48 protein-coding genes and 2 tRNA genes (1 of these 50 running past the window's edge) are annotated in these 57,671 nt (G+C 70.5%); 23 read left to right on the plus strand and 27 right to left on the minus strand.

Translation table 11 applies throughout. The features are described 5' to 3' along the window. Nucleotides 1-96 precede the first annotated feature (96 nt). Genes ACZ7CH_RS36155 through ACZ7CH_RS36165 form a run of 3 tightly spaced genes read right to left on the minus strand, consistent with a single transcriptional unit; the run spans nucleotide 97 to nucleotide 2,428 of the window. Entirely contained in the window at nucleotides 97-894 is a 798-nt protein-coding gene (locus ACZ7CH_RS36155) for an ABC transporter permease (RefSeq protein ID WP_458433972.1), read from the minus strand. A gap of 9 nt (nucleotides 895-903) precedes the next feature. After that, nucleotides 904-1,827: an ATP-binding cassette domain-containing protein gene (locus ACZ7CH_RS36160; protein ID WP_360401889.1), complete on the minus strand. Its 924-nt coding sequence runs from the start codon at nucleotides 1,825-1,827 to the stop codon at nucleotides 904-906. Beyond that, nucleotides 1,820-2,428, minus strand: a complete 609-nt coding sequence (locus ACZ7CH_RS36165) for a TetR/AcrR family transcriptional regulator (protein WP_360401892.1) — start codon at nucleotides 2,426-2,428, stop codon at nucleotides 1,820-1,822. Before ACZ7CH_RS36165 ends, ACZ7CH_RS36160 begins: the two co-directional genes overlap by 8 nt. A 253-nt stretch (nucleotides 2,429-2,681) precedes the next feature. Here ACZ7CH_RS36165 and ACZ7CH_RS36170 point away from each other — a divergent pair, with 253 nt between their 5' ends. The 6 genes from ACZ7CH_RS36170 (at nucleotide 2,682) to ACZ7CH_RS36195 (ending at nucleotide 15,871) form a co-directional block, all read left to right on the plus strand. Continuing rightward, on the plus strand, nucleotides 2,682-3,089 hold the full coding sequence (locus ACZ7CH_RS36170; RefSeq protein ID WP_470372138.1) for a single-stranded DNA-binding protein: 408 nt from the start codon (nucleotides 2,682-2,684) through the stop codon (nucleotides 3,087-3,089). A gap of 262 nt (nucleotides 3,090-3,351) precedes the next feature. Beyond that, nucleotides 3,352-5,028 carry an energy-dependent translational throttle protein EttA gene (gene ettA / locus ACZ7CH_RS36175; protein ID WP_360401898.1) on the plus strand — a complete coding sequence of 559 codons (1,677 nt, stop codon included), beginning with the start codon at nucleotides 3,352-3,354 and terminating at the stop codon, nucleotides 5,026-5,028. Nucleotides 5,029-5,046: 18 nt separating this feature from the next. Continuing rightward, nucleotides 5,047-9,426 (plus strand): hypothetical protein, encoded by a 4,380-nt coding sequence (locus ACZ7CH_RS36180; protein ID WP_470375998.1) that lies wholly within the window; start codon nucleotides 5,047-5,049, stop codon nucleotides 9,424-9,426. Nucleotides 9,427-9,760: 334 nt separating this feature from the next. Continuing rightward, nucleotides 9,761-14,701 carry an NAD-glutamate dehydrogenase gene (locus tag ACZ7CH_RS36185; protein WP_470375999.1) on the plus strand — a complete coding sequence of 1,647 codons (4,941 nt, stop codon included), beginning with the start codon at nucleotides 9,761-9,763 and terminating at the stop codon, nucleotides 14,699-14,701. Between the two features lie 119 nt (nucleotides 14,702-14,820). Next, nucleotides 14,821-15,252 (plus strand): acyl-CoA thioesterase, encoded by a 432-nt coding sequence (locus tag ACZ7CH_RS36190; protein ID WP_360401907.1) that lies wholly within the window; start codon nucleotides 14,821-14,823, stop codon nucleotides 15,250-15,252. Continuing rightward, the gene (locus ACZ7CH_RS36195) at nucleotides 15,245-15,871 is read left to right on the plus strand and encodes a DUF8010 domain-containing protein (protein WP_360401910.1); all 627 of its coding nucleotides are present in this window, start codon (nucleotides 15,245-15,247) and stop codon (nucleotides 15,869-15,871) included. The genes ACZ7CH_RS36190 and ACZ7CH_RS36195 overlap by 8 nt, the downstream gene beginning before the upstream one ends. Before the next feature lie 4 nt (nucleotides 15,872-15,875). On the opposite strand, the gene ACZ7CH_RS36200 is transcribed toward ACZ7CH_RS36195, so the two are convergent. From ACZ7CH_RS36200 to ACZ7CH_RS36220, 5 genes are all read right to left on the minus strand, one after another. Next, nucleotides 15,876-16,751, minus strand: a complete 876-nt coding sequence (locus ACZ7CH_RS36200) for a DMT family transporter (protein ID WP_470376000.1) — start codon at nucleotides 16,749-16,751, stop codon at nucleotides 15,876-15,878. Nucleotides 16,752-16,800: 49 nt separating this feature from the next. After that, nucleotides 16,801-18,393: a glycoside hydrolase family 13 protein gene (locus tag ACZ7CH_RS36205; RefSeq protein WP_360401916.1), complete on the minus strand. Its 1,593-nt coding sequence runs from the start codon at nucleotides 18,391-18,393 to the stop codon at nucleotides 16,801-16,803. Nucleotides 18,394-18,450: 57 nt separating this feature from the next. Then, nucleotides 18,451-18,834 (minus strand): globin, encoded by a 384-nt coding sequence (locus ACZ7CH_RS36210; RefSeq protein ID WP_360401919.1) that lies wholly within the window; start codon nucleotides 18,832-18,834, stop codon nucleotides 18,451-18,453. Between the two features lie 151 nt (nucleotides 18,835-18,985). Beyond that, on the minus strand, nucleotides 18,986-19,816 hold the full coding sequence (locus ACZ7CH_RS36215; protein WP_360401931.1) for a mechanosensitive ion channel family protein: 831 nt from the start codon (nucleotides 19,814-19,816) through the stop codon (nucleotides 18,986-18,988). A gap of 95 nt (nucleotides 19,817-19,911) precedes the next feature. After that, nucleotides 19,912-22,008 (minus strand): prolyl oligopeptidase family serine peptidase, encoded by a 2,097-nt coding sequence (locus ACZ7CH_RS36220; RefSeq protein WP_360401922.1) that lies wholly within the window; start codon nucleotides 22,006-22,008, stop codon nucleotides 19,912-19,914. 151 nt (nucleotides 22,009-22,159) lie between these two features. Between ACZ7CH_RS36220 and ACZ7CH_RS36225 the strand changes: the two genes are divergently transcribed. Next, nucleotides 22,160-22,828 carry an HNH endonuclease gene (locus tag ACZ7CH_RS36225; RefSeq protein WP_458433966.1) on the plus strand — a complete coding sequence of 223 codons (669 nt, stop codon included), beginning with the start codon at nucleotides 22,160-22,162 and terminating at the stop codon, nucleotides 22,826-22,828. A gap of 19 nt (nucleotides 22,829-22,847) precedes the next feature. Here the strand turns inward: ACZ7CH_RS36225 and ACZ7CH_RS36230 are convergent, their stop codons facing one another. Next, nucleotides 22,848-23,438 (minus strand): DUF2345 domain-containing protein, encoded by a 591-nt coding sequence (locus tag ACZ7CH_RS36230; protein WP_470376001.1) that lies wholly within the window; start codon nucleotides 23,436-23,438, stop codon nucleotides 22,848-22,850. A 460-nt stretch (nucleotides 23,439-23,898) separates the two neighbouring features. On the opposite strand from ACZ7CH_RS36230, the gene ctaJ reads away from it, so the two are divergent. Both ctaJ and ACZ7CH_RS36240 read left to right on the plus strand, forming a co-directional pair. Next, entirely contained in the window at nucleotides 23,899-24,144 is a 246-nt protein-coding gene (gene ctaJ, locus ACZ7CH_RS36235) for an aa3-type cytochrome oxidase subunit CtaJ (RefSeq protein ID WP_360399583.1), read from the plus strand. Beyond that, complete coding sequence (locus ACZ7CH_RS36240) at nucleotides 24,131-24,610, plus strand: DUF5130 family protein (RefSeq protein WP_458433965.1); 480 nt, start codon at nucleotides 24,131-24,133, stop codon at nucleotides 24,608-24,610. Before ctaJ ends, ACZ7CH_RS36240 begins: the two co-directional genes overlap by 14 nt. Nucleotides 24,611-24,661: 51 nt before the next feature. Here the strand turns inward: ACZ7CH_RS36240 and ACZ7CH_RS36245 are convergent, their stop codons facing one another. Both ACZ7CH_RS36245 and pepN read right to left on the minus strand, forming a co-directional pair. Next, nucleotides 24,662-26,749: a barstar family protein gene (locus tag ACZ7CH_RS36245; RefSeq protein WP_470376002.1), complete on the minus strand. Its 2,088-nt coding sequence runs from the start codon at nucleotides 26,747-26,749 to the stop codon at nucleotides 24,662-24,664. A gap of 84 nt (nucleotides 26,750-26,833) precedes the next feature. Then, the gene (gene pepN / locus ACZ7CH_RS36250; RefSeq protein WP_360399574.1) at nucleotides 26,834-29,395 is read right to left on the minus strand and encodes an aminopeptidase N; all 2,562 of its coding nucleotides are present in this window, start codon (nucleotides 29,393-29,395) and stop codon (nucleotides 26,834-26,836) included. A 163-nt stretch (nucleotides 29,396-29,558) separates the two neighbouring features. Here pepN and ACZ7CH_RS36255 point away from each other — a divergent pair, with 163 nt between their 5' ends. The 4 genes from ACZ7CH_RS36255 to ACZ7CH_RS36270 all read left to right on the plus strand — a co-directional run bounded on the left by ACZ7CH_RS36255 (nucleotide 29,559) and on the right by ACZ7CH_RS36270 (nucleotide 33,800). Next, nucleotides 29,559-30,167 carry a mycothiol-dependent nitroreductase Rv2466c family protein gene (locus tag ACZ7CH_RS36255; protein WP_470372145.1) on the plus strand — a complete coding sequence of 203 codons (609 nt, stop codon included), beginning with the start codon at nucleotides 29,559-29,561 and terminating at the stop codon, nucleotides 30,165-30,167. A gap of 224 nt (nucleotides 30,168-30,391) precedes the next feature. Then, nucleotides 30,392-31,744 carry an aldehyde dehydrogenase family protein gene (locus tag ACZ7CH_RS36260; RefSeq protein WP_470376003.1) on the plus strand — a complete coding sequence of 451 codons (1,353 nt, stop codon included), beginning with the start codon at nucleotides 30,392-30,394 and terminating at the stop codon, nucleotides 31,742-31,744. Between the two features lie 41 nt (nucleotides 31,745-31,785). Next, on the plus strand, nucleotides 31,786-33,000 hold the full coding sequence (locus ACZ7CH_RS36265; RefSeq protein ID WP_360399565.1) for a GNAT family N-acetyltransferase: 1,215 nt from the start codon (nucleotides 31,786-31,788) through the stop codon (nucleotides 32,998-33,000). 56 nt (nucleotides 33,001-33,056) lie between these two features. Continuing rightward, nucleotides 33,057-33,800, plus strand: coding sequence for a hypothetical protein (locus ACZ7CH_RS36270; RefSeq protein ID WP_470376004.1), 744 nt, complete (start codon nucleotides 33,057-33,059; stop codon nucleotides 33,798-33,800). A gap of 67 nt (nucleotides 33,801-33,867) precedes the next feature. On the opposite strand, the gene ACZ7CH_RS36275 is transcribed toward ACZ7CH_RS36270, so the two are convergent. Both ACZ7CH_RS36275 and ACZ7CH_RS36280 read right to left on the minus strand, forming a co-directional pair. Beyond that, nucleotides 33,868-34,668 (minus strand): Fpg/Nei family DNA glycosylase, encoded by an 801-nt coding sequence (locus tag ACZ7CH_RS36275; protein WP_458433960.1) that lies wholly within the window; start codon nucleotides 34,666-34,668, stop codon nucleotides 33,868-33,870. A gap of 3 nt (nucleotides 34,669-34,671) precedes the next feature. Then, complete coding sequence (locus tag ACZ7CH_RS36280) at nucleotides 34,672-35,130, minus strand: ribose-5-phosphate isomerase (RefSeq protein ID WP_360399556.1); 459 nt, start codon at nucleotides 35,128-35,130, stop codon at nucleotides 34,672-34,674. Between the two features lie 27 nt (nucleotides 35,131-35,157). Between ACZ7CH_RS36280 and ACZ7CH_RS36285 the strand changes: the two genes are divergently transcribed. Both ACZ7CH_RS36285 and ACZ7CH_RS36290 read left to right on the plus strand, forming a co-directional pair. Next, nucleotides 35,158-35,838, plus strand: coding sequence for a 2-phosphosulfolactate phosphatase (locus ACZ7CH_RS36285; protein WP_470376005.1), 681 nt, complete (start codon nucleotides 35,158-35,160; stop codon nucleotides 35,836-35,838). Continuing rightward, entirely contained in the window at nucleotides 35,835-36,443 is a 609-nt protein-coding gene (locus ACZ7CH_RS36290) for an MBL fold metallo-hydrolase (protein WP_470372149.1), read from the plus strand. The genes ACZ7CH_RS36285 and ACZ7CH_RS36290 overlap by 4 nt, the downstream gene beginning before the upstream one ends. On the opposite strand, the gene ACZ7CH_RS36295 is transcribed toward ACZ7CH_RS36290, so the two are convergent. From ACZ7CH_RS36295 to ACZ7CH_RS36305, 3 genes are all read right to left on the minus strand, one after another. Beyond that, entirely contained in the window at nucleotides 36,424-36,759 is a 336-nt protein-coding gene (locus tag ACZ7CH_RS36295) for a histidine triad nucleotide-binding protein (RefSeq protein WP_360399547.1), read from the minus strand. The two genes, ACZ7CH_RS36290 and ACZ7CH_RS36295, sit on opposite strands and share 20 nt — an antisense overlap. Before the next feature lie 206 nt (nucleotides 36,760-36,965). Beyond that, entirely contained in the window at nucleotides 36,966-37,304 is a 339-nt protein-coding gene (locus ACZ7CH_RS36300) for a VOC family protein (RefSeq protein ID WP_470372150.1), read from the minus strand. Nucleotides 37,305-37,500: 196 nt separating this feature from the next. Then, nucleotides 37,501-37,571 (minus strand) — tRNA-Gly (locus tag ACZ7CH_RS36305). Between the two features lie 62 nt (nucleotides 37,572-37,633). Between ACZ7CH_RS36305 and ACZ7CH_RS36310 the strand changes: the two genes are divergently transcribed. Together ACZ7CH_RS36310 and ACZ7CH_RS36315 are read left to right on the plus strand one after the other, a co-directional pair. Beyond that, nucleotides 37,634-37,707: transfer RNA gene (locus ACZ7CH_RS36310), tRNA-Pro, on the plus strand. A gap of 150 nt (nucleotides 37,708-37,857) precedes the next feature. Further along, complete coding sequence (locus ACZ7CH_RS36315) at nucleotides 37,858-38,379, plus strand: hypothetical protein (protein WP_470376006.1); 522 nt, start codon at nucleotides 37,858-37,860, stop codon at nucleotides 38,377-38,379. 42 nt (nucleotides 38,380-38,421) lie between these two features. Here ACZ7CH_RS36315 and ACZ7CH_RS36320 read toward each other — a convergent pair whose 3' ends face one another. Continuing rightward, nucleotides 38,422-38,565 carry a hypothetical protein gene (locus ACZ7CH_RS36320; RefSeq protein WP_470376007.1) on the minus strand — a complete coding sequence of 48 codons (144 nt, stop codon included), beginning with the start codon at nucleotides 38,563-38,565 and terminating at the stop codon, nucleotides 38,422-38,424. A gap of 18 nt (nucleotides 38,566-38,583) precedes the next feature. On the opposite strand from ACZ7CH_RS36320, the gene ACZ7CH_RS36325 reads away from it, so the two are divergent. Beyond that, a complete protein-coding gene (locus ACZ7CH_RS36325) occupies nucleotides 38,584-40,374 on the plus strand; it encodes a hypothetical protein (RefSeq protein ID WP_470376008.1) in 1,791 nt (596 codons plus the stop codon). A gap of 63 nt (nucleotides 40,375-40,437) precedes the next feature. On the opposite strand, the gene ACZ7CH_RS36330 is transcribed toward ACZ7CH_RS36325, so the two are convergent. The 8 genes from ACZ7CH_RS36330 to ACZ7CH_RS36365 all read right to left on the minus strand — a co-directional run bounded on the left by ACZ7CH_RS36330 (nucleotide 40,438) and on the right by ACZ7CH_RS36365 (nucleotide 50,867). Further along, nucleotides 40,438-40,614, minus strand: a complete 177-nt coding sequence (locus ACZ7CH_RS36330) for a hypothetical protein (protein ID WP_470372152.1) — start codon at nucleotides 40,612-40,614, stop codon at nucleotides 40,438-40,440. Nucleotides 40,615-40,771: 157 nt separating this feature from the next. Continuing rightward, nucleotides 40,772-42,241 carry a PKD domain-containing protein gene (locus ACZ7CH_RS36335; RefSeq protein ID WP_470376009.1) on the minus strand — a complete coding sequence of 490 codons (1,470 nt, stop codon included), beginning with the start codon at nucleotides 42,239-42,241 and terminating at the stop codon, nucleotides 40,772-40,774. A 12-nt stretch (nucleotides 42,242-42,253) separates the two neighbouring features. After that, nucleotides 42,254-43,756 carry a PKD domain-containing protein gene (locus ACZ7CH_RS36340; protein ID WP_360399518.1) on the minus strand — a complete coding sequence of 501 codons (1,503 nt, stop codon included), beginning with the start codon at nucleotides 43,754-43,756 and terminating at the stop codon, nucleotides 42,254-42,256. Nucleotides 43,757-43,882: 126 nt separating this feature from the next. Continuing rightward, the gene (locus tag ACZ7CH_RS36345; protein ID WP_470376010.1) at nucleotides 43,883-46,789 is read right to left on the minus strand and encodes an alpha-mannosidase; all 2,907 of its coding nucleotides are present in this window, start codon (nucleotides 46,787-46,789) and stop codon (nucleotides 43,883-43,885) included. A 1-nt stretch (nucleotide 46,790) separates the two neighbouring features. Continuing rightward, complete coding sequence (locus ACZ7CH_RS36350; RefSeq protein WP_470376011.1) at nucleotides 46,791-47,912, minus strand: glycoside hydrolase 5 family protein; 1,122 nt, start codon at nucleotides 47,910-47,912, stop codon at nucleotides 46,791-46,793. Between the two features lie 17 nt (nucleotides 47,913-47,929). Further along, the gene (locus ACZ7CH_RS36355) at nucleotides 47,930-48,751 is read right to left on the minus strand and encodes a carbohydrate ABC transporter permease (RefSeq protein ID WP_470376012.1); all 822 of its coding nucleotides are present in this window, start codon (nucleotides 48,749-48,751) and stop codon (nucleotides 47,930-47,932) included. After that, complete coding sequence (locus ACZ7CH_RS36360) at nucleotides 48,748-49,617, minus strand: carbohydrate ABC transporter permease (protein ID WP_470372156.1); 870 nt, start codon at nucleotides 49,615-49,617, stop codon at nucleotides 48,748-48,750. The genes ACZ7CH_RS36355 and ACZ7CH_RS36360 overlap by 4 nt, the downstream gene beginning before the upstream one ends. After that, a complete protein-coding gene (locus tag ACZ7CH_RS36365; RefSeq protein ID WP_458433945.1) occupies nucleotides 49,614-50,867 on the minus strand; it encodes an ABC transporter substrate-binding protein in 1,254 nt (417 codons plus the stop codon). The genes ACZ7CH_RS36360 and ACZ7CH_RS36365 overlap by 4 nt, the downstream gene beginning before the upstream one ends. Before the next feature lie 99 nt (nucleotides 50,868-50,966). On the opposite strand from ACZ7CH_RS36365, the gene ACZ7CH_RS36370 reads away from it, so the two are divergent. Next, a complete protein-coding gene (locus ACZ7CH_RS36370; RefSeq protein ID WP_360399505.1) occupies nucleotides 50,967-51,959 on the plus strand; it encodes a LacI family DNA-binding transcriptional regulator in 993 nt (330 codons plus the stop codon). Between the two features lie 63 nt (nucleotides 51,960-52,022). Here the strand turns inward: ACZ7CH_RS36370 and ACZ7CH_RS36375 are convergent, their stop codons facing one another. Further along, on the minus strand, nucleotides 52,023-52,922 hold the full coding sequence (locus ACZ7CH_RS36375; RefSeq protein WP_360399502.1) for a LysR family transcriptional regulator: 900 nt from the start codon (nucleotides 52,920-52,922) through the stop codon (nucleotides 52,023-52,025). Nucleotides 52,923-53,215: 293 nt separating this feature from the next. Next, complete coding sequence (locus tag ACZ7CH_RS36380) at nucleotides 53,216-53,986, minus strand: hypothetical protein (protein WP_470376013.1); 771 nt, start codon at nucleotides 53,984-53,986, stop codon at nucleotides 53,216-53,218. A gap of 215 nt (nucleotides 53,987-54,201) precedes the next feature. On the opposite strand from ACZ7CH_RS36380, the gene tig reads away from it, so the two are divergent. From tig to clpX, 4 genes are all read left to right on the plus strand, one after another. Then, entirely contained in the window at nucleotides 54,202-55,545 is a 1,344-nt protein-coding gene (gene tig, locus ACZ7CH_RS36385; protein ID WP_360399496.1) for a trigger factor, read from the plus strand. 187 nt (nucleotides 55,546-55,732) lie between these two features. Continuing rightward, the gene (locus ACZ7CH_RS36390; protein WP_053735683.1) at nucleotides 55,733-56,320 is read left to right on the plus strand and encodes an ATP-dependent Clp protease proteolytic subunit; all 588 of its coding nucleotides are present in this window, start codon (nucleotides 55,733-55,735) and stop codon (nucleotides 56,318-56,320) included. Nucleotides 56,321-56,355: 35 nt separating this feature from the next. Next, entirely contained in the window at nucleotides 56,356-56,970 is a 615-nt protein-coding gene (locus ACZ7CH_RS36395; protein ID WP_089957693.1) for an ATP-dependent Clp protease proteolytic subunit, read from the plus strand. Nucleotides 56,971-57,204: 234 nt separating this feature from the next. Then, nucleotides 57,205-57,671: the start of an ATP-dependent Clp protease ATP-binding subunit ClpX gene (gene clpX, locus ACZ7CH_RS36400; protein WP_360399493.1), read on the plus strand. The gene runs 814 nt beyond the window's last position; only the first 467 of its 1,281 coding nucleotides appear in the window; the start codon lies at nucleotides 57,205-57,207; its stop codon lies beyond the right edge, outside the window.

A 57,671-nucleotide genomic window follows, 5' to 3' on the forward strand; every position in this document is an offset into this window, starting at 1 on the left:
GTGTGCCGATGGGATGCGTCAGACACATCCACTCCGCCCGGAGGTCCTCCCATGTTCAACCCGACACGCCGTCAACAACCTGATTAGTCACTACAACTAGAGCGACAACGGCCTGCGGAAGCCGCGGACCGCGAAGAACGCTCCGATGGCGGCGATCACGCCGCTCGTTACCAGTGCTCCGGCCACGCCCGTGACGGGGTGGGCGAGTGCGAGGCTGCGGGCGGCGTCGACCGCGTAGGTCAGCGGGTTGACCTTGGCGACCGCCTGCAACCAGCCCGGCAGGCCGTTGATCGGCACGAACGCGCTGGACGCGAACATCAGCGGGAACATCGCGAGGAAGCCGACGGTCTGCATCAGCTCGGCCTTGCGCACCCACGCCGCGATCGCGATGAACACCCAGCTCAGCGCCCACCCCACGACCAGCGCGAGTCCCAGCGCCGCGAGCGTGCCGAGCACACCGCCGTCGGGCCGGAACCCGAACACCAGCACGCCGAACGCGATCATCAGCACGAGCTGGAACGCGGTCCGCACGGCGTCGGAGAGGTTGCGTGCCAACAGAACCGTGCTGGGCCTGATGGGCAGCGAACGGAACCGTGCGAGCACACCGTTCGACATGTCCTGCACGAGCCCGATGCCGGACGCGAGAGAGGACTGCATCGCGGTGTTCACGAGGATCGCGGGCAGCAGGAAGTTGATGTAGCTCATGCCCGGCGGGAAGTTCGCCGTTGAGGTGATGCTGCTGAAGATCTGGCTGAACAGCGTCAGCATGATCAACGGCTGCAGGATGCTGAAGAACACCAGCGCGGGCGTGCGCAGCAGTGCGCGCAGCGAACGGCCGGTCAGCACGAGAACCTGTGTCGGGTAGCTGCTGCCGTGCCAGGTCAATGTCGCCATGATTTCCCCCTAGTTCGCGGCGAGCGTGAGGTAGACGTCGTCCAAAGTGGGCTCTTTGAGGCCGATCTCGTGTGCCTCCAAGCCGTTGTCGTCCAACGCGCGCACGACCGTCGCAAGGTCGCGTGAGGCGCTGACGGGAGTGGTGAGCGTGAGGCCTTCTGCGACCGGGTGGAGGCCGACCGAGGTGATCGCCCGCACCGCGGTGTCCACATCGGACGCCGAGTCGAGCGTCACGGTCACCGTGCGCTGACCGACCTGGGCCTTGAGCTCCGCGGACGTGCCGGACGCGACGACCTTGCCGTGGGACAGCACGGTGATCGAGTGGGCGAGCCGGTCGGCCTCGTCCAGGTACTGCGTCGTGAGCAGCACGGTCGTGCCGTCCGCCACGAGCTTCTCGACGATCTCCCACATCGCGAGGCGGCTGGCCGGGTCGAGACCGGTGGTCGGCTCGTCCAGGAACAGCACCTCGGGGCGGCCGACCAGCGACGCGGCCAGGTCGAGGCGGCGCCGCATGCCGCCGGAGTAGGTCTTGGCGTTGCGCCTGGCTGCGTCGGTGAGGTCGAACTGCTCCAGCAGCTCGTCCGCGCGCTGGTGGGCCTGCCGTCCGCTGGCACCGAGCAGGCGTGCGATCAGCACGAGGTTGTCGTGGCCGCTCAGCTGTTCGTCGACGGCGGCGAACTGGCCGGTGAGGCCGATCCGGCTGCGCACCTCGTGGCCCTGCTTGACGACGTCGAAGCCGGCGACCCGCGCGTCGCCACCGGTGGGCGGCAGCATGGTCGTGAGGATGTTGACCAGCGTGGTCTTGCCGGCGCCGTTGTGGCCGAGCAGGCCCAGCACGGTGCCCTTCCTGGCGGTGACGCTCACGCCGTCGAGCGCGGTCACGTCACCGAACTTCTTGCTGACCTCGTGGGCCTCGATCATGAGCTCACTCATCTGTTCCCCCTTTGAGCGCGCCGTGCAGGAAGAGCTCGACGATGGCGGCGGGTTCGGCTTCTGTCTCGCCGAAGCCCGCGCCCATGCGGTTGGTGAAGACGGCGCCGAGCAGCATCCGCCCGGCGAGGTCGGGGCTGACGCGCAGATCCGCGTCGCCGAAGAGCTCCGCGACCGCGTCCGACAGCTGCTGCATGCCGATGGGCGGTCCCTTGTGCTTCTTGTGGTCTTCGTCGTGCGGTCGGTAACCCGTCTCGCGCAACGTGCCGATGAGGCCCCACATGCGGTCCAGGTAGCCGCTGAACGTGGCGACCCCCGCGGTCAGGCGTTCCTCCAGCGGTGCGTCCGCCGGGATCGCCGCGAGCCGGGCGACCTCCTCGTCGGAGTGCAACGCGCGCTGGACGCACGCGTCCAGCAGCTCCGCCTTGTCCCTGAAGACGCGGAACACCGTGCCCTCCGCGATCCCGGCCGCGGCGGCGATCTGGCTGGTGGTGACGTTCGCGCCGGCCTTGACGACGAGCGGCAGCGTCGCCTGGACGATCGCTTCGCGGCGGTCTTCCGGGCTCATCGCGGGGGCACGGCGGCGGCGTGGTTCCTCTGGCACGTCTGCCACTGTATGAGTGAGTACTCACTCATGTCAATGAGTGGGCACTCACTCACTCGCGCGGGTCGAGTGACGTACTAGCACACGGGACCGACAGTTCCCCGGTCCGAGGCGGTTCAAGATCCCGACCTGTCCACAACCCGCGAGTAGTCCACAGATCCCCGTCCACGCCACCACCCCGCCCCGCCACCGGAGCAACCTGGACCCGCAACCTCTCGACCTGGAGGCGAGTCCCATGGCCTGGAATTCCACCGTGATCACCGTTGTTGGCACCGTGGTCGGCGACATCAGCCACCGCGTCGGCGAGGACGGCAGGAGCAACGCCTTCTTCCGCATCGCCTCGACCGAGCGCCGGTACAACACCGCGATCGGCGACTGGGAGGACGGCGAGACCCTGACGCTCGGTGTCACGTGCTGGCGCAAGCTCGCCGACACCGTGCGCACCGCGGTCGGCAAGGGCGATCCCGTGGTGGTCCAGGGCCGGCTCCGGACACGTGTCTACGAGAAGGACGACCAGAAGAAGACCGTGCTGAACGTGGACGCGAGCACCATCGGGCTCGACCTCAGCCGGGTCCAGTCCCTGGGCGCCGCCACCGTCGTAGAACCGCGAGTGAGCGAAGATCTCGCGGGGAACCCGGCCGTGGCGACCGCACCGTTCTGATCTTGCGCCGATCGGGGCAACTCGTACCGGAGTTCGGGAACCCGCACGATCCGGCGGCACCGCCGGAGATGATGTACGCACTGCGATCCGAGAAGGAGGGAAGCTCGTAGACCGGGCCGACGAGGACCGATCGCCGAGGGTCGTTCACGTTCGAATGGAATGAGCTGGTCACCGTCTCGCGTGCCGCTCGATCCGGACCTGGACACCTGCTTGTCGGCGACCGAGGTCAACGGCCTCCGGGCACCGCTCTACGATCGCCGCCATGGCCGAGTTCATCTACACCATGAAAAAGGTGCGCAAGGCGCACGGTGACAAGGTCATCCTCGATGACGTCACGATCATGTTCTACCCCGGCGCGAAGATCGGTGTGGTCGGTCCCAACGGCGCCGGCAAGTCGAGCGTGCTCAAGATCATGGCGGGGTTGGACACGCCCAACAACGGCGAGGCGTACCTGTCGCCCGGCTACACCGTGGGCATCCTCCAGCAGGAGCCGCCGCTCAACGAGGAGAAGACCGTCCTCGGCAACGTCCAGGAGGGCCTGGGCGAGATCAAGGTGAAGCTCGACCGCTTCAACGAGATCGCCGAGCTGATGGCGACCGACTACTCCGACGAGCTGATGGAGGAGATGGGCAAGCTCCAGGAGGAGCTCGACCACGCCGACGCGTGGGACCTCGACTCCCAGCTGGAGCAGGCGATGGACGCCCTGCGCTGCCCGCCCCCGGACGCCGACGTCACCAAGCTCTCCGGTGGTGAGCGCCGCCGCGTCGCGCTGTGCAAGCTGCTGCTGAGCAAGCCCGACCTGCTGCTGCTCGACGAGCCCACCAACCACCTGGACGCGGAGAGCGTCCTGTGGCTGGAGCAGCACCTCGCGCAGTACGCCGGCGCCGTGCTCGCCGTGACCCACGACCGGTACTTCCTGGACAACCTGGCCGAGTGGATCCTCGAGATCGACCGCGGCCGGACCCACCCGTACGAGGGCAACTACTCCACCTACCTGGAGAAGAAGGCCGAGCGGCTCGCGGTCCAGGGCAAGAAGGACCAGAAGCTGCAGAAGCGCCTCAAGGACGAGCTGGAGTGGGTGCGCTCCGGCGCCAAGGCCCGCCAGGCCAAGTCCAAGGCGCGTCTCGACCGCTACGAGGAGATGGCGGCCGAGGCGGAGAAGACCCGCAAGCTCGACTTCGAGGAGATCCAGATCCCGCCGGGCCCGCGTCTGGGCAGCGTCGTGGTCGAGGTCGACAAGCTGAAGAAGGGCTTCGGCGACCGGGTCCTGATCAACGACCTGTCGTTCACGTTGCCGCGCAACGGCATCGTCGGCGTCATCGGTCCGAACGGCGTCGGCAAGACGACGCTGTTCAAGACCATCGTCGGTCTCGAGGAGCCGGACGCCGGCACCGTGAAGGTCGGCGAGACGGTCCTGCTGTCCTACGTCGACCAGAACCGCGGCGGCATCGACCCGAAGAAGAACGTGTGGGAGGTCGTGTCCGGTGGGCTCGACTACATCCACGTCGGCAACGTCGAGATGCCGTCCCGCGCGTACGTCAGCGCCTTCGGCTTCAAGGGTCCTGACCAGCAGAAGCCCGCGGGTGTGCTGTCCGGCGGTGAGCGCAACCGCCTGAACCTCGCGCTCACGCTCAAGCTCGGCGGCAACCTGATCCTGCTGGACGAGCCGACGAACGACCTGGACGTCGAGACCCTGGGCTCGCTGGAGAACGCGCTTGAGCAGTTCCCCGGCTGCGCCGTGGTCATCTCCCACGACCGGTGGTTCCTCGACCGCGTCGCCACGCACATCCTCGCGTGGGAGGGCACAGACGAGGACCCGTCGAAGTGGTACTGGTTCGAGGGCAACTTCGAGGGGTACGAGAAGAACAAGCTCGAGCGCCTGGGTGCCGACGCCGCGAGGCCGCACCGCGTCACCTACCGCAAGTTGACACGGGACTGAGAGGGCAACGGCGACGTCGTGGCGGCGAGGGGCGAGACGCAGGCGAACGTCGAGGTGAGCACGCTGGCCGTGCCCGCCTGGCGGCTGCGTTGGCGGGCACCGGAGCTCGCTCTGGTGCTGGGTGAGCGCGTACTGGCGCTCACCTCCGCTCGTCAGGACGACGCCGAGCGGTTGCGGGCCGAGGCGCTCGTGGTCTTCGCGGGCAACCGCGTGGGCCGCGGCGTCCGGGTCGCCGACCGTGCACTCGACGCGCTGAAGGCGGCCGAGGCCGCCGGGGACCACGAGACGGCGTGGCTGCTGCGGGTCGAGCTGGCGGCGTGCGCGCGTGCCGTGGGCGCGCCGCTGACCGGGTTCGCAGCCGTCATGCCCGTCCTGGAGGCGGCGGACGTGCCCGCGGAGCTGCGGGCGTCCGCTCTCGTGCAGGCCAGCGAGTGCCTGGTCACCGTCGGCCGCGGCGACGAGCCGACCCGCGCGCTCGCCGAGGCCGACCAGCTCTACGTCGCCGACACCGAGCTCGACGAGGACATGCGGCTGGTGCTGCGCGGTCTCATCCGCGCGGTGCAGGCAGCGCAGCACCGCCGGTGGGGAGACATCGCCGCCGCCATCGGTGCCGCACGCGAAGGCCTCGACCTGCTGGGCCGGCTCGCCGACCAGTCGGCGGACAGCGGCCAGGCCCACGGCCGGCTGACGCTGGAGCTGGCGCTCGCGTTGATGGACGCGAACCGCATGCTCGACGCGACCGAGGTCGGCGCTCCACTGCTCGACCGCCCGGTGCGCGCACCGGGTGCCTCCACCGCGGGCTGGCTCCGCCTGGCCCTCGCCACGCGGGTGCACCTGCCCGCCGGCCGGGTCGCCGTGGCCCGCGACATGCTGCGCGACGCCGCGACCAGCGCCGAACGCCACCAGCTCGACACGGTGCTCGCCGAGAGCCTGCTGGCGCTGGCGCACGTGCACGAGGTGGCCGGTGACCTCGCCGACGCGCTCACCAACCTCCGTTCCGCCCACGCCGCGGAACGCCGCCGTGCCCGCGCCGTCTACGCCGTGCGCGCCCGGTTCGCCGCCGAGTTCTCCGGCGTCCACCGCCAGCCCGCCGACCTGCACCGGCAGCTCGCGGACCTGCTCCGCCCGATCGAGGGCATGACCAGGCCCGCCGACGGCCTCCTGCCCGCCGCCCTGAAGCAGCAGCTCCGGCAGTGGCGCCCGGTCCAGGTCCGCAAGGCGGACGGCCTGAAGGTCAAGCGGGCACGCCGGGCTGCCGAAGACATGACCGTGGAGGGTTTGTCCGCGGCACGAGCACACGCCGCCGATCGCTGGCGCTTGGTCCAGCCCTTCGGCGAGCCCGGCGACAAGACCCCGGACCCGGTCGAGCCGCCGCCCGTCTCCGAGCGCACGGTTCCCGCGTCCGGTCTCATCGCCTCGGCCGGCGCCATGGTCAGCGGCCGCCGCCGTGCCGCCCGCGTTGCCGCCGGCGAGATCGAGGACACCCCTGCTGCCGCCACCGAGGTCATCCCCGTCGTCCCCGCGTCGCCCGAGGATGCCCCGTCGGCGAATCCCGCGCCGGCCGAGCCGCAGTTGAGCGCCGACCAGGAGCGCAAGCGCAAGGTCGAGCAGCAGCTCATGGAGTTGCAGCGCGAGGCCCGCCGCCAGATCGAGGCGGAACGCGCGGCGCGCGCCGAGGAGCGCGCCAAGGTCGAACGAGAGGCCCGCCAGGCCGCCGAGGAGGCCGCCCGCCAGGAGGCTGCCCGCCAAGAGGCCGCTCGCCGGGAGGCTCAGCGCCGGGAAGCCGCGCGGCAAGAGGCGGCCCGCCAGCAAGCTGCTCGGGAGGAAGCCGCCCGTCAGGAGGCGGCCCGTCAGGAGGCCGCCCGGCAGGAAGCCGCTCGCCAAGAGGCGGCCCGGCAAGAGGCGGCCCGGCAAGAGGCGACCCGGCAAGAGGCGGCCCGGCAGGAGGCGGCTCGCCAGGAGGCGGCGCTTCAGGAGGCCGCTCGCGAGGTCGCCGCCCGTGAGGCCGCCCGCGTCGAAGCTGCCCGAGCCCAGGCCGCCCGCGTGGAAGCGGCTCGGCAGGAGGCCGCCCGCCTGGAAGCAGCGCGCCAGGAGGCTGCGCGTCAAGAGGCCGTGCGCGAAGAAGCCGCGCGTCAGGAAGCCCTCCGCGCCTCCGCGGAACGCGAGGAGGCCGCACGGCAGGAGGCTGCGCGCCACGAGGCAGCAAGGCAGGAGGCGGCCCGGCAGGAGGCGGTGCGGCACGAGTCCGCTCGTCACGAGGCTGCGCGGCAGGAGGTACCGCGGCAGGAGGCAGCGCGGCAGGAGATACCGCGGCAGGAGGCAGCGCGCCGGGAAGCGGCCCTTCACCAGGGTTCGCACCAGGAGAGTGCGAGCCAGGAAGCCGCTCTCAAGGGTGCTGCTCGCGCGGCCGCCGACAGCGACACCGCCGGTGGCGACACCGCCGGTGGCGACACCGCTTATCCGGACACCGCATCTCCGGACGGCGCGGCCTCCGGGGGCGGCGTCGCGGACCCCGACCGCCAGGCCACCCTGCGCACCAGGTCGCCGTTCGCGCAGCCGCCGTTCGTGCCCTCCTCGCAGGAGGAGAGCGTCCTCGACAAGCTCAAGGCCCAGGGCTTGCGCGCCGGTGGTCGCCGCCGTGCCCCCGACGCCACCCGTTCGGCGCCGGCCGAGTCCGAGGCGGACGCCCCGTCGTGGCGCGTCGACCCCCCGGACCGGTTGCGCGACGAGCGCGTTCCCGGCTACTCCGCGGACGCCGCGGACCCCGGTACGTCCCAGTCCTTCTTCGCGGACCTCTCCACGAGTCCGCCCTCGCAGGCGGCCTCCGATGAGCCGTCAGCCCCTCCGGAGACCACCGGCCCGAACTTCTTCGGCGACCCCGACCAGCCGGACCGCACCGCCCGCCCCGGCCTGGCGGCGGCCTTCTCCCGCCCGCCGGCCGCTCCCGACTTCGGCCCGCACGTCGACGACCCGGCCTATCCGCTCTTCACCCCGGCATCAGGCTTCCCGGCGGCCGAGCCGACACCTCCCCCGGCTCCCGAACCTGCTGAGCCGGACCTGGACCTGCCGGATTTGAGCCTGCCGGACCTGAAGCTGCCCGAGCTCACGCTGCCGGAACTCGACTTCAGCTCCCTCGACCTCGGTGACCTCGCGGCGCGCTCGCAGTCCGCCAAGCCCGACTGGTCGACGTCCTCGATCCCACACCCGGAGCCCGCCGAGCCGCCGGACCCCTCCCAGCCCCGCCCCACCCCGGAGCACGAGCCGGAGCCGGTGCCGCCCGTCCCGGACCCGGTGCCGTCCGTCCCCGTGCCGGACGAGGTCCCGCGGCCCTCCGAGCCGGACTTGCTGACGAACACGTTCCTGAGCGCTGCCGACGTCGACGACGACCTCGCCGACCTGCCGACGGCTCCCGTCCAGCTCCATCCCGACGCGCACACGGCCCGGACCCCGCGCTCCGCCGGGTTCTCGTCCGCAGTTGCCGTACCGTCGGAGCAGGGCCCGGGCGAAACGGCAGGACCGGGCGTCGAGGCCGACCCCGCCGCGGCGACCGAGGCCGTCGGTTCGCCCGCTCCGGTGGAGGACACGCCCGCGAAGCCGTCGAACGGCCGCCCGAGCAGCCGCCGCAAGCCGAGTGACCTGAGCCTGGCCGACCTGCTGGCCGAGGCCCTGGTCGCCTACGAGACCGGTCGCCGCGAGGACGAGGAACAGTTCCAGGACGCCGACCTGGCCACTGAGGACTGGTCGACCGTGGACGGTGACCAGCCGACGCCCGCAGTGCCGCTCGGCCAGGACGAGCCTCAGCCGGGCCTCCCGTCCACGCAGGACCGGACACCGCCCGCGTTTCCGCTGATCCCGGACCAGCCGCTGGCAGAGGGCTACCCGCTGATCCCGGACCAGCCGACCGGTGCTCCGGCACCGGGTGAGTCCGGCTTGCCGTTCATCCCCGGCCAGCCGCTGCCGCCCGACCTGGCGCTGCCCCAGCTCCCGGCACCGGAACCTTCTCCGGTCCAGGAGCAGCCCCTCCCGTCCGGCGACGGTGCGCCGTTCGGCTCCGGTCGACCGTCGTTCGCCGACCAGCCGTTCGTCCCCGGCCACCTGCTGGGCTCCGGGCAGCAGTTCGGCGCGGAGCCGTCGTTCGGCTCGCCCGCGCCGCAGTTCGGGGCGAACGCGCAGTTCGGTCTGCCCGCGCTGCCCTCGACCGAACACCCCGTCCCGGCCGCGGACACGTCAGGGAACCCGCCCACGACCCCGCCCGGCGGCCTGTCGGTCGAGGCCAGCCGCGAGGAGACCACGGGCCCGATCGTCCCCGTGGGCACCGCGTCGGAGGAAGAGACCACCGGCCCGATCCGTCGTGTTCAGACCGACGGTGTTGGCGGCTGGACCCTGCCGGGTACCTAGGTCCGGCGAGAACAGATCCACTCAGGACTGCCGGGAGGACCCGGCGGTCGGTGGAAGGCCGCGCCGAACAGGTCGGCGGTGGTGCGCCGGCCCGGTTGTGAGAGGTGCGGAATGAGACGGAGGAACGGAGGTGTGGCGAGTGTCGCTCGTGCACGTCGTGGGATTGCGTCCACCATGCGGAATGCCTTGGGATCACTGGTGAAGTGACTCGATTCAGCCCTCGATTCAGTGGTTCGACAGTGCCCCTCCCGTTGCCGGTGACGGCCGCCACCCCATCTAGGGTGGGGGCGGACCCGGCACACAGAGGTGCCGGATAGCGTGGAGTCGCCTGAAGATGACCTCGACTGGAGCCCCGACCCGAACCGACGACGTCTCCGCGGTGACCACCGCGGACGGCGGCAGTCGACCGGCCAGTCCTGAGCAGGTCCGTGACGAGCTGATCGAACGGGCCGCCGCCAATGCCCCCGAACTCGCTGATCTGATCCGCCTGTTCTACCGCCACGTGCCCGCCGAGGAAGTCAACGACGACGACCCGGTGGACCTGGTCGGTGCGGTGCGGTCGAACTACCGGCTGGCCGAGAGCCGCGTGCCCGGGAGGGCAGCGGTCAGGATCTTGAACCCGACCCGCTCGCAGGACGGCTGGCAGTGCCCCGTCACCGTGGTGCAGGTCGTGACCGACGACATGCCGTACCTCGTCGACTCGGTCGCATCCGAACTCACCCGCGGCGGTCTGCAGGTGCAGCGGGTGGTGCACCCGATCGTCGTGGTGCGCCGCGACCCGGTGACCGGTGAGCGCCTGGAGGTGCTGCCGACCGCGGACCCGGCCGATCCGCCGGCCGACGCGCTCGCCGAGTCGTGGATGAACATCGAGGTCGACCTCATCACCGACGCCGACCGGGCGCGGGAGCTGGAGTCCCGGCTGCTGTCGGTGCTGACCGACGTCCGCGAGGTCGTCGAGGACACCGACCGGATGGCGTCGACGGCGTTGCAGCTGGCCGACGAGCTGGACAAGGGCGCCTCCGACGAGGCGTCCGCGGATGCCGCGAAGCTCCTGCGGTGGCTCGCGGACGGGCACTTCACGTTCATGGGCTACCGGCAGTACGAGCTCGTGCAGGAGGACGACGACCCGGCGTTGCGGGCCGTGCTCGCGAGCGGGCTCGGGGTGTTGCGGCAGGACAGCCTCGCCGCGCGGAGCCTCACCGAGGGGCCGGACAACGGCGCGCAGGCGCTGAGCCCGAACCCGCTGGTGCTGACGCAGGCGAGTGCGCAGAGCAGCGTGCACCGCAGCGTCTACCCGTACTACGTGGGCGTGAAGACGTTCGACGGCGCCGGCAACGTGACCGGGGAGCACCGGTTCCTCGGCATCTTCAGCACCACGGCGTTGCACGAGGACGTGCTGGACATCCCGGTGATCGAGCGCCGCGTGCGCGACGTGATCCACCGCGCGGGCTTCCCGCTGCAGTCCTACTCGGGCCAGCGGATGCTGGAGGTGATCCAGAACTACCCGCGCACCGAGCTGTTCTCGGTGGACGAGGAGTGGCTCTACCAGACCACGACGGGGGTCATCGCCCTCGCGGAACGCCGCCGGCTGCGGCTGTTCCTGCGGCGCGACCCGTACGGCCGGTTCTTCTCCTGCCTGGTCTACCTGCCGCGCGACCGCTACACGACGACGAGCCGGCTGGCGATGCAGGAGGTGCTGCTCGCGGAGCTGGGCGGGCTGAACCTGGAGTACAGCGCGCGCATCGGCGAGTCGGCGCTGGCGCGGGTGCACTTCATGGTGCACACGGACCCGCACCGGACGCTGGAGCCGGACACGCACGCGATCCAGCTGAAGCTGGCCGGGGCCATCCGCAGCTGGGACGACCGCATGGTCGAGGCCGTCGTCGGCGACGACCTGGGCGCCGAGTCGGCCACGGAGCAGGGCCAGCGGTTCGCCGCGGTCTTCCCGGAGGCCTACAAGGAGGACTTCCCCGCCTCCACGGGCCTGGAGGACTACCGGCGCATCGAGGCGCTCGTGCAGGGCGACCTCGACATGGTGTTCTACGTGCCCGAGAACGCCGAGCCGGGGGAGCGGCGCTTCAAGCTGTTCGTGACCGGCGACGGCATCACGCTCTCGGACGTGCTGCCGATGCTGCAGCGCATGGGCGTGATCGTGGTCGACGAGCGGCCGTACGAGATCGCGCGCGAGGACGGCGTGCAGTGCTGGATCTACGACTTCGGCCTGCGCATCGACAAGGCCGCGCTGTCGCAGCTGTCCGAGGCCGGCCTCGACAACGTGCGGGTGCGGTTCCAGGACGCGTTCGCCGCCGTCTGGCGCGGCGAGGCCGAGGTCGACCGGTTCAACTCGCTGGTGCTGCAGGCCGGGCTGACCTGGCAGCAGGCCGCGATGCTGCGCGCGTACGCGAAGTACCTGCGGCAGGCGGGCACGCCGTACTCGCAGGACTACATCGAGGACGCGGTGCTCAGCCACACGAGCGTGGCGATCGCGCTGGTCGCGTTGTTCGAGGCGCGGTTCGACCCGCGGCTCGACGACGCCACGCGCACCGACCGCACCGAGACCATGGTCGTCGAGACCGGCAAGCTGATCGACGACGTGACGAGCCTCGACGCGGACCGGATCCTGCGCAGCCTGCTCACGCTGATCAACGCCACGCTGCGGACGAACTACTTCTTCCGCGACGCCGACGGCAACGCCCGGCCGTACCTGTCGGTCAAGCTCGACCCGCAGGCCATCCCGGACCTGCCGGCACCGCGGCCGAAGTTCGAGATCTTCGTGTACTCGCCGCGGGTCGAGGGCGTGCACCTGCGCTTCGGCAGCGTCGCCCGCGGTGGTCTGCGCTGGTCCGACCGCCGCGAGGACTTCCGCACGGAGGTACTCGGCCTGGTCAAGGCGCAGGCCGTGAAGAACGCGGTGATCGTGCCGGTCGGCGCGAAGGGCGGGTTCGTGGTCAAGAAGCCGATCGCCCCGACGGGCGACCCCGGCATCGACCGCGAGAACTTCATGTCCGAGGGCATCGCCTGCTACAAGATGTTCATCTCGGGCCTGCTCGACCTCACCGACAACCTGATCAACAACGAGGTCGTGCCCGCGCCGCAGGTCGTGCGCTACGACGCCGACGACACCTACCTGGTCGTCGCCGCGGACAAGGGCACCGCGACGTTCTCCGACATCGCCAACGGCGTGTCGCAGAGCTACGGCTTCTGGCTCGGTGACGCGTTCGCCTCCGGTGGCTCCATCGGCTACGACCACAAGGCCATGGGCATCACGGCCAAGGGTGCGTGGGAGAGCGTGAAGCGCTCGTTCCGCGAGCTGGGCCTCGACACCCAGACCGAGGAGTTCACGGTCGTCGGCATCGGCGACATGAGCGGTGACGTGTTCGGCAACGGCATGATGCTGTCCGAGCACATCCGGCTCGTGGCCGCGTTCGACCACCGGCACATCTTCATCGACCCGAACCCGGTGGCGGCCACGTCGTTCGCCGAGCGGGTGCGGCTGTTCTCCGTGCCGCGCTCGTCGTGGGACGACTACGACCGCTCGCTGATCAGCGAGGGCGGCGGCGTCTTCCCGCTCACGGCGAAGTCGATCTCGATCTCCGAGCAGGCCCGCGTCGCGCTGGGGCTGCCGGAGGGCGTGCAGAAGCTGTCCCCGCCGGAGCTGAAGAAGGCCATCCTGCTCGCGCCGGTCGACCTGCTGTGGAACGGCGGCATCGGCACGTACGTGAAGGCGTCCATCGAGTCGCACGCCGACGTCGGCGACAAGGCGAACGACTCGATCCGCGTCAACGGCGCCGACCTGCGGGTCAAGGTCATCGGCGAGGGCGGCAACCTGGGGCTGACCCAGCGCGGCCGCATCGAGTTCGCGCGCACCGGCGGCAAGGTCAACACCGACGCGCTCGACAACTCCGCCGGCGTCGACTGCTCCGACCACGAGGTCAACATCAAGATCCTGCTGGACCACCTGGTCCGGGAAGGCTCGCTGGAGCAGCAGCAGCGCAACGAGGTCCTCGCCGAGATGACCGACGAGGTCGGCCGGCTCGTGCTGGCGGACAACTACTCGCAGAACAACGTGCTGGGCGTCAGCCGGGCGCACGCCGCCCCGATGCTGTCGGTGCACGCGCGGCTCACGGCCGACCTGGAGGCCCGCGGCGCGCTGAGCCGCCAGCTGGAGGCGCTGCCGAGCCCGGCGGAGTTCAAGGCGCTGGAGAAGGCGGGCGAGGGCCTCACCTCGCCGGAGCTCGCGACGCTGCTCGCGTTCACGAAGCTCACGCTGAAGGAGGAGCTGCTCGCCAGCGACATCCCGACGATCGACACGTTCACCCGCAAGCTGCCGGACTACTTCCCGAGCCTGCTGCGCGAACGCTTCGGCGCCGCGATCCCGAACCACCCGCTGGCCAGGGAGATCATCACCACCGTCGTGGTCAACGAGGTCGTCGACGGTGGCGGCATCTCCTACGCGTTCCGCCTCGCCGAGGAGACGAGCGCCTCGGCCACGGACGCGGTGCGCGCGTACGCCGTGGTCACCCAGGTCTTCGACCTGCCGTCGATCTGGCGGGAGATCGAGGCGCTGGACACCGCGGTCTCGACGGACGTGCAGGACAGCATGGTCCTGGAGACCCGCCGCCTGCTCGACCGGGCGTCGCGCTGGCTGCTGTCGAACCGCCCGCAGCCGCTCGCGGTGGGCTCGACGATCAGCCGCTTCCGCGGCGTGGTGGAGCAGCTGAGCCCGTCGGCCTTCGACCTGCTGCAGGGCAAGGAGCTGGCGGTCGTCGCGGGCAAGGCCGAGCGGTACGTCGAACAGGGCGTTCCCGCGGAGCTGGCCCGCAAGGTCGCCGCGCTGCTCTACATGTACGGCCTGCTCGACGTCACCGAGATCGCCGAGCTGGCCGAACGCGAGTTCGGCCCGACCGGCGGAGCGGGCCCGGAGCGCACCCACCGGGAGACGGCCGAGCTGTACTTCGCGCTGTCCGACCACCTCGACATCGACCACATGCTGGACTCGGTGACGAGCCTGGAACGCGGCAACCGCTGGCACGCGCTGGCCCGGCTCGCGCTGCGCGACGACTTCTACACGTCGCTGCGGGCCATCTCGGTCGACGTGCTGAGGGCGAGCGACGAGGACGACACGGCGGCCGAGAAGATCGCCAAGTGGGAGCAGGCCAACGCCTCGCGCCTGGCCCGTTCCCGCGGCGCGCTGGAGGAGATCAACCGGGTCCACCAGCTCGACCTGGCCACGCTCTCCGTCGCCGCGCGGCAGGTGCGGAGCATGGTCCGCTAGCAGGCACGGACGACAGGGGCGCCGCGGAGGAGTTCTCTCCGCGGCGCCCTCGCCGTTCCACCCGTTCCGCGAGGGGACTCGCTCGTGATGCGGCCGGGTTTGCTCGGTAGGGTCCGTGCATGGGTGTCTTCGTCACTGGTGTGCGGCCGCGGTGGTCGGACATGGATGCGTTCGGTCACATCAACCACGCGAAGACGGTGACACTGCTGGAAGAAGCCCGCATCGAGCTGCTGTTCACCGAGGCCGCCCGCCACGGGGTCAAGGAGATGGCCGAGGGCATGGTCGTGGCGCGGCTGGTGGTCGACTACCTCGCGCCGATCGTGTTCACCGGCGAGGAGATCGTCGTGGAGATGTCGGTGCGCGAGCTGCGGTCGGCGTCCTTCACCCTCGACTACGTGGTGCGGAGCGGCCGGGAAACGGGTAGCCCGGTGGTCGCCAAGGCGGAGACGCTGATGGCTCCCTACAACTTGACGACTGCGCGCCCGCGTCGTCTGACCGAGGCCGAACGCGACTTCCTCGCGGGTTGGCGTGCCGGAGGTAACGGTGCCTGAGCTGGTGTTGGCCGACGCGGCCGAGAGAGACGACCTCGGCGCGTTCGCCGCGCGCGCGGTGCGGCTGGACGGGCAGACGGTGGTGCGTCTGCGCAACCGCGACGAGGAGCTGCTGGACGCGTGGGTGGCGACGCCGTTCGACACGCTGGCCACGCGGACCGTTGCGGGGCAGGCGAACCCGGCGGACGTCACGGTGGCCGGGTCGGAGCTGCTGACCGGACTCGCGGTGATGCGCGACGAGCGCATCGACCCGGGACCGGCCAAGGACCTGATGTGGCGCTCGGCCCTGCCGCCCGCGGAGGGCTGGCTGCTGGTGGACCGGTTACCGGTCGAGGTCGTCGCGAAGCTCGCGGACGAGGGCGTCGAGGTGGCGCGGGAGAACACCGGCCCGCAGGGCACGCCACCGGCCTCGCTGCTGGACCAGGTCGTGCTGACGGTGACCGGGTCCGGGCTGGACGTGAAGATCCCGCTGCGGTGCCTGTTCGCGTTGTCCGGCATGGGTTTCCTCGGCGAGGACGGCGAGGTGCGGGTGACCGCGACGGACTCGTGGCTGCGGATCGACGCGCGCTACGGGGCCGTGGTGCGGCGCCGGCACTCGATGCTGCCGCTGATCGTCTGACCCGCTACCGGCGGTCGAGGGCGACCTCCGGCCGGGCGGGCAACGCCAGCAACGACAGCCCGCCGAGCACCAGCAGCCCGCCGGCGACCGTGGCCGCGGTGATCTCCTCACCCAGCACCAGCACTCCCAGCGCGGTCGCCACGACCGGCTCGGCGAGCGTCAGCGTGGCCACGGTCGCGGCGGGCAGCACCTTGAGCCCGGCACCGAACAGCAGGTACGCCACCACCGTGGGCACCAGCGCCAGGTACAGGGCGATGCTGATGCCGCCGGTGGAGTCGAGGCCGCCCGGCCACCGCCAGATGAGCATCGGCACCAACACCAGCGCACCCACGCCGAACATGAGCCCCATCGCGCCGTGGGAACGCTGGCCGTGCGCGATCAACCGCGACCCGGCCACCGTGTAGACGCCGTACCCGAGCCCGGCCAGCAACGACGCCGCCACCCCGAGCCACGACACATCGGTGCCGCCGCCGGTCAGCACCGCCACGCCCGCGACCGCCAGCGCCGTGGCGGCCAGCCAGCGCGCCGATGGCGTCCTGCGCGTGCTCAGCCACTCGACGATGCCCGCCCACACGGGCCCGGAGCCCAGCGCCACGACCGTGCCGACCGCGACCCCGCTCAGCCGCACACCGGTGAAGAACCCGATCTGGAAGGCGACGACCCCGACCGCTCCCGCGACCACGACGGGCCACGAGAAGCGGGTGCCGCGGTAGGCGCCCGACACCTGGGCGACGGCGAACAGGACCGCCCCGGCGAGCACGACGCGGGCAGCGCCCACCGCGAGCGGGTCGAGGCCACCGGGACCGAGCTCCTGCGCGGTCCCGGTCGTGCCGAACAGGACGGCGGCGGCGAGGACGGCGAGGACTCCACGGGAACGCACGCCCGCCATCCTCACCGGCCCCGCCGCCGCGGTCGAACGAATTGCGGTGTCAGACCAGCCACACGGCGGTGTCCGGCGGCAGCTGGTCGCCGTCCATCGGACCGGACGACAGCAGCACCCGGCCAGGGGGCAGCGGCACGGACGCGCCCGAGGTGTTCAGCGCGCAGATCAGCCCGCCGCCCTTGCGCCGGAACGCGAAGCAGCCCGCCGGGGCGCCGTACCACTCGAGCTCGTTGCCACCGAACGCCGGCGACGTCTTGCGGTGCTCCAGGGCCTCCCGGTACAGCGAGAGCATCGAGCCGGGGTCCTCCAGCTGCGCCTCCGCGGTGAGGTGGTCCCACTCGTTCGGCTGCGGCAGCCAGGTGTTGACCGCGGTCGAGAAGCCGAACGGCGGGGCGGTGCCCTCCCACGGGATCGGCACCCGGCAGCCGTCGCGGCCGCGTTCGGTGTGGCCGGAGCGCTCCCAGGTCGGGTCCTGCAGGGCCCAGTCCGGCAGCTCGACGTTGGGCAGGCCCAGCTCTTCGCCGTTGTACAGGTAGATCACGCCGGGCAGGGCCAGCTCGACCAGCGTCATCGCCCGCGCGCGCTGCTCGCCCAGCGCACCGCCGCCGTAGCGGGTCACGTGCCGCACCACGTCGTGGTTGGACAGCGTCCACGCCGCGGGCGTGCCGCTCAGGGCCACCGCGGCCAGCGTGTGCTCGATCGCCGAACGGACGGCGTCGGCGTCGAAGCCGGCCTCGACCAGGCGGAAGTTGAAGCCCAGGTGCAGCTCGTCGGGGCGGACGTAGGCGGCGAAGCGCTCGTCGTCCTTCACCCAGATCTCGCCGACGGCCATGGTGCCGGGGTAGCCGTCCATGACCTTGCGGATCATGCGGTGGATCTCGTGCACGCCCTCGTTGTCGAACCGCGGGTCGTGCGCGTCGTCGCTCAGCACGCCCGGCGCCTGCGGGCGGATGTCCATGTCCGGCAGGCCCTCCGGCTTGGCCATGCCGTGCGCCACGTCGATGCGGAAGCCGTCGACACCGCGGTCGAGCCAGAACCGCAGCGTCTGCTCCAGGTCGGCGCGGACCTCCGGGTGCTCCCAGTTCAGGTCGGGCTGCTCGGGCGCGAACAGGTGCAGGTACCACTGGCCGTCCGGCACGCGGGTCCACGCGGGACCACCGAAGACCGACGTCCAGTTGTTCGGCGGCTGCGAGCCGTCGAAGCCGCGGCCCTCGCGGAAGATGTAGCGGGTGCGCTCCATGCTGCCGGGACCGGCCTGCAGGGCCTCCTGGAACCACTCGTGCAGGTCGCTCGTGTGGTTCGGCACCAGGTCGACGGTCACCCGGATGTTGTGCTCGTGCGCGTCCGCCACCAGCCGGTCGAACGCGGCCAGGTCGCCGAACAACGGGTCCACGTCGCGCGGGTCGGCCACGTCGTAGCCGTGGTCGGCCATGGGGGAGCGGTAGAACGGGGTGAGCCACAGGGCGTCGACACCGAGCAGTTCGAGGTAGCCCAGGCGGGACCGGATGCCGTCGAGGTCGCCGACGCCGTCGCCGTTGGAGTCGGCGAAGGAACGCACGTAGACCTGGTAGAAGACGGCGTCACGCCACCAACCGGACTCTTCGGCGATCTCGGGGCTGAGGTCGGAGGATCGTCGCACGGGGGGTCATCCTGCCATTCGTGTCGCTGCGTAAGGACCCGATCGGGTGATGGGCGATCAAGACCAGCTGTTCATCAGGCTGTTCGCGGCCATCTCCAGGTAGTCCCAGAGCTGCTTGCGGTGGGCCTCGTCGAGTCCGGCCTCGTCGACGGCGACCCTCATGCAGCGCAGCCACGCGTCCCGCTCGACCGGTCCGATCGTGAACGGCACGTGCCGCATTCGCAGCCGGGGGTGTCCCCGGTTCTCCGAGTACGTGTGCGGGCCGCCCCAGTACTGCATCAGGAACAGCCGCAGGCGCTCCTCCGCAGGTCCGAGGTCCTCCTCCGGGTAGAGGGGGAGCAGGACGTCGTCGGACTTCACCTCGTGGTAGAAGCGCGCGACGATGCGGCGGAACGTCTCCTCGCCGCCGACCTGTTCGAAGAAGCTGACCGGGTTGCCCACACACCCATCCTGACTCACGCGCGTGCGCGCGTGCAGGGCGCCCCGCCTGTTGTCTCGGTCATAGGCCTGTGAACTGGTACGACACCGGGTGATCACCGTCTCGAATGCGTGTTCTACCTCACCCGGCATCCAGGTTTGAACCCGGGCCCGCCTACTTCGCGGTGAAGCCGGCTTCCTCCAGCGCGGGCATGAGCTGCGCGCGCAGGTTGCGCTGGACCGCCCACTGGCGGCCGGGGCGCGTCTTCACGGTGACCCGCAGGGTGATGCCCTCCGGCGTGAACTTCTCGACGCCGAGCACGTCCGGTTTGGCCGTGATGTCGTTCTTCAACGGCTCCTTGTCGGCCGCGTCGGCGGCTCGGCGCTCCAGCACCTTGGTCGCCTCGGCGAGGTTGGCGCCGTAGCTCAGCGGCAGGTCGACGACCGCGACCGCGAAGCCCTGCGACGAGTTGCCGACGCGCAGGATCTCGCCGTTGCGGACGTACCAGACGGTGCCACCGGTGTCGCGGATCGTGGTGGTGCGCAGGGCGACCGCCTCGACGGTGCCGGTGATGGACGGGCCGAGGTCGACGACGTCGCCGACGCCGTACTGGTCCTCCATCAGCATGAACATGCCGGACAGGAAGTCCTTGACGAGGTTCTGGGCGCCGAAGCCGATCGCGACGCCCAGGATGCCCGCCGAGGTCAGCACGGGCGTGATGTCGAGCGTCAGCACGATCATGATCTCGAGGAACGCGATTCCGAAGACCAGGATCGTGACGACGGACTTCAGCACGGAGCCGATCGTCTTCGCCCGCTGCTCGCGGCGCTCGGAGATCAGGTTCCCGAGCGCCTGCGGAGCACGTTCGCGCAGCGGCTTGAGCAGGCCGGGCTTCTTGCCCTCCTTGCCCGGCGTGGTGATCCGGTCGATGACCTTGCGCAGCAGGGCCCTGATCACGAACGCGGCGATCAGGATCACGAGGATCTTGACCGCGCCCGCGATGATGTCCGGCCCGTACCTGTCGAAGAACTCAACCGCCTCCGCGGTCTTGTTCGCGGCGTCATCCACCGGATTCGTCGCCAACACGTGGTCGTGCCCTCCTACAACTCCATGCCCGTGGCATTCGCGAGAAACGTCAGCTGGTCCACGGCGAGAGCCACCGTCCGGCTGACCGACCGGCCCGCGTGACCGACCTCGGTCTCGCGGCGGATCAGCACCGGGTGCTTGGTCGGATCGCTGGACGAAGCGTGCTGCAGTGCCGCGCACATCTTCCTGGCGTGGTTGGGGTCCACACGAGAATCCGACTCGAACACCGTGAACAAGACGGAAGGGTACTCAACGTCCGTTACCACTTGGTGATAAGGCGAGTAGGAGAGCAGCCAGCCCAGTTCCTCGGACACGCTCGCGCTGCCGTACTCGTCCGCCCACAGCCGCCCGAGCAGGAACTTCTCGTAGCGCACCATGTCGAGCAGTGGTGCTGAGCACACCACGGCCGCGTACAGGTCGGGCCGCTGGGTCAGCGCGGCGCCCACGAGCAGACCGCCGTTGCTGCCGCCCATGACCGACAGCTGCTGCGGGGTGGTCCACCCGGTGCGCACGAGGTGCTCGGCCGCGGCGTGGAAGTCGTCGAAGACGTTCTGCTTGTTCTGCCGCATGCCGTCGACGTGCCACTCCTCGCCCTCCTCGTCGCCGCCGCGCAACGACACGTGCACCCACACGCCGCCGGCCTCGACCCACGCGAGGGTGGTGGCGCTGTAGCCGGGGCCGCGGCCGATCGCGAAGCCGCCGTAGCCGGTCAGCAGCGCCGGGCGGGGCAGGTCGGGCTTCTGCTCGCCGCTGACGACGAACATCCGCACCGTCGTGCCGTCCTTGGACGTGTACGCGACCTGCTGCGTCGTCACCGCGGGCAGCTCGACGCGACCGGGAGCGGCCTCGTGCAGCACCGTCTGGCCGGTGGCGGCGGAGTAGCGGAACACCGAGGCGGGCGTGACGAAGTCCGTCCACCCGAACCACAGCGCGTCCTCGTCGTGGCCGGTCAGGGCGTCCACGACGGACAGACCGTGCACGGAGCCGGTGCCGGGCATGGGGACGACCTGCAGGTGCGCGCCGGTCTCGGCGTTGTGCAGGTGCAGCTCGGACACCGCGTGCCGGGTGCGCAGGACGACCAGGTCGCCGTTCAGCCAGCGCACGCCGTCGAGCACCGAGTCCGGCTCCTCGCTGATGAGCTCGGTCCACTCGGCCGGGTTCGCCGGGTCGGCCACGCACAGCCGCTGCCGGGGCGCGCCGAGGTTGGTGTGCAGGTAGAGCCGTCCGTCACGGGCGACGAACGCCGAGCACTGCGCGCCGGCGTCGGACAGGAGCACCGGGTTCAGCACCGCGTCGCCGTGCAGGTCGGCGATCCACACCGAGTCGTGCTTCAACGTGCTGGGCGCACCGCTCACGACCAGCCAGCGGCCGTCCTGCGAGACGGTGAGCGAGTAGTAGAACGTGTGCTCCAGGCCGTCGCCGTGCACGTTGAGGTCGGTCTCCGGGTCGGTGCCGACCCGGTGGCGCCACACGCGGCGGTGGAAGAGCTTCTCGTCCTCCGGCAGCAGCGCCGGGTCGAGCTGGCGGACGTAGTAGAACTCCTCGCCGCCGGGCAGCCAGCCGACGGAGGAGTAGCGGCACCGGTCGATCGGGCCCTCGACCAGCTCACCGGTGTCCACGTCGAGCACGTGCAGCAGCGAGTGCTCGTTGCCGCCGACCGACACCTGGTAGGCCAGGCGCGTGCCTTCGAGGCTCGGGGACCAGCGGTCCAGGGTGGTCCTGCCGGACGGGTCGAGCACGCTCACGTCCAACAGCACGCGCTCGGTGCCGTCGGTCTCGCGCACGACGACGACCGGGTGGTCCTGCTCGGGGCCGCGGCGGGTGAAGAACGCGCGGCCGGCGCGCCAGGTCGGCGTGGACACCGAACCCGTGCGCATCAGCTCCCTCAGGCGCTCGCCCAGGCGGTCGCGGCCGGGCATCGCGTCCAGCCAGGAGCGGGCCAGCCCGTCCTGCGCCTGCGACCACGCCTCGGTGCGGGGGTCCGCGGTGTCCTCGAGCCAGCGGTAGGGGTCGGCGACCTCTCGCCCGTGGAGCTGCTCGACGAGGTTCAGCCGCTCGGCGATCGGGTACGTGATCGTCGCAGGCAGTGGTGTGGAAGGGGCTTCTGTCACCTTGGCAAGGGTAGCGGCTGTTGAAAACGATCCCCGATAGGGCGCTGGTTCACCCTGGGTTCGATCACACATCCGTGACGCGTCACTTATCACACGTGATTTTTTCCTGGTAAGTGTGGTCTCCTAGGGCTGAACCGGTGGAGGTGGTCGCGTGCCAGACCGACAACCGACCCCTATCGGCGCCTCGCCACCAGGCGAGACGGCGCCGACGGTCCCCCCATGCCGAAATCAGCCCGAGCTGCGGGCAGTGCCCGACGGGGGCCGCGACGGGGGAGGTTCCGGTCCGACGCCGGCGGTGTTCCCCTGGGGCAGACGCAAGGTCCTGCTGCTCAACGCCACGTTCGAGCCGCTCACGGCGCTGTCGCTGCGCCGGGCGGTGGTCCTGGTGGTGTGCGGGAAAGCCGAGGTCGTGCACGGTGACGCCTCCGGGCTCGTGCTGCACTCGTCGAAGTCCGAGGTGCTCGTGCCCTCGGTCATCCGGCTGAGCACCTACGTTCGCGTGCCCTACCGCGGCCGCGTGCCGATGACCCGTGCCGGGCTCATGCACCGCGACCGCTACCGCTGCGCCTACTGCGGCGGTCGGGCGGAGACGATCGACCACGTCGTGCCGCGTTCGCGTGGCGGACCTCACACCTGGACGAACTGCGTCGCGTGCTGCGCGAAGTGCAACCACCGCAAGGCGGACAAGCTGCTGTCCGAACTGGGCTGGCGGTTGCGCGTCGTGCCGGCCGCGCCCCGTGGTCCGCACTGGAGATTGCTCGCGGGTGTCGCCGAGGCTGACCCGCAGTGGTTGCAGTACCTGGGTGAACCCGCGGCCTGAGCTGCCGCCCCCTGGTGGTTCAGGCCGCGAAGGTGAGCTCGTTGCGACGGGCCGTGATGCGGACCGAGTCGTCGTCGCACGCCGTGATGCGGACGGAGTCGTCGGACGCGGTGATGCGGACCGAGTCGTCCGTGGCCGTGATCCGGACCGAGTCGTCCGTGGCCGTGATCCTGACCGAATCGCTCGCCGTGATGCGCACGGAGTCGGTCATCGTGATGCGCACCGAGTCCCCGGCCGTGATGCGCACGGAATCGGCCGCGGTGATCCGAACGGAGTCGTTCGCCGTGATGCGAACGGAGTCACTTGCGGTGATACGCACGGAATCGTCCTTGTAGCTCGGAAGAGTGACGGACAGAGCCTGGGGGCGGGTCATCGTTGACATTTCGTGTCCTCCAGGACGCTCGGGGCGGGTGCGCAAGACCCGTATAGGTGAAAAGCTAGGAGGTGGGTGTTCCGGGAACAAGACCCCAAACCGGCACCCGTTCGCCGCCGACCGGGTGAGGACTGACCGGGTGTAACCGCTGCGCCGCACGAGAGTGCTCATTGGCTCTACTGGTCGGTACGCACACGCTCCGTGACGTGAAATTCGGCTTGAAGTGATGTGCGTCATAGTGCAAATGGAGTGCTCAGGCGGAAAAACCGGGACGTTTTCCGGTGCTGTGTCACAGGAACAGCACTCGCGGGTGGTTTTGAGTGGGCCCGAACGGTCCGAATCCGGTCACCACGCCGGTGACGGTGATCGCGCCGGCGCGGTCGTACCGCTGGTCGTCCCGCGTGTGGACGCGCGAGAGGACGGGTCGCGGTCGTCCGGTGAGGCGTTCGTGGGATGTGGGGGTGACCGGAGTGCTCGCCGAGGGGTGCAACTCGTTTGGGACCTGACAACGTCGTCACTGCTGGTTGTCGTCGCAACAACAGCAGTGCTCTACTCCAACCAGGTCTTCCTCAAGGGCGAACCGGGTGGTTCACGGGCTCGTCCGGTGCGCGGTGCTCCCGGCTCTGCTAGCCCTCGCGGCTCGCCGCGCGGTGGCCCGGCCACTCGTGCGCGACTGAGTTCGGCTACGGTACCGCCCGTGACCATCGTGGAGACCGTTCTCGTCTTCGCGCTGATCCCGCTGGCTATCTACGGCGTGATCACGCTGCTGACGGTGAGGCCAAAGGCCACCCGGATCCCCCGGTACCGGCCCGGCCAGGAGTGGGGCTACGCCCCGGTGTGGTGGAGCGCGAACCCGGCCGGGCTGAGCGCGGACCACCGCGGTTCCGCCGAGTCCGCCGCGGCGGGTTCGACTGCCAAGGGAGGCGCTCGTGGCAACTGGTAAGGCCATCGCGGCCGTTGACCCGTCGTCGCTGCCGCTCGGTGCGGTCGTGACGAACAGCGGTCGCGTCTCCGCCGCCAAGATGTACGAGCCGCACACCCCCGAGCTGCCGTTCTCGCCGACCCAGCTCGCGCAGCTGGACGAGGCCCTCACGCTGTCCAGCCGCGCGACCGGGCTCGACTTCAGCGTGTACCTCGGCGAGCTGGGCAGCTCGTCCCGCCAGCGCGCCGAGGAGCTGCACGCCTCGACCGAGCGCCCCTCGCACCACGTCCTCGTGGCCGTCTCGCCGGGCGAGCGCGTCGTCGAGGTCGTGACCGGCGAGGAGTCGCACCGCCGCCTCGCCGACCGCGGCGCCAAGCTCGCGGTGATGAGCATGGTCGCGTCCTTCAAGGAGGGCGACCTCGCCGGCGGCCTGGTGTCCGGTCTGCGCATGCTGACCGACCAGGCGGGCAACGCACCGCGTTCCTGACCCGACCTCGCGACAGCCCCCGGCCACCTCCGGCCGGGGGCTGTCGCCGTGTCAGGGGCTCAGCCGCGCGGCGACCTGGTTCTGCGCCACCACCAGGTCGGAGATCCGCTCCCAGCCGAGCCGGCGGTAGAGGTGCACGCCGTCGGCCGAGGAGAACAGCAACCCGGTGTCCGCGCCGTCCGCGAGCGCCTCGTGCACCAGCGTGCCCATGACGACGCTGCCCAGCCCGCGCCGCCGGTGCCCGGCCGCGGTCTCGATCCGGTGCGCCACCGCGTCCGTGCCGACCACGGCCATCAACCCGCTCGCCGCGAGCTCACCGCCGGCGAGCACCCGCACCCGCAGCACGGGCTCGCGCGTCACCTCCACCGCGTACCCGGCCGGCGGCGCGGGCAGCGGGTGACCGGCGAGCGCACGCCGCATGAACGTCTCGTCCGGCCGCGCGACGACCAGCCCGGCCCGTTCCAGCTCGCCGACCACCTGCGCCGGGTCGGAGGTGGGCACGCTGAGCCAGTTCGGTTCCCGCGTCGCGGCCACGAGCGCGGCCAGCTCCGCGACCTCGGCCTCGTCGGTGGCGAGCCACTCGTACTTCCGGTGCGGCCGGTCGACGTGCACGACGAGGTGCCCGTCGCGAACCTCGGACGTGAGCCCGTCGGCGGCGGTCCAGCCGCGGTGCCAGCGTTCGACGAGCGTGCCGATGTGGTTCACGTTCCCCCTTGCGGTGATCGCTTCGTGCCGGCTCTGCGCCGAATCGGTGAGGCGGCTGCGCCGGTCCGCCTCGTCGCGCCCCGCGTCGTTCCTGGCGACGACGAGGTCCGCGACCCGTTCCCAGCCGTGCTCGCGGTGGTCGTCCCCGGCCACGACCAGCCCGGTCCCGCTCCGCAGGACCGTCCGCTGCGGCTGCAGCTCCAACCCGTTGCGCAGCAGGGTCTTCGCGACCTCGGCCGGCGAGTGCGTCACCACCGCGATCCGCTCACCCCGCGTCGACACGGCGGCGTCGGCCGCCACCAGGTCGAGCTTCCAGCGGCGGTTGTCGGTGAGCACGTGCTCGCCCGCCTCGGCCAGGCGGCCGGCCAGCTCGTCCAAGGCGGACCTGCGGTCCAGCTCGGTGGAGGCGCAGTCCAGCTCGACCACCACCCCGTTGGCGCGCGACAGCTCCACGACCTCGAAGAACAGCTCACCGACCGACTCCAGGGCAGTGCGGGCGTCGCGCCACCCGAGCGTCGACCCGGCCGCGCGGGCGTCTGCCAGACAGGCCAGGAAGGAGTCGAAGTGCCGGCCGAAGTACTGGCCGGGCCCCGCGAACGCCTCGCTCAGCGCCAGGTACAGCCCGGGTTCGTCGGTGACGTGCCCGCCGTCGAGGTGGAACGTCCCCGCGCCCAGCTCCGCCGTGCTCTCCCAGTCGACGAACGTGAGGTCGAGCCACGACCGGCGTTCCTCGGTGCCCAGCTCCGCCCACAGCCCGCGGTGCCGTGGCCGGCCCCGCCGCCAGAGGTCCCACACCGCTGCCGCGGCGGGCGACGGCCGTTCCCGCCACCTCGGCACGGGGTGCGAGCCCGACTGGTCGAGCACCACGTCGAACCGCCCGTCCGCGCGGGGACGCACCTCCGTGACGTCGAGGTCGAGCCGGACTTCGCCCATCACGCGCCCGGTGACGTCCAACGCGCGCACACCGGTCCACAGGTCGTAGCGGTCACACGGGAGATCCGGCGTGTCGCAGCCGAGCACCGTGACCGGCGGCCACGACCAGCCCTCCCACCTGTCCGGCAGCCCCTCGACCTCGCACCGGCCCACGAGCCGGTGCCCCTGAAAGACCCGGTACCGCGGCTGTGCCGGCCGGTGCAGCGCCTGCGGACGGTCTTCCTCCTGCAGCGCGACGGAAGCGGTGACGACGGCGTGGCCGGCCTCCTCCCGCACGACCGGGTCGAGCACGTCCCAGAACCACAGCCACTGCCGTCCGTCGAGCACCTCGATCGTGAAGCCACCGGACAGCGCCGCCACGTCCAGCTCACCGCGCAGGACGAGCTCACGGCGTTCGAGCGGGAGGGCTTCCGCGAACAGCCCCTCGACGTCCTCGGCCCCGGTCAGCACCTCGTGCAGCTCGTCGTCGCCCACCTCGTACCGCCGCACCACTTCCCACATGATCCCCCCAGCCCGTGAACAGCCGGCCGACGATACGCGGAAGCCCCGCACCGCGCGAACGCGTTGCGGGGCTTCCAGGACCGGTCAGGAGCGGTCGAACTCCTGTGCCGCAAGGGCGCGCACGATGCCCGCACGGCCTTCGGACACCAGGCGGCGCAGGGCCGGCGGGTGCTCGTCGGCCAGCCACGCGTCAGCGGCCTCCACAGTGGACTTCGCGATCGACCACGCCGGGAACATGCCGACCACCATCGACTGCGCGCGTTCCGAGGAACGGCGGTCCCACACGCCCTTCACGTCGGCGAAGTAGCGCTCGACGTACGGCGCGAGCAGCTCCTTCTGCGACGGGTGCGAGATGCCGGCGATGATGGCCTCGCTGACCGCGTTGGGCAGGTCGTCGTCGTTGACCGCCCGGTCCCACGCCTCGTCCTTGGCCTCGGCCGTCGGGCGCAGGGCGCGGGTGGACTGGGCGCGGCGGTGACCGGTGGAGGTGGGGTCGCGCTCCTCCTCCGCGGCGATCTCCGGCAGGTCCGCCCTGCCGTGCGCGACGAGGGCCTGCAGCAGGCGCCAGCGCAGGTCGGTGTCGACCTCAAGGCCTTCCAAGCCCGCGGAACCGTCGTACCAGCCGCGCAGCACGTCCAGAGTGGACTCGTCCAGCACCGAGGAGGCGAGCGCGTTCACGAACGCCAGCTGGTGGTCCGAACCCGGCTCCGCGGCCCGCGCCAGTTCCAGGGTCTTCGTGACGAACCGGCGCCAGCCCTCCGCGCGCCACGAGTCGTCCGCGTAGGACGACAGCGAGGTCTGGGCCTGCAGCAGGAGCCGCTGCACGACACCGACCTCCGACTCGGCGTGCAGACCGCCGAGCACCAGGTTCACGAAGTCGCGGGCCTTCAGCTCGGCCTCGCGGGTCATCTCCCACGCGGCCGACCAGCACAGCGTGCGGGGCAGCGGCTCCGCGATGTCGGAGATGTGGTCGATCAGCCCGGCCAGCGAGTCGGGGTCCAGGCGCATCGTGCAGTACGTGAGGTCGTCGTCGTTGACCAGCACGATCTTGCCGCGGTGCACGCCGACCAGCTCGGGGACCTCGGTGCGGTCGCCGGTGACGTCCAGCTCGTGGCGGTGCGTGCGGACCAGCTTGCCGCTGCCGTCGTCGTCGTACACGCCGATGGCGATGCGGTGCGTGCGGAACTCGCCCGCACCCGGACGTGCGCCGCCCTGCAGCACGGCGAACTCGGTGAACTTGCCGTCCGCGTCGACGGTGAACTTGGGGCGCAACAGGTTCAGGCCGGTGGTCTCCAGCCACTGCGCGCTCCACCACGACAGGTCGCGGCCGGACGCCTCCTCCAGCGCGCCCAGCAGGTCCGCGAGCGTCGCGTTGCCCCAGGCGTGCTTGGCGAAGTAGACCCGCAGGCCCGCCAGGAAGTTCTCCAGGCCGACGTACGCGACGAGCTGCTTCAGCACGGAAGCGCCCTTGGCGTAGGTGATGCCGTCGAAGTTGACCTCGACCGCCTGCACGTCCGGGATGTCCGCGGCGACCGGGTGCGTGCTCGGCAGCTGGTCTTGCCGGTACGCCCACGACTTCTCGATCTTCGCGAACGTCGTCCACGCCTGGCGGTACTCGGTGGCCTCCGCCTGCGCGAGCACCGACGCCCAGGTGGCGAACGACTCGTTCAGCCACAGGTCGTCCCACCAGCGCATGGTCACCAGGTCGCCGAACCACATGTGCGCCATCTCGTGCAGCACGGTCTCGGACCGGCGCTCGTAGAGGTAGCGGGTGACCCGGCTGCGGAAGACGTAGTCCTCCAGGAACGTGACGCAGCCCGCGTTCTCCATCGCGCCCGCGTTGAACTCCGGCACGAAGCACTGGTCGTACTTGCCGAACGGGTACTTCACGCCGAACGCCTGGTGGAAGAACCCGAAACCCTGCTTGGTCTCGGTGAACAGCCGCTCGTGGTCCATGTGCGGGGCGAGCGAGGCGCGGCAGTAGATGCCGAGCGGGATGCGGAAGTCGCCGTCCACGAACTCGTCGCGCCATTCCGCGTACGGACCGGCGACGAGCGCGACGATGTACGTCGACATCGGCTTGGTCGTGGCGAACGTGTGCACGTCCGCGCCGCCCTCGCCGTCCTCGGTGCCGGTGATCTCGCCGTTGGAGATCACCTTCCAGTCGTGCGGCGCGGTGACCTTCAGCGAGAACACCGACTTCAGGTCCGGCTGGTCGAAGCACGCGAACATGCGCTTGGCGTCGGCGGTCTCGAACTGCGAGTACAGGTACACGCCGCCGTCGACCGGGTCGACGAACCGGTGCAGGCCCTCGCCGGTGTTCATGTACCGGCAGTCGGCCTCGATCGTCAGCTCGTTCGTCTCCGCGAGGTCCGACAGCCGGACGCCGTCCTCCTCGCGGTAGTCGGAGACGTCGATCTCCTCGCCGTTCAGCACGGCCCGGTGCACGGTCGCCGCCACGATGTCGATCCACGAGGAAGCACCCGGAGTCCGGCTGCGGAACACCACGGTGGTGGTGGAGCGGAACGTGTCCGAACCCGGCTTTCCGCCGCCGTCGGTCAGGTCCAGCTCGATCCGGTAGGACTCCACTTCCAGCAGCCCAGAACGTTCCTGGGCCTGGTCGCGGGTGAGGTTGGGCGCGGCCACTGTTCACCTCGTCTGCCACGCGTGTGGTTACGCGCTGACGTCGTCGGGAATGGTTATGACTCCCGCATCCAATCACGGAACCGGCGTGCGGGAAGAGATGACGGGGTGATCTGGTTGGGCTGTTGGGGGGACAACCCCACCTACCGTGACTGAAGGGGCACCCATGGCTGAGAAGGCCAAGGTCGATTTCTACTTCGACCCGCTTTGTCCGTTCGCGTGGATCACCTCCAGGTGGATCCTCGAAGTGGAGCAGGTCCGCGACATCGACCTCAGCTTCCACGTGATGAGCCTGGCCGTGCTGAACGAGGGCCGCGACCTGCCCGAGCAGTACAGGGAGCTCATGACCAAGGGCTGGGGTCCCGTCCGCGTGGCCATCGCGGCCGAGCAGAAGTTCGGCAACGAGGTGCTGCCCCGGCTCTACGCCGCCATGGGCACCCGCATCCACAACGAGGGCAACCAGGACTTCGACGACGTCATCAAGCTGGCACTCGCCGACGCCGAGCTGCCCGCGGAGCTGGCAGAGGCCGCGCACTCGACCGAGTACGACGAGGAGCTGCGGGCCTCGCACCACCGCGGCATGGACCCCGTCGGGATGGACGTCGGCACGCCGACCATCCACATCGACGGCGTCGCCTTCTTCGGCCCGGTGCTCACGAAGATCCCGCGCGGCGAGGAGGCCGGCCGGATCTTCGACGGCGCCCGGCTGCTCGCCGGCTACCCGCACTTCTTCGAGCTGAAGCGCACTCGAACGGGTGACTTGGACTTCAGCTGAGGTCCGTGCCGCGGCTTTGTCGACGCGCGGCGAATTTTCGGGGCGACTTTTCTGCCGGGGTGCCGGCGGACGTGGCGCCGCGCCGAGGTCTTTCACGACCCGGTGCGGCGCCACCGCCGTTTCACCGGAGCGGGCGTGCGCATGGCCGATGACCACCGCCCACCCGATGTGACAGTCTGGACGTCGTCCGCGCCAAACCTGTCACATCCGTCTGGAGGGCTCTCGTGATCGAGGTCGTCAACCCCGCCACCGAGGAAGTCGTCGGCACGCTCGCCGAAGGCACGCCGGCCGACGTCGACGCGGCCGTGGCCGCTGCCGTCGCCGCCTTTCCGGCGTGGTCGCTGACGGCGGTGCCCGAGCGGGTGAAGGTGGTGCGGGCGATCGTCGACGGGCTGCGGGAGCGGGCCGACGAGCTCGCGGCCACCATGACCCGGGAGATGGGCACGCCGCTGGCGTTCAGTCAGAAGGTGCAGGTCGCGAACCCGATCGGGATCGCGGAGGGTGTCGCGGACGTGCTGGAGGGCGGGTACTTCGAGCCGGAGGAGATCGGCAACTCGCTGGTGCTGCGCGAGCCGGTCGGGGTGGTCGCGGCCATCACGCCGTGGAACTTCCCGTTGCAGCAGATGGTGGCGAAGGTCGTGCCGGCGCTGGCCGCGGGCAACACCGTGGTGCTCAAGCCGAGCGAGCTGGCACCGCGGACCGCAGACCTGCTGGCGGAGATCGTCACGAGCGCCACGCCCAGCGGGGTCTTCGGCCTCGTGCACGGCACCGGGCCGGTGGCCGGGGAGGCGCTCGCGGCGCACCCGGACGTCGACATGGTGTCGTTCACCGGGTCCACGCGGGCGGGACGGCGGGTGTCGGCGGTGGCCGCCGAGACGGTCAAGCGGGTCGCGCTGGAGCTGGGCGGCAAGTCGGCCTGCGTGGTGCTCGACGACGCCGACCTCGGGCGGGCCGTGAAGATCGCCGTCGGGAACTCGTTCATGAACAACGGCCAGGCGTGCAGCGCGTGGACGCGGTTGCTGGTGCCCGCCGACCGGCACGACGAGGCGGTGCAGTTGGCGGTCGCCGCGGCGGCCAAGTACGTGCCGGGTGACCCGGCGGAGCCGGCGACGCGGATCGGGCCTGCCGTGTCCGCCGCCCAGCGGGACCGGGTGGTCGGCTACATCCGCAAGGGTGTCGAGGAGGGCGCGCAGCTGGCGGCCGGTGGGCCGGACGCGCCGTTGCCGAAGGGGTTCTACGTGGCGCCGACGGTGTTCGGCGGGGTCACGCCGGAGATGACCATCGCCCAGGAGGAGATCTTCGGGCCGGTGCTGTCGGTCATGCCGTACGCGGACGAGGACGACGCGGTGCGCATCGCGAACTCCACCATCTACGGGCTCGGGGGTGCCGTGTTCTCCGCGGACACCGACCGCGCGCTCGCCGTGGCCAAGCGGTTGCGCACCGGGCAGGTCGACATCAACGGCGGTGCGTTCAACACGAGCGCGCCCTTCGGCGGGTACCGGCAGTCGGGCAACGGGCGCGAGTTCGGCAGGTTCGGCCTCGACGAGTTCTGCGAGATCAAGTCGATCCAGCGGTAAATGAGCTGCGGAACCGGCCGTGGCGGCGTATCACTGCCGCCATGGCCGACTCGACGCTGAGCATCAGGACCATCGACCGCTCTGACCTCGACGACTTCCGGCGGGTGTTCGCCTGGGCGTTCCTCGACGAACCGCGCGACAGCGAGCACCGCTGGACCAAGGTGCTGGAGCTCGACCGCACCCACGCGGTGTTCGACGGTGACGAGATGATCGGCACCGGCGGGATTCTCAGCCGCGAGCTCACGGTCCCCGGCGGCGCGCTCGCACCGGTCGGCGCCGTGACCGTCGTGGGCGTCAAACCCGGCCACAGGCGCCGTGGCGTGGCATCGCTGCTGATGAAGACCCAGCTGCACCAGATGCACGAAGCGGGCGACTCGATCGCGATCCTCTGGGCGTCGGAGGGCGGGATCTACCGGCGGTTCGGCTACGGCGAGCACGCGTCGAGCCGGTCGATGATGACGATGCCGACGCGCATGCCGTTCCACCCCGGCGTGCGGGTCGGCGACGCGCGCATCCGGCAGGTCACGCGCGACGAGGCGCTGCCGTTCATGCGCGAGGTCCACGACCGCGTGCGCCGCACCAGGACCGGCTGGCTGAGCCGGGTCGAGAGGTCGTGGGACGTGCACCTGTCCGACGACGAGTCCGACCGCAACGGCCTCTCGTCCTACCGCTACTGCCTGCACCCGCAGGGGTACGTGGTGTTCCGCGTGAAGCACGAGTGGGACAACAGCGGGCCGCGCAACGAGCTGCACGTGCGCGAGCTCGCGTGCGAGACCGAGCAGGCGTACGCGGACCTCTACCGGTTCCTGCTGGACGTCGACCTGGCGGCCCGGATCTCCTTCTACACCGCCACCGATGAACCGATCTTGCACATGGTCGCTGACCCGCGGAAGGTGCGCCAAGAGCTCGGGGACGCGCTGTGGCTGCGGATCGTCGACGTGGACCGCGCTCTGCCGCTGCGCCGCTACCTGTCCGATGTGGACAGCGTGCTGGCCGTCGAGGACGCGTTGTGCCCGTGGAACTCGGGCCGCTGGCGCCTCACGGTGAAGGGCGGTGAGGCGGTCGTCACCCGCACCGAGGACCCCGCGGACGTGTCGCTCGACATCGCCGCGCTCGGCAGCGCCTACCTCGGCGGCGTGCGGCTTTCCGTGCTCGCACGAGCACATCGCGTGGTCGAGCACACGCCAGGGCATGTCGACGCGCTGACGTTGGCGTTCCTCAACACACACGAACCGCACTGCCCCGAGGTGTTCTAACGGAACTCTGGCCCGCTTTTGCTCGTTGACGGTTTGTCTGCCGTGGGAGGTAAACCGTGGGCACGATCGTGTGGGTCGTTGTGCTGGTGCTGCTGGTCGCCGGCGTGTTCTACCTGGTCAGCCAGAGCAACGCGCGCAAGGCGCGGGAGCTCGACGACGCCAAGGCCGAGGCACGTCGCTGGGTTGAGCGGCTGGGTGGTCAGGTGATGAGCCTCACCGGCAGCAACACCGCCTCCACCCAGGCGCTGGCCGACGCCTCCGAGCGCTTCACCGCCGCCGGTTCCCAGATGGAGCAGGCCCGCACGATCCCGCAGGCCCGCCTGGTCACCCAGACCGCGATGGAGGGCCTGCACTACGTCCGCGCCGCGCGTGAGGCCATGGGCATGGACCCCGGTCCCGCGCTGCCCGAGATCGCGGGCCAGAAGCAGGCCGGTGCCGTCAGCGAGGACCGCCGGGTCACCGTCGAGGGCCGCGACTACGCCGCCTCGCCGCAGTCGGGCGCGGGCACGCCGTACTACTACCCCGGCGGCATGGTCGCCGGCCGCCCGGTGCCCCGCGGCTGGTACTCCGAGCCGTGGTGGAAGCCCGCGCTCGTGGCGGGTGCCTGGGGCGTCGGCACGTTCCTGCTGATGGACGCCATGTTCTCCGGCATGCACGGCATCGGCGACTACGGCGCTGCCGACCTGGGCATGGGCGCCGACGCGGGCATGAACGACATGGGCGGCGACTTCGGTGGCGGCGACATGGGCGACTCCGGCGGCTTCGACTTCGGCGACATGGGCGGCGGGTTCGACTTCTAGCCGGGCCGTGAACGACACGAGGCCGCCCCCGCACACGCGCGGGGGCGGCCTCCGTCGTTGTCGGGTGTCAGGCCTGGCAGACGGGGCACCAGAACAGGTTCCGCGCCGCCAGCTCCTTCGTCAGCACCTCGGTGCCGCACACCAGGCACGGCTCACCGGCCCGCCGGTACACGTACACCTCACCGCCGTGCCGGTCCACGCGCGGCGGGCGCTTCATCGCCCGCGGCATGTGCTCGCGGCGCACGGTGTCGATCCGCCCGACCTTCACGCCGTCCTTCATCAGCACGACCAGGTCGTTCCACAGGTCGTCCCACAGCTCGCGGCTGACCTCGGTACCCGGCGTCATCGGGTTGACGTTGTGCCGGAACAGCACCTCGGCGCGGTAGACGTTGCCGACGCCCGCGATGACCTTCTGGTCCATCAGCAGCACGGCCAGCGACTGGCGGGAGCGGCTGACCCGCTCGTGGGCCAGGTCCGGCCGCGCGTCACGGCGCAGCGGGTCGGGGCCCAGACGAGCCCGGATGGCCTTGACCTCGTCGGCGTTCAGCACCTCGCACGCCGTCGGGCCGCGCAGGTCGGTCCAGTGGGTCGCGCCGACCATGCGCATCCGCACCTGGCCGACCGGTAGCAGCACGGGCGGGGTGTGCTCGGTGAACGTGCCGTAGAGGCCGAGGTGCACGTGCACCACCGCGTCCGGGCCGTACACGTGGAACAGGTGCTTGCCGTGCGCCTCGGCGCGCACGAGCGTCCGTCCGTCCACAAGGGACGCCGAGAAGCGGCCCTGTGGACTGGAGACGGCCACCGGGGCACCCGCGTACCGGCGCTGGTGCAGCCGCGCGAGGCGGTGCAGGGTGTGGCCCTCTGGCATCGGTCAGCCGGTCTTGCCGGAGTTCTCGTAGGCGCTGACCTGGTCGATGCGCCGCTGGTGGCGGGCGTCGCCGGAGAACGGCGTCTCGAGGAACGCCACGACGATCGCGGTCGCCTCCTCCGCGGTGTGCTGGCGGGCGCCGATGCCGACCAGCAGGGCGTCGTTGTGCTGGCGGGCCAGCTGCGCGGTGTCGACGTTCCACGCCAGCGCGGCGCGGGCACCCTTCACCTTGTTCGCGGCGATCTGCTCGCCGTTGCCGGAGCCGCCGATCACCACGCCGAGGCTGCCGGGGTCGTTCACGACCCGCTCGGCGGCGTCGACGCAGAACGACGGGTAGTCGTCCAGGGCGTCGTACTCGTGGGCGCCGACGTCGACGACCTCGTAACCCTGCTCCTTGAGAGCCGTGGACAGGTGGGACTTCAGCTCGAAGCCAGCGTGGTCTGCTGCCAGATAAACGCGCACGTCACGGAGTCTGACACGCTGGTACCCATGTTCAGCCAGGAGGGGTACCGGCTGCGGCTGGAGTGGGGGCCCGAGGGGATCGACGCGCTCAAGGGCTGCGACGTGCTCGTGGTGGTCGACGTGCTGTCGTTCACGACGTCGGTGGACCTGGTCGTCGGCAACGGGGGACAGGTCCGGCCGTCGCGCTGGGGACCGGAGTCCGGGCGGACGCCGCGACCGGCGTCACTCGCCGGGGCGACCGGGCTGGTGGAGCTGCCGTCGCCGAACGGGTCGAACCTCAGCTCGCTCGCGGCGGCGACCGGTGCGCACGTGCTGGCGGCCTGCCTGCGCAACGCCGAGGCCGTCGCGGAACGCGCCGCGCAGCTGGGCGAGGTCGTCGGCGTGGTGCCCGGTGGCGAGCGCTGGGGCCTCGACGTCCTGGGCACCGGGCCGCGCGAGTTCGGCCCGCTGCGGCCGTGCGTCGAGGACCACCTGGGCGCCGGCGCGGTGCTGGCGGCGCTCGCGAGCCGGCTGCCCGCGGGTCAGGCCTCGCCCGAGGCGGAGCTCGCGATCACGGCGTTCACGCACGCCGACGTCGTGCGGGCCGTGCGGGAGTGCGGGTCGGGGCGGGAGCTGACCGGGAACGGGCACGCCGCCGACGTCGAGCTGGCGGTCGCCCTCGGGGTCAGCCGGGTCGTGCCGCAGCTGGTGGAAGGGGTCTTCCGGTGATCGAGATCGCGGACGGCGTGTTCGTGCTCCGGCACGCCGAGCTGGACCTCACCCTCGGCCTGATCACTGGATCGGGTGATTCGCTGCTGGTGGACTCCGGCATGGACGAGGGCCTGGCCGAGCGGCTGAGCCCGTCGCGGATCGTGCTGACGCACAACCACTTCGACCACGTGCTCGCGACGGAGGCGTTCCTGCCGTGCGAGGTGTGGGCGCACGAGGACTGCGTGGTCGACGAGAGCCTGCTGGAAAGCCGCGCCCGGTACTACGACGAGCCGTTCACGGGCAGGCTCGTCGCGCCGACGCACACGTTCCGCGACAGCACCACGCTCGACGTCGGGGGCCGCCGGGTCGACCTGCACCACTTCGGTCCCGCGCACACCTCGCACGACGTGGTCGTGCACGTGCCGGACGCCGGCGTGGTCTTCGCGGGCGACCTGGTCGAGGAGGGCGCTCCCGCGCAGGCCGGTCCGGACGCGACGCCGGCGAACTGGCGGCACGTCCTCGACCGGGTGCTGGCGCTCGGCCCGCGCATCGTCGTGCCCGGCCACGGCAACCCGGTCGACGCGGCGTTCGTGCGCGCGATGGCTATCCCGGCGGCCAGCTGAGGCCGCGCCCGCCGAGCACGTGGCAGTGCACGTGGAACACGGTCTGGCCGCCGTCGCGCCCGGTGTTGAACACGAGCCGGTAGCCGGACCCGTCGACGCCCTCGGCCTTCGCCACCTGGTGCGCGGTCGCGAGGACCTGCCCGGCGAGCAGCGGGTCGAGGTCGCCGACGGCCCGGTGGTGCTCCTTGGGGATCACCAGGACGTGCGTCGGGGCCTTGGGGTCGATGTCGCGGAACGCGAGCGTGGTGTCGGTCTCGGCCACGACGGTCGCCGGGATCTCACCCGCGACGATGCGGCAGAACAGGCAGTCGGTCACCCCGCGATGGTATTGGTCCCGTTGGACCCTGTTGTTCCTGGCGCGCGACGGTCAATCATGTCGGGGTGAAGGGCGCCAAGCTCCTGCTCGTGGTGCGGTGCCTCATCAGCTTCGCGATCGGCGTGCTGCTCGTCGTGCTCGCCGTCCGCTTCGGTGAGGCGCTCTGGCGGGCCTTCCACTCGTGATCGCCTTTGGACGAACCTGCGCTAGTCGCGCACGAAGCAGAACTCGTTGCCCTCGGGGTCGCGCATCACCTGGAAGCTGCCCTGCTCGTCGGTGTGCACCACGCCCTCGCGCGTGCCACCCAGGTTGACCGCCCGCACGACGGCGGCCTCGATGTCGTCGACCTGGAAGTCGAGGTGCAGCCGGTTCTTCACGTCCTTGCGCTCGGGCACCGGCTGGAACGACATCCGCACCCCGCCCGGCGGCTCCACGTGCGCCCACCCGAGCGCCCGCTCGACGGGCTCACCGCCGAGCAGCTCCGCCCAGAACCGCACGAGCGTCGCCGGGTCGTTGCTGTCGATGACGATCTGTTCCAGCCTCACGTCTCCACCAGGTCCTCTCGTGCCCAGTCGCGCAGCCTACCTCCGCGGCCATGGCGAAGATCGTTGTTTTCGGGGCCTGCGGCCAGGCCGGACGGGGGCGTGGCGGTGAGCGCGGTGCACGCAGGTCGGGATCGTCTCGATGTGAGCCGCATCACGAAAAAGGGCCGAGTGCGGGTGCACTCGGCCCTTCGTGTCGAGCGGGCGACGGGAATCGAACCCGCGTAGCTAGTTTGGAAGACTAGGGCTCTACCATTGAGCTACGCCCGCTTGCCGCCCGTTGTCGGGGCTGCGATCGATACTTTAGCGGGTGGCGGTAAGCTTGGTGCAACCGGGGCGTGGCGCAGTTTGGTAGCGCACCCGCTTTGGGAGCGGGGGGTCGCAGGTTCAAATCCTGTCGCCCCGATTGACGGCCCTGACCAGCGGAAACGCGGGTCGGGGCCTTTCCCTTGAGTGAGCACAGGGCTCGGTGACACCCCGCTTCGCTTCGTGGCGCAACGGCTCGTCCGTGGACGCTGTGCGTAACAGCCGACCTCCGAGCGGCGAAGGACTGCGCATGTACCGCATCGCCGCTGCTTTCCTCGCCACCGCCTTGCTCACCGCGTGCGGTGCGCCGTTGAACAGCAGCCCGGCCACACCAATCGGAACTCCGGTGGTCCAGGCCGAGAACAAGACGAAGGCGCCGAAGACCGCCGAGGAGATCACCGACGCTCTGGCGGAGAAGATTCCCAGCCTGAAGCCGGCCAAGGTCTTCACCGCCGAGGACGACCCGAACAAGCTGCTGGGGCGCCCGAACGGCTACACGTCCAAGACCGCGTTCACCGACACCCGCATCGCAGCAGAGGAAGTGTCCTTCACGAAGGAGAACGACACCTTGCGTGGCGGCGGAGTCGAGGTGTTCGCCGACGAGGCTGCTGCCAAGGCCCGCATGAACTACATCCAGTCCTTCGGCAAGGAGACGCCGATGCTCGCCGAGTACGACTACGTCGCCGGCGGTGTGCTGGTCCGGGTGTCGAAGCAGCTGACGCCGTCCCAGGCGAAGGAGTACGAGACGGCCCTTGCCGAGGCTGTCGGCTAGTGGCCTGGTGAGAAGGTGCTGCTGCGGCGGGTTTCGCCTTCTTCACCCCCGCAGGTAGCGGCTGGCCCACGTCGCCAGCACCCGCGCCACGTACGTCGCGTCCGCCCGGTTGGTCAGCAGGTGTTCCACGTGGGCGGTGTCGGCGGAGGCGCCGATGGTCGACGACCGCGAAAAGCGTTTCTCCACGTCACTACTGTGCGGTCCGTGCGCTACCAGTACCTCGACGCCCGGCTGCGGCAGGCCTTCGACGACGCCGGGCTCAGCCGGTGCCAGCGGGCGTTGCTGCAGGGCGTGCTGCGCGCGCTCGACCCCGATGCGCACCTTGGCGAGCACGTCGCCGGGCTGGGCAGTGCGTTCCTGGCCGTCCAACGCGCGCAGACCGCCCTTGCCAGCCACGCCGCCGAGGACCACCCGCGGTGGAACCTGCTGCGCCGCATCATCAGCACCTCCGTCACGGTGGTGGACGCCGCCGCGCCCGCGTACGCGCACGGCGGTGCGGAGGAGCTTGCCGAGGCACGGCGGACGTTGCTCGACGTGGACGCCGCCATCGCCGCCGACGGGCAGAAGCTCGCCCCCGCCGTCACGGCCGCGGCTGCCGCGAAGCTCGACCCCGAGGCGCTCAGGGCCGCGGTCGAGCGGTGGCTCGCTCCACTGTGGAACGGTGTCGAGCTGCCGTTGCGGGCCAGGATGATCGCCGAGGTCGCGGTCGTCACGGCCGACCACGGGCGGGACGGGCGGCACCTGCGCACCGACCTGTTGCGGTTCCTCAAGAAACCGGACGACCTGGCGCAGGTGCTGTGGCCGCTGCCGCGCAGGCACGTGGTGGCGCTGGTCGTGCGCGGGGCCAGGGTGCTGCGGCACCTCGACGAGCTGCTGCCGGGGGCGCGGCAGGAACCGTTGCACCGCAGCAGGTTGCCGAAGGACGACTTCCTCAAGGACGTGGTCACCGGCTCGTCGGCGCTGGTCCGGCTGCCGGTCACGGCCGCGGACGCGCACACCGCGGCGGTGCTCGGCAGGCGGGTGCTGAGCGAGGCGCTCGACCAGTACGCGGCGGGGGAGCGGCTGACGGAGCTCGACATCGCGCCGGTGTGGCAGGTCAGCGGGCCGACCGGGCGGGTGACCCGCGGCGGGGAGCACCAGCGCACGGTCGGCAACGCCTACCCGCTCACCCCGTACTGGCCGGGTGAGCTGCGGTCGGCGATGCGGGTCGCGAACCTGGCACGGCAGGTCGACGCGCCGATGGCGGCCGCGGGGCTCGCGTGGAGCGCGCTGGAGGCGACCGGGCTGGACCCGAGCCGGATCGGCTGGCTGGCCAAGGCGTGCGCGCTGCAGGTGTTGCGGCAGCACCTGGTCAGCCTGCACGTCGTCGTCACCCACCACGACCGCGAGCTGAGGGCACCGCTCGACGCGCACGTGCCGACGACCGGGGTGAAGCACCACCTGAGGTCCGTCGACGCGTGGCTGGAGGTGCTCGTCCGGCACCCCCGGCCGAACGAGCGGCTGAAGGCCGCGCAGGACGCCGTCACCGCGCTCGCGGAGAGCGAGGGCGGGCTGGTGCCAGACCTCGTGGAGCTGTGGCGGTCGCGGCTCGCGGACTCGAACGCCCTCGCGGACTGGTTGCAGGAGCAGGAGGACACGGCCGCGGCACTGCTGGAATGGCTTTACGCCACGCGGAACCTCGCCTTCCACGCCGGCACGTTCGCCACGCCCGGTGACGTGCTGACCGCGCACGCCGGGCAGGCGCTCGCCGACCTGGCGCTCGAGTTCCTCGGCAACTGGCGCACGCGGGAACGCCGGCAGGGCCGGGACGAGACGCCCGCGCCGGAGGTCTACCGCCGCCTCGCCCAGCGCAAGGACCAGCTCACCGCGCGACTGCGGCGGGCGAACTCCGTGCGCAGGCTCAGCGTCGAGGACATCTCCGGGCCTGACGAGAAGTGGTGGACGCGGGGCGAGGCCAACGGCGACAAGGTCAAGGCCCGGCTGCCGAAGGCCTGACGACCGACACGGGTCGTGGGTGGTTCCTGGACGAGAGGAACCACCCACGACCCGTTTCACGCATCAGGCGGCCTGGTGCCCGTTGGGCACCTCAGGCTCGTGGCGGTGCGTCATGCGGTGCCACCACGACCGCGGCCGGCCACCGCTGCGGTAGTACTCCTGGACGCGGCGGGCGTCCTCGCGCAGCGCCGCCTGCCGGTAGTCCATCTCGGCCTTGATCGCCTCGGGCGTCCACTCCACCTGAACCAGCTCCTCAGTTCGCTTCGTTGACGAGACCGAGGTTGCCCCTGAGGGGTGGCCCCTCACATCGAACGATCACCCAAGGCTGCGCCGCGAGACCCCTTACTCAGCCGAAAGCGCCCGGGTGGAAGGGTTCCACCCGGGCGCCTGAGGCGTGCTAGCTCACGCGCGCGGTCGTACCGGGACGCACGGTCGTGGTCGTGGCCTGCGCCTGGTTGTCCGCGGGCCTCGCGTCCTGGTACCAGTCGGGGGACGAGGCCACCGCCCGGAACGTCACCTGGCCCGCCGCGGCGTCGGCGGCGGAGTAGGTGTACGCGAACACGAACTCGGTGCGGGCGGTCGGTGAAGCGGCCACGCGCTGCAGGGTGTAGCCGATCTCCTGGCCTTGGGCGCCGTTCGCGCTGACCTTGTAGAGCGTGACCTTGACGTTCCCGTCGTGGTGGGGGTTCGCCACGTACGCCTTGATCGTCTTGGTCTGGCCGGCCCGTGCCGTCTCCGGCACGGACAGGGCGGTGATCGCCAGGTCGTGCGTCTCGACCGTCAGCTTCTCCGGCACGCTGCTGCCGGTGCGGCCGTCGGACGTCGTCGCGGTCACGGAGACCGAGTAGTCACCGTCCTTCGCGTACCGGTGCCTGATCCGCTCACCGGGCACGATCGGCGCCGACCCGCCGTCGCCGAAGTAGACGGTGCCGCTGACCAACGGCCGCTGCTCACCCGCGGACGGCACGAACTCGACGTCGGTGTAGATGGTCGGGTTGTTGGGGTACGGCGACAGCCACGGCCGCAGCGGCGCAGCGGTGCTGAACTCCACGAACGCCGGCTCCGCGTCCGCGGGCGTCTCCGCCACCCGGACCAGGTAGGACTCGCCGGCCTCGGCCGAGAAGACCGACCGCATGCCGTTGCGCTCGTTGTCGTCCGTGGACACGCAGTCCACTTCGGACAGGTCGGCGGCGCGGTACACGCTGACGGCGCCCTCGCTGGCGAGGACCTGGACGAACCTGCTGCTGGTCGGGGCGTAGCGGTACCAGACGGACTGCGTCGCCGCCGGGTCGCAGCTCGCGGACAGCTCGCCCGGCTCCGCCGTCGTGCGCCGCAGGTCGACGTCGTGCCTGCTCGGCACCGCGACCGCCGCGGCGTTCGCGCGGTTGTCGTTCGACAGGCCGGGAACGCCGCGGAAGTCGATCAGGACCGGGCCGCCGCCGGAGTAGTACTCGACCACCATCACGTGGTAGGTCGTGCCCGCTTTGACCGCGAACGTGTCGTCCCTCGGACCGTTCGCGGTGCAGGCGCCCTCGACCGGCGTCAGCGCGCCGCGCTCGCCGGTGAAGACGCCGTAGAACGGCCCGTACCGCTCGCTGTGCGTGGCCAGCCGGACGAAGCCGTCGGCGGGTGCGGTGTAGCGCAGCCACACCGAACCCGCACCCCAGTAGTTGCAGGCGTTCGGGTCGTCGGCGGCCTTGGTGGCACCGGTGGTGTCGACGGTGGCCGTGAACGGCAGTGCGGTGACGTCAAGAGCGGCGTCGAAGTCGTCGTTGCCCGGTGCGGCGTGCGCGACACCCGGTACGGACAGGGCGAGCAGGGCCGCGGCACCGAAGGCCAGCGCACGCGTTCTGATGGACAGTCTCATGATCCCCCCAGATCAGTTCAGGACGGCGGCGGCGGCGAGTGCGGGACGCACGGTGGTCGCGATCGCGATCACCTCGTTGTCGCCGGTGTTCGCGTCGTACACCGGGTACTCCAGCTTCACCTCGGCCTTGAACGTCACCTTGCCGGTCACCGCGTCCTCCGGCGTGAAGGTGTAGGAGAACGGGAAGCTCACCTTGCGCGTCGGGTGCGCGGGCACGTCGAGCTTCAGCACGCCGACCTCACGCCACCACTCGCCGTCGTGCTTGTAGAGCCTCACCGTGGCCTGCTCCAGGTACCGGGTGTTGCCCACCTGCACGGTGATCTGCTTCTGCTGCCCGGCCCGTGCCGAGGTGGGCACGGTGAACTTGGTGATGCCGACGTCGTGCGTCTTGACCGTGACCTCGACGGTGTCGGTGGAGACGCGGCCGTCGGACGTGGTCGAGCGGATCGCCGCCGTGTACACGCCGTCCTTGGTGTACCGGTGGTTCCGGTCGGTCTCCTCGCTCGCGGGCAGCGTGGTGCCGTCACCGAAGTCCCACTCGGTCAGCACCGGGTCGTCGAAGTCGTTGCCGGTGTAGACCCGGAACGGGATGGTGTCGTTGACCGACGGACCACCCGACGTGGTGGAGTAGCTGAGGTTCGTCGTGAACGCGGGTGCTTCCTTCAGCTCCAGCGTGAACCGGGAGTCGTCGCCGGCGCTGCTGACGAGCTGGAAGAAGTAGGTCTTGCCGCCCGTGAGGCCGACTGCCTTGCCGTTGTAGGCGGACGTCCCGGTGCACTTGCGCAGTTCCAGCCCGCCCAGTGCGGCGCCGTCGAAGACGCTGATCACCGGGCTGCTGCCGCCGCTCGACTTGACCTGCACGACCACTGACTGGTCCTGGGCGGGCGTGTAGGAGTACCAGACCGACGGCCGGCCCTCGGAGCTGTGACAGGCCGCCGCGTACGGCTCGGCGTCCTGGGCGGAGGCCAGCGAGAAGTCCGGACCGGGTGTGGAGAACGGCAACGTCACCGGCTGCGCGTTCGCGAAGTCGTCGTTGGCCAGCGGGGAGATCCGGTCGAGCGCGAGCTTCAGCGCGCCACCGGTCACGTTCTGCCCGGTCACCATGAAGTGGTAGGTCTCGCCCGCGGTCGCGCGGAACGTGACCGGGTCGGTCCGGCTGCGGCTGCAGCCGTCGGAGTACCAGTCGACGTGGCGCAGCTCGTGCCGCGGCCCGGTGAGCGTCGTGACCACCAGGTCTCGGCCGCTGCCCTCGGTCTTGAGCCGCAGCAGGCCGTCCTCGGTCGCGGTGTAGCTGAACCACACCGAACCGCTTGCGACGTAACCGGTGCAGTCGTACGGGTCGTCGAGCGCCTTGGTGGCGGACGTCGTGTCCTGTTCGGTCACGTACGGCAGGGCGTTGATCACGGTGGGCGTGTCGAAGTCGTCGTTGGTCGGTGGTGCCGCGTGTGCCACACCGGGCACCAGCACCCCGACCAGGGCGACGGCCGCGACCGCCGCTGATCTCCAGGAAGGCATGCGAAAGTTCCCCCAAGTCCCCAGACCCCGGCCTTGATGGCAGGGGTACCCCGACCCTAGATCGCGACGGATGGGGTGTTCGTTGCACGTTCCGGCCGAATTGCCCCATCCGGCGCAGCGCGCGCGTTACCTCGTGAACCGCAGGGTGATCACCTGGAACGGGCGCAGCACCACCTCCGCGGCCGCGGCACCCAGTGGCCGTTCGAGCAGGTCGGTCTCCTGGACGTCCCGATGGGCGAAGGAGGTGCTGATCGAGGCGCGGGCACGACCGCCGTGCGCCTCGTAAAGTCGGACGACGACGTCGCCCGACCGGTCGTCGGCCAGCTTCACGGCCTCGACCCTGACCGCCGGGTTGCCGGTGCGCACCAGCGGTTGCGGTGCGGCCGAGCCCTGGACGGTCCGCGGCGGCAGGTTGATCCGGTAGCCCGCGTCCACGGCCTCCGGCAGGCCGCCGAGCACGAGGGCGTAGCGGAAGCGGTGGTGGCCCTGGTCGGTCTCGGGGTCGGGGAACCGGGGCGCGCGCAGCAGGGACAGGCGCACGGTCGTGGTGGTCCCGCCGTCCTCGCGGGTGGTGCGGGTGACCTCGTGGCCGTAGGTCGAGTCGTTGACCACCGCGACGCCGTAGCCGGGTTCGCCGACGTGCAGGAAGCGGTGGGCGCAGATCTCGAACCTCGCCGCCTCCCACGAGGTGTTGGTGTGGACGGGCCGGTGCAGGTGGCCGAACTGGGTCTCGGCGGTGGAGACCTCGGCGCGCAGGTCGAGCGGGAACGCGATCTTGAGCAGCTTCTCGCGTTCCTGCCAGTCGACCTCGGTCTCGAAGTCGACCTGCTTGGCACCTTCACGCAGCCGGATCGTCTGGGTGAGCGCGGAGTCGCCGAACTCGGTGCGCACGACCACGGCGTCGGCGGCGTCGACGCGTTCGGTCGGGGCCAGGTCGGACCGCCAGTTGCGGTAGAACGGGTCGATGTCCCAGGCGTCCCACTGGTTCGGGTTGTCCTTGTGCAGCTGCGGCAGGCCCGCGCACCCGCGCGGCGGCAGGACCTCGCGCTGCTCCTCCAGGTCGAGGACGGAGGTGATCACGCCGTCGCCGCCGACCGTCACGCGGAGGCGGCCGTTGTCGAGCACGCCGTCCACGGGCGCGACGAACGGCCTGGGCGCGTCGCCGCCGAACACGTCGAAGACGACCTCGGCGGAGCCGTCGCCCTTGACCGCGTCGATCGCACGGGTCGTGAGCTGCTCCAGCTCCGCCGCCACCCGCGCGTAGGTCGCCTCGGCCTCGCGGTGCACCCAGGCGATCGAGCTGCCCGGCAGGATGTCGTGGAACTGGTGCAGCAGCACGGTCTTCCACAACCGGTCGAGGTCGTCGTACGGGTACTCGGCGCCGTGGAGCGCCGCCGCGGTCGACCAGTGCTCTGCCTCGCGCAGCAGGTGCTCGCAACGCCGGTTGCCCTGCTTGGTCTTGGCCTGCGTGGTGTAGGTGGCGCGGTGCTTCTCCAGGTACAGCTCGCCCGCCCACACCGGCGCGTCCGGGTACTCGTCCTGCGCGGCCTGGAAGAAGTCGCGCGGCGGCTCGACCGTCACGGTCGGGGAGCCTTCGAGGTCCGCGACCCGGTGCGCGGTCTCCATCATCTCGCGGGTGGGGCCGCCACCACCGTCGCCGTAGCCGAACGGGACCAGCGACCGGGAGGCCTTGGCGTGCTCGGCGAACTGGCGTGACGCCCGTGCGAGCTCCTCGCCGCTCAACGAGGAGTTGTAGGTGTCGACCGGCGGGAAGTGCGTGAAGATCCGGGTGCCGTCGATGCCCTCCCACCAGAACGTGTGGTGCGGGAACCGGTTGACCTGGTTCCACGACAGCTTCTGCGTGAGGAACCAGCGCGAGCCGGACAGCTTGATCAGCTGGGGGAGCGCGGCGCTGTAGCCGAACGAGTCCGGCAGCCACACCTCCTCGGTCTCCACGCCGAAGTTGTCGAGGAAGAACCGCTTGCCGTGCACCAGCTGCCGGGCCATCGCCTCACCGCCGGGCATGTTCGTGTCCGACTCGACCCACATGCCGCCGACCGGCACGAACTGCCCACTGCGGACCTTCTCGCGCACGCGGTCCCACACGTGCGGGTGGTGCTCCTTCATCCACGCGTACTGCTGGGCCTGCGAGCACGCGAAGTAGAAGTCCGGATACTCGTCCATCAGCCTCGTGACGTTGGAGAACGTCCTGGCGCACTTGCGGACCGTCTCCCGCAGCGGCCACAGCCACGCGGAGTCGATGTGCGCGTGGCCGATCGCGGAGACCTTGTGCGCGGAGGCCGTGGCGGGCATCGACAGCACGCCGGCGAGCTGGTCACGGGCGTCGGCGGCGGTCTCCGCGACCGCGTTGAGGTCGAGCGCGTCCATCGCCCGGTCCAGCGCGTGCAGCACCTTGTGCCGGCGCGGGTCGTGCTCGGGCAGCTCCTCCATCAGGCCCTGCAACACCTCGATGTCGAGCATGAGGTGCCAGACCTGCGGCTGGAACACCGCGAGCTCGGCCCTGCGGATCTTGTACAACGGCTCGGTGCCCGCGGTGTCCTTGTCGCCCAAAGCGGTCGGCAGGAACGGGTGGAAGTCGAGGATCGTCGGGTTGCCCGCGGCTTCGAGGTAGTAGCGGACCTCGCTGCCCTCGACCGGCAGGTGGGTGTTGCGCGGCTCGATGCCCTTGATCGGCACGCCGTCGGCGGTGTAGGCGAGGCCTTCCGACTGGAAACCGGGGCCGGGGTGGGTGAAGCCGAGGTCGAGCACCACCTCGACCTGCTCGTCCCGCCACGCCTCCGGGACGGTGCCGGTGAGCCGGAACCAGCTGGTGCTCCACGGCGCACCCCAGTCGTCACCGACCCGCGCGGGTTCGTAGTGCGCGGTGAGGGCTTCGGCGACCGGCACCGGCTCGTCCGGCACGGTCCACACGGCCAGCTCCAGTGGCGCGGTCTCGCCGTAGACCGCCGGGCGGATGCGTTCCTTCAGCGTGCGGTTGAGGCGTTCTTCCAGCAGCGCGCGTTCGTCGTGCATGTCAGTTCCCCAACTCGATCGAGGCCCGCACACCCGTGCGCGCGAGGGCCATCCACTCTTCGAAGAAGGCGCCACCGGGACCCCACGAGGGCCGGTCGCCGTGCAACGTGATCGGCGTGCGCTCGGCCGGCGCGGGCGGCGTCTCCCCTGCGATCCGGGCGATCACCTCGCCGAGCGGCTTGACCTCGCGTCCGGTGGTCATCAGCCCCAACTCGTACTCGCGTTCGGGGAAGTCCACCAGCGCGCGGTCGACGTCGAACGAGCACCACCACGTGACGCCCCACAGGTCCGCGCACGTCAGCACGTTCGCAAGCGTTCGCTCGGCGAACTCCGGCGCCTGCTCGGCGCTGATCTCGGGCTGGGCGGCGCCGACCTCCTGCAACCACACCGGCCGCCGCGGGTCCCTCGCGTGCGCCTTCGCGAGCTCGACCAGGTACTCGGCGTGGTGGACGCTCTCCGGCGACATCGGGCCGTAGAGCTGCGCGGTACCGTTGAAGACCCACGAGTGCACGGTCGTCATCGCGCCCTTGTTGGCCGCGTGCTCCGGCAGGAACGAATGCTCGCTCTCGTACCAGACGGCGTCGTACTCGGAGTGCACGTGCGGGTGGTCCGGCGCGGCCGCGGCGCACTCGGCGAGCAGCGCATCGATCCACTCGCCGGCTTGCTCGGGCATGCACGGGTTGGACTCGGTGAGCAGGTTGACCTCGTTGCCGAGGGTGAAGCCGAGGAAGTTCGGCTTGTCGCGCAGCGCCTCGGCGAGCGTGCGGACGTAGAGCCTCTGCCCGCTGATCACCTCGGGGTTGGTGAAGATGTTGGCGCGGTGCCAGGTCTGCACCCACGACGGGTAGAAGTCGAAGCTCGACAGGTGGCCCTGCAGCACGTCGACCTGCACGTCCAGGCCGTGTTCGCGGGCCGCGTCGAGCACCTGGCCGAGCTGCTCGACCGCCTTCGGGCGGACCAGGCCCCGGTTGGGCTGGAACACCGGCCACAGCGGGAACACCCGCACGTGGTCGAGCCCCAGCCCGGCGATCGCCGCGAAGTCCGCTTTCACGTCGTCCAGCGAGAAGTCGAGCCAGTGGTGGAACCAACCGGTGGACGGGGTGTAGTTCACGCCGAAACGCAAGGTTGAACTCCTCGGGTTTAGCCCTTGATCGCGCCTTCTCCGACTCCGCGGAAGAAGTGCTTCTGCAGCAACAGGAACAGCAGGACCAGCGGGACGACGGCGATGATCGTGCCCGCCGCCACCAGCCGCTGGTTCTGCACGAACGTGCCCTGGAGGTACGCCAGGCCGATGGTGAGCGTGTACTTCTCCTGGTCGCTCAGGACGATGAGCGGCCACAGGAAGTCGTCCCAGCTGAACATGAACGAGAACAGCGCCACCACGACCAGCGTGCCCTTCACCGACGGCAGCGCGAGGCGGGTGAAGCGCTGCCACGCGTTGGCGCCGTCGATGACCGCCGCCTCCTCCACCTCGGCGGGCAGGGCGAGGAAGGCGTTGCGCAGCAACAGGACGTTGAGCGCGGCGACCGCACCGGGCAGCACGACCGCGGTGAGCGTGTTCGTGAGCCCGAACCCGCGCATCACCAGGAACAGCGAGATCATGATCGCCTCGAACGGCACCAGGATGCTGCTCGCGAACACCACCGCGGCGAACCGGCGGCCGCGGAACCGCAACCGCGCCAGCGCGTAGCCGGCCATGGCGGCGCCGAGGCAGTTCGTGACGACGTTGACGCTCGCCACGCCCAGCGAGTTGAGCGCGAACGACCAGACCGGCACCACGTCGGCGACGGCCGCGTAGTTCGCGAACGTCGGGTCGTCCGGGATGAAGTCGGGGACGAAGACGTCCTCACCGGGCCCCTTGATGCTCGTCGCGAACTGCCACAGGAACGGTCCGACGCTGATCGCGAGAAGGGCGAGCAACCCGAGGTAGCGCAGGCCGAGGAGGACGTGGGCGCGCTTCACAGCTGGTCCTCCCTGCGGTTGAGCTTCAGCGTGACCAGCAGCAGCCCCAGCAGGACGACGAACAGGACCACGCTGAGCGCGGAGGCGTACCCGACCTCGCCGGTGAGACCGCGGCCGGTGGACTGGATGAGCATCACCAGCGTGGTGCTCGCCCCGCCCGGCCCGCCGGTGCCGCCGGACAGCAGGTGGACCTCGGAGAACACGCGGAACCCGTTGACCGCGCTCAGCGCCGCGACCAGAACCATCGTCGGCCGCAGGCTCGGCACGGTGACCGACCAGAACCTCCTGACCGGTCCCGCGCCGTCGACCATCGCGGCCTCGTGCAGGTCCTTCGGCACGTTCGCGAGCGCGGCCAGGTAGATCACCATGTAGTAGCCCAGGCCGCGCCAGACCGTGACGACCATCGAGCTGACGAGGAGCAGGCCGGAGTCGGTCAGGAACGGGACCCGGTCACCGCCCAGCGCCTCGACCACGCTGTTCACCAGGCCGCGGCTGTCGAGCAGCCACGTCCAGATGAGCCCGACCACGACCGTGGACGCGATCACCGGCGTGAAGAACGCCGTCCGGAAGACCCCGATGCCCGGCACGACCTTCTGCGCGAGCACCGCGACCAGCAGCGGCAGCAGCACCAGCGGGGGCACGACGCCCGCCATGTACAGCAGGCTGTTGCGCGCGGCGGCCCAGAACCTGGGGTCCTGGGCCATCCGAACGAAGTTGTCCACGCCGGTGAACGTGCCGCCGCCCAGTGCGCTCGCGTCGGTGAACGCGAGCACGATCATGTTCAGGAACGGGAAGATCACGAACAGCGAGCAGATGGCCAGTCCTGGCGCCAGGAACAGCCACGGCGTGTACGGGCGGTGCGTCACCTCAGCAGCCGGTTGCACTCGGTGACGGCGTCGTCGAGTGCCTGCTTCGGCGACTTCTTGCCGAGCATGGCGTCCGCGAGCTGTTGCAGCAGCGCCTCGCGCATCTGGTCGCTGAACTGCACCGGCGTGTAGTTCACCGCCGTCTTGAGCTGCTTGGCCGCGGCGACGCGCACGCGTGCCTCGTCCGTGCCGTCCTCGGTGGTGAAGTACGGGTCGTCGCCGCCCCTGCTGGTGCTGGGGAAGATCGAGGCGAGCTTCGCGAACGCCACCTGGTTCTCGGCGTTGGTGAGGAACCGGCCGAAAGCCAGTGCCGTCGCCTGGTTCTTGCTGCTCTTCGGCACGCTGACGCCGTGCAGGAACATGTTGGCGCTGCCCGTGTTCGTGATGGGCGTGGTGATGCCGATGTTCGCGTGGAGGCTGGGCGCGTCGGTCTTGAACTTGCCGAGGTCGTAGGCGCTGCCGGGGTTCATCGCGGTCTGCTGCGCCATGAACTTCGCGCCGGCGCCGGTGTAGTTCTGCGTGAGCGCCTCGGGGATGAGCGCGCCCGCGTCGTACATGCGCTTGTAGCTCTCGACGAACTCGACGCCCTTGGGTTCGTTGAAGGTGAACCTGTCGTTCTCGAACAGCTTCACGCCGTACAGCCCGAAGTCGGCGATGCTCGGGGTCTGGCCGAGGATCGCGATCTTCTTCTCGGCGAGCTTGAGGGCCGTGACTTCAAGCTCCTTGAAGTTCGTCGGCGGCTTGCTCGGGTCGAGACCGGCCTGCTGGAACAGGGCCTTGTTGTAGAAGATCGGCCCGGTGTTGAGGTACCAGGGGAACCCGTAGCAGCCGCCCTTGCCGGGGATCTCGAACGCCTGCCAGGCGTTCGCCAGGTACTCCTGCCTGGCGTCCTTGAGGTTCTCGTCGAGGTTGACGAGCTGCCCCGCCTTGGCGAGCGGGAAGCTGAGGTCCGGCGGGACGTTGATGACGTCGGGCAGGCTCCCGGCGCTCGCGTCCGCCATGACCTTGGCCAGGTAGCCGTCCGCGGGCTGGTCGACCCACTTCACGGTGGTGCCCCGGTGCCGCTTCTGGAAAGCGTCGACGACACCGTTGACGTAGTCGGTGTACTTGGGCTTGAGGGACCAGGTCTGGACCGTGATCTCGCCCGTGACCTGGCCCGACGCCGATGAGCCTGTGTTCGGTGTGCCGGACAGTCCGCATCCCGCCACGGGCACCGCCGCCAGGCCCGCGAGGAACGTGCGCCTCTTCATCAACAGCCACCTCCTTGCTGGCGGACCCTAGCTAAACCGGTTTATCTGCGGCTAGCCTCCGACCGTCTTGTTGTCTCGTTCCGGACAGGGTGCGCAGCGGTGAAGAGGCCAACGATCAAGGACATCGCGGCGGCCGCCGGCGTGTCCAAGGGCGCCGCGTCACTGGCGCTGAACGGCCGCTCCGGCGTGTCCGAGACGACCCGCGCCCGCGTGCTGGCCGTGGCCTCGTCCCTGGGCTATCGCCCCTCCGCGACCGCGCGCGCGTTGTCCTCCGCCTCCGCCGACGCGGTCGGGTTGGTCCTGGTGCGCCCACCGCGCGCGTTGGGGGACGAGGCGTTCTTCTTCCAGCTGATCGCCGGCATGCAGTCGGAGATGTCGTGCGCGCTGCTGCTTCAGGTGGTGTCGTCGCGCGCCGAGGAGATCGCGCTCTACGAACGGTGGTTCGCCGAACACCGGGTCGACGGGGTGTTCCTCGTCGACCTGCTGGTGTCGGACCCGCGGGTGGAGCTGATGTCGTCGCTCGGGATGCCGGCGGTCGTGGTCGGCGGCGCGGGGCACCACGGAGCGCTGGCTTCGGTGTGGGCCGACGACTACGCGGCGATGACGTCGGTCGTGTCGCACCTGAAGTCGTTGGGCCACCGGCGGATCGCGCGCGTGGCCGGGTTGCCGTCGCTGCTGCACACGGTGCGGCGGGACGCGGCGTTCTCCTCGTCCGTCGTGGACGGTGTCGTGGTGTACGGGGACTACACCGCCGAGTCCGGGGCCTCGGCCACGCGGGAGCTGCTGGGAGCGGCCGAACCGCCCACCGCGATCGTGTACGACAACGACGTGATGGCGGTGGCCGGGGCCGAGGTCGCCGGTGCGCTGGGGGTGGCGGTGCCGCAACGGCTGTCGATCGTCGCCTGGGACGACTCGGTCCTGTGCCAGCACGGGCGGCTGACGGCCCTGTCGCGGGACACGTTCGCGTTCGGGGCACGGGCGGCTCGGGCACTGCTGGCGGTGCTGGGCGGCGCGGTGCCGACGGACGTGGAGGACGTGCTGCCGGAACTGGTGGTGCGGGGGAGCTCCGGGGTGGCACCGGGCAGTGCCTGAGGGCGGCCTCGCCCGGTGGACGGCGCGCGGCCGCCACCGGGCGAGGTCCTGCGCTCGGGACGGTCAGGTCAGCGAGGCCACCTGGTCGCTGACCACCTGGGCCGCCGCCGACACGAGTGCGGTCACCGCCGGGTTCGTCGAGTTGTCCTGGCGCCAGCCGAACTGGGTGTAGACGCGGAAGTTCGGGGACCAGGGCAAGCGGACCAACCTGCCGTCGGCCAGCTCGGCGGCGACGGTGACCTCCGGCATCAGCGCGATGCCGAGGCCGGAGGAGACGGCGCGCTTCGCCGCGTCGATCGAGTCCAGCTCCAGGACCGGGGCCCGCGTCTCGTCGAAGGCGAGGGAGCTCTCGAACAGGTCGTGGTAGGCGGCGCCGTTCTCGGCGCGGATCAGCGTGCTGCCGGTGAGGTCGTCCTCCGTGAGGGACTGGCGCTGCGTCAGCATGTGGTTCGGGCCGGCCACCACCACGAGCGGTTCCGGGCACAGCACCGTCGTCTCCAGGCCCTCGCGCGGCTCGATGGCGCCGATGAAGAACGCGCAGTCGAGTTGGCCGTCGCGCACCGAGTTCAGGTTGTTCAGGGCGTTGCGCGAGTGGAGCGAGAGTTGGACGCTCGGGTAGCGCCAGCACATGTATTCGATGAGCGGTAACAGACGGTAGTCGGTCAAACTCTGTGCGGAACCGATGACGAGTTTGCCGTGCGGCTCGCCGTTCATCGTGATGGCTTTTCGGGCCTTTTCCGTGAGGTTGATGATGTTTCGCGCGAACGGGAGCAGTTCCACGCCTGCGGAGGTCATCTGGATACCCCGCGGCAGGCGTCGGAATAGCACGACGCCGAGTGCCTCCTCCAGGGCCTTGATGCGGGTCGTGATGGTCGGCTGCGAGCAGTTGAGCGTGGCTGCGGCCTTGGTGAAGCTCCCTGTCTGAACCACGGTCGTGAACGCGAGAAGCTGGCGTGTCTCCATCAGGCGGATCCTCGGATTAAAACGGTGCGACGACTTTTTCTCGTTCGTTCCCGTGGTCCTGTTACGGATGGTGCGAGGGTCGTAACGCTACCTGTCCCCCTTGGCCGCAACATTGGTGCTAATGGAGTCATCTTGATCGGTCGCGAAAGGGGGTTTCCGCCGAAAGAGTGATTTTAGAGAGGTGGTCTGCGACAGGCCGTAGCGGGCCGACTCTTTTCAGTGATCCTTTCGCCAGGCGAACAAACAACGCCGCCACCTCGCAGAGGTGACGGCGTTGTGGGCGGAGGTGCGGATCAGGCGCCGCAGGCCCCGCCGCCGAGCAGGAAGCTGTAGACGACCGGCGGTTCGGTGCCCAGCTGCTGCGTCACGGTGAGGCGGATGCCGTCCGCCCACTCGTAGGTGTGGGGGAACTTGCTGCGCCACGGTTCGAGGATGGACGCCCGCTGCGCGCCGCGGAGCTCGACCGTGGTGGTCCGCTGCGCGCCGTCCGGGGTCGCGGAGTCGCCCGCGTCGACGCCCGTCAGGGTGTGCACGCCGATGCCGTTGGCCGGCGCCTTGACCATCCGGCCCGCCGCGTCGCGGAGGTGCAGGGCGAGGTTCGACATCTCGCTGACCGTGTTGTAGCTGTCCGGGTCGGTGGTGCACCACGCCGTGCGGTTGATCTCGGCGAACGCCAGGAACGGGCCCCGCGAGTCCGTGAGCGCGATCGAGGCGAGGCGTTCGGCCTTGAGGTTCGTGCTGTCACCGGGGCCCGCATAGAGGACCACGGCGGACTCGGGCAGCTGCGGCGCCACGTCCTCGTCGGCCAGGTGCACGCCCCAGCCGGGGTGCAGGGCGGTGCGGCCGACCACGACCTCGTCCGCGCGGAACCCGGCGGGCTCGTCGCCGGGGAGCCAGGTGCGGCTGAGGCCCTCGGTCCGGCCGTTGACGGTCAGCGCGTAGGCGGACGCCGTGGCGACCTGCGGGAAGACCGGGGTGCCCGCCGACGCGGGTGCGACCGCGGCCGCTCCCAGGACGGCGCCGGCGGCGGTGATGGCGAGAAGTCTGCTGACAGCACTGTGCACGTCGAACTCCCGATGATCGGGTGAAGCCCCCAGAACGGCACGAACCGGCCGTGTGCGGAGAAGGGTAGCGATGGCTGCCGACCGGTCCCGCGGGGCGCGGAACCGGGGTGGCGGCGGTCACACGGCGGGCCTCGCCTAGACTCGCTGGGAATCCGGGCGCCACGAGTGGCGGTACCGGCTGTCTGCACGTTCTTGTTCGTATCGAGGAGTCCACGTTGAAGAGCACCGTCGAGCACCTGAGCCCGACGAGGGTCCGGATCAACGTCGAGGTGCCGTTCGACGAGCTCAAGTCGAACTTCGACCAGGCGTACCGGAAGCTCGCGAAGCAGGTCCGCATCCCCGGCTTCCGCCCCGGCAAGGCCCCCGCCAAGGTGCTGGAGAGCCGCATCGGCCGCGCTCCGGTCCTGGACGAGGTCATCCAGGAGGCCATCCCGGCCAAGTACCTGGAGGCGGTCAACGCCGGTGAGGTGCGCACGCTGGGCCGCCCCGACTTCGAGGTCACCAAGATCGAGGACGGCGCGACGCTCGAGTTCACGGCCGAGGTCGACGTCCGTCCCGAGATCACCGTGCCCGCGTTCGGCGAGCTCGCGGTGACCGTGGACGAGCAGGAGGTCGCCGACGAGGACGTGACCACGCAGCTGGACGAGCTCCGCGCCCGCTTCGGCACGCTGACCGGCGTCAGCCGCCCCGCGCAGACCGGCGACTTCGTCGTCGTCGACCTGTCCGCCACCGTCGGCGGCGAGGAGGTCGAGGAGGCGCGCACCAGCGGCCTGTCCTACGAGATCGGTTCCGGCCAGCTCGTCGAGGGCATCGACGAGGCGCTCGTCGGCGCGTCCGAGGGCGAGACCAAGACCTTCACCACCACGCTCGTCGCCGGTGAGCACGAGGGCAGCGAGGCCGAGGTCACCGTCGTGCTGAACACGGTGAAGGAGCGCCAGCTCCCCGAGCTCGACGACGAGTTCGCGCAGCTCGCCAGCGAGTTCGACACGCTCGACGAGCTCAAGGCCGACCTGCGGACCCGCCTGGGCCGCGTCAAGAAGATGCAGCAGGGCGTGCAGGCGCGCGACAAGGTCCTCGAGGCGCTGCTGGAGACCACCGAGGTCCCGCTGCCCGAGGGCATCGTCCAGGGCGAGATCGACGCCCGCAAGCACGACGCCGTGCACGCCTTCGACCACGACGACGCGAAGTTCGCCGCGTGGCTCGAGGAGCAGGGCCAGTCGGAGGAGGAGTTCGACGCCGAGCTGCGCAAGGCCGCCGAGCAGGCCGTCAAGACGCAGCTGGTGCTCGACTCGATCGCCGACGCCGAGCAGGTCACGGTGTCCGACGGCGAGCTGACCGAGCGGATCATCTACCAGGCCCAGCGCTTCGGCATCAGCCCCGACGAGTACGTCAAGCGCGCGCAGCAGTCCGGCCAGCTCGGCGCGATCTTCGCCGACGTCCGCCGCGGCAAGGCGCTCGCGAGCGTCGTGCGCCAGGCGACGGTCAGCGACACCAGCGGCGAGAAGCTGGACCTCGACGAGCTCTTCGGCGAGACCAAGTCCCAAGAGGACGCGGAGTAGTTCGGCGCCCTCGCCGCGTGACGCGGCGAACGCCGGAAATACAGCCCTGAGCGAACGCGGGCGGTGTCGGGCATCTGACGCCGCCCGCCTTCGTTAAGGTCGATCGCAGAGAGTTTTCGCTTCCAGATTCGTTCCACCTGGAGTTAGGCAGGCAGACGTGACGCAGCACTCCTTCCCGACCCCCGAGATGCGGTCGGCCACCGCCGGGATGAACCTCAACGACTCGGTGTACGAGCGGCTGCTCCGCGAGCGGATCATCGTCCTGGGATCGCAGGTCGAAGAGGGCATCGCCAACCAGATCACCGCTCAGTTGCTGCTGCTGGCCGCTGAGGACCCCGAGAAGGACATCACCCTCTACATCAACTCGCCGGGTGGTTCCGTCACGGCGGGCATGGCCATCTACGACACGATGCAGCTGATCGAGCCGGACGTGGCCACGGTCGCCATGGGTCTCGCGGCGTCGATGGGTCAGTTCCTGCTCTCCGCGGGTGCCCGCGGCAAGCGCCAGGCGCTCCCGCACGCGCGCATCCTCATGCACCAGCCGTCGGCGGGTGTCGGTGGTACGGCGGCGGACATCGCGATCCAGGCGGACATGCTGACGCGCACCAAGCGCGAGATGGCCGAGCTGATCGCCGAGCACACCGGCCAGCCGGTCGAGCGCATCATCGCCGACTCCGACCGCGACCGCTGGTTCACCGCGCAGGAAGCGCTGGAGTACGGCTTCGTCGACAAGGTCGTCACCCGGTCGCAGCCCGTCGGCGACTCGAACAACTGACGTCAGCTAGGAGACCTCAAGTGAGCCAGTTCCACATGCCTCAGTCGCGGTACGTGCTGCCGTCGTTCGTCGAGCGCACCAGCTACGGCATGAAGGAGTCGAACCCGTACAACAAGCTGTTCGAGGAGCGCATCATCTTCCTCGGCGTGCAGGTTGACGACGCCTCGGCCAACGACGTCATGGCGCAGCTGCTGGTCCTCGAGTCCGAGGACCCGGACCGCGACATCCTGATGTACATCAACTCGCCGGGTGGCTCGTTCACCTCGCTGATGGCCATCTACGACACCATGCAGTTCGTCCGCCCGGACATCCAGACGTACTGCCTCGGCCAGGCCGCCTCGGCCGCCGCGGTGCTGCTGGCCGCCGGCACCCCCGGCAAGCGCCACGCGCTGCCGAACGCGCGAATCCTGATCCACCAGCCCTCCATGGAGGGCGCGTACGGTCAGGTGTCCGACCTGGAGATCCAGTCGAACGAGATCCAGCGCGTGCGCCGCCTGATGGAGTCCACCCTCGCGCGGCACACCAACCGCACGGCGGAGGAGGTTCGCGAGAGCATCGAGCGCGACCGCATCCTCACGGCCGACGAGGCCAAGGACTACGGCATCGTCGACTCGGTGCTGCCCTACCGCAAGCTCTCCGCGAAGTCCTGAAGCGTCGTCTCCCGAGGGCTGGGAAGCCGGCCCTCGGGAACCGCCGACACGCCGATGTGACCGGGCAACTGGCCTGATCGGGGCGTCGGGGGGACGCTGGTCCTCCCCTGAAACGGGGTCGGCCGGGTACCGTCAGGAGAACGGGCGAAGCACCCACAGCCAGTGGGACTGCCACAGCAAGTCAGCAGGCGCACTACAGCAGGTGTGCGCCGGAGGGGACATAGGTCAGCGGTCATGGCGCGTATCGGTGACGGCGGCGACTTGCTGAAGTGCTCTTTCTGCGGAAAGAGCCAGAAGCAGGTGAAGAAACTCATCGCCGGCCCCGGCGTCTACATCTGCGATGAGTGCATCGATCTCTGCAACGAGATCATCGAGGAGGAGCTGGCGGAAGCCGGCGACGTGAAGCTCGACGAGCTGCCGAAGCCCGCCGAGATCCACGAGTTCCTCGACCAGTACGTCATCGGCCAGAGCGATGCGAAGCGCACCCTCTCCGTCGCCGTCTACAACCACTACAAGCGCATCCAGGCGGGCGACCGCGGGCGCGAGGGTCGTGACGACGGTGTCGAGCTGGCCAAGTCGAACATCCTGATGCTCGGCCCGACGGGCTGTGGCAAGACCTACCTCGCGCAGACGCTCGCGAAGATGCTGAACGTGCCGTTCGCCATCGCCGACGCGACCGCGCTGACGGAGGCCGGGTACGT

This window comes from Lentzea sp. NPDC037011 (assembly GCF_055607425.1).

Bases quoted from the DNA above. Each gene is read 5' to 3' on its own strand.
- ACZ7CH_RS36255 (WP_470372145.1), top strand. From the start codon at position 29,559: ATGGCTGAGAAGGCCAAGGTCGATTTCTACTTCGACCCGCTTTGTCCG.
- ACZ7CH_RS36365 (WP_458433945.1), bottom strand. From the start codon at position 50,867: ATGAAGAGGCGCACGTTCCTCGCGGGCCTGGCGGCGGTGCCCGTGGCG.
- ACZ7CH_RS36275 (WP_458433960.1), bottom strand. From the start codon at position 34,668: ATGCCAGAGGGCCACACCCTGCACCGCCTCGCGCGGCTGCACCAGCGC.
- ACZ7CH_RS36340 (WP_360399518.1), bottom strand. From the start codon at position 43,756: ATGCCTTCCTGGAGATCAGCGGCGGTCGCGGCCGTCGCCCTGGTCGGG.
- ACZ7CH_RS36345 (WP_470376010.1), bottom strand. From the start codon at position 46,789: ATGCACGACGAACGCGCGCTGCTGGAAGAACGCCTCAACCGCACGCTG.
- ACZ7CH_RS36335 (WP_470376009.1), bottom strand. From the start codon at position 42,241: ATGAGACTGTCCATCAGAACGCGTGCGCTGGCCTTCGGTGCCGCGGCC.
- ACZ7CH_RS36245 (WP_470376002.1), bottom strand. From the start codon at position 26,749: ATGTGGGAAGTGGTGCGGCGGTACGAGGTGGGCGACGACGAGCTGCAC.
- ACZ7CH_RS36185 (WP_470375999.1), top strand. From the start codon at position 9,761: ATGACCTCGACTGGAGCCCCGACCCGAACCGACGACGTCTCCGCGGTG.
- ACZ7CH_RS36375 (WP_360399502.1), bottom strand. From the start codon at position 52,922: ATGGAGACACGCCAGCTTCTCGCGTTCACGACCGTGGTTCAGACAGGG.
- ACZ7CH_RS36285 (WP_470376005.1), top strand. From the start codon at position 35,158: ATGTTCAGCCAGGAGGGGTACCGGCTGCGGCTGGAGTGGGGGCCCGAG.
- ACZ7CH_RS36395 (WP_089957693.1), top strand. From the start codon at position 56,356: ATGCCTCAGTCGCGGTACGTGCTGCCGTCGTTCGTCGAGCGCACCAGC.
- ACZ7CH_RS36155 (WP_458433972.1), bottom strand. From the start codon at position 894: ATGGCGACATTGACCTGGCACGGCAGCAGCTACCCGACACAGGTTCTC.
- ACZ7CH_RS36265 (WP_360399565.1), top strand. From the start codon at position 31,786: ATGGCCGACTCGACGCTGAGCATCAGGACCATCGACCGCTCTGACCTC.
- ACZ7CH_RS36160 (WP_360401889.1), bottom strand. From the start codon at position 1,827: ATGAGTGAGCTCATGATCGAGGCCCACGAGGTCAGCAAGAAGTTCGGT.
- ACZ7CH_RS36315 (WP_470376006.1), top strand. From the start codon at position 37,858: ATGTACCGCATCGCCGCTGCTTTCCTCGCCACCGCCTTGCTCACCGCG.
- ACZ7CH_RS36390 (WP_053735683.1), top strand. From the start codon at position 55,733: ATGCGGTCGGCCACCGCCGGGATGAACCTCAACGACTCGGTGTACGAG.
- ACZ7CH_RS36190 (WP_360401907.1), top strand. From the start codon at position 14,821: ATGGGTGTCTTCGTCACTGGTGTGCGGCCGCGGTGGTCGGACATGGAT.
- ettA (WP_360401898.1), top strand. From the start codon at position 3,352: ATGGCCGAGTTCATCTACACCATGAAAAAGGTGCGCAAGGCGCACGGT.
- ACZ7CH_RS36230 (WP_470376001.1), bottom strand. From the start codon at position 23,438: ATGACGCACATCACTTCAAGCCGAATTTCACGTCACGGAGCGTGTGCG.